Source organism: Methylothermus subterraneus (assembly GCF_054656915.1).
In genome coordinates this window covers 112,099-166,494 of record NZ_BAAHXK010000002.1, presented here as the reverse complement: position 1 = coordinate 166,494, position 54,396 = coordinate 112,099, and the positions used below count along the sequence as shown (strand labels likewise).

Sequence of the window (54,396 nt, the reverse complement as noted above, 5' to 3'; positions counted from 1 at the left end):
GACCATGGCTTCGGTGGTAAGCATCAGACCGGCCACGGAAGCGGCGTTCTGCAGGGCGGTACGCGTCACTTTGGTCGGATCGAGGATACCCATCTCGATCATGTCGCCGTACTCGCCCGTGGCGGCGTTATAGCCGAAATTGCCTTGCCCTTCCGCCACCTTGTTGTAGACCACCGAACCTTCCTCGCCGGCGTTCTCGGCGATCTGGCGCAGCGGAAACTCCAGCGCCTTGAGGGCGATCTGGATCCCCACGTCCTGATCGTGGTTGGCACCTTTGAGTCCCTTGATCTTCTGCTGCACCCGCACCAAGGCCACCCCGCCGCCGGGCACGATGCCTTCCTCGACCGCCGCCCGGGTCGCGTGCAAGGCGTCCTCGACGCGCGCTTTCTTTTCCTTCATCTCCACTTCCGTAGCCGCGCCGACCTTGATCACCGCCACCCCGCCGGCCAGCTTAGCCAGCCGCTCCTGCAGCTTCTCGCGGTCGTAGTCGGACGTGGTCTCCTCGATCTGCGCCCGGATCTGCTTGATCCGGCCCTCGATCTTGTCCTTGCTTCCGGCGCCGTCGATGATGGTGGTGTCCTCTTTGGTCACCACGACCCGCTTGGCGGTGCCCATCTGGTCCAAAGTGGCTTTCTCCAGATTCATGCCCAGCTCTTCGGAAATCACCATGCCGCCGGTGAGGATGGCGATATCCTCGAGCATGGCTTTACGCCGGTCGCCGAAACCGGGCGCTTTCACCGCGCAGGACTTGAGGATGCCGCGGATGTTGTTGACCACCAAGGTCGCCAGGGCCTCGCCCTCGACGTCCTCGGCGATGACCAGGAGCGGGCGCCCGGCTTTTGCCACCTGCTCGAGCACCGGCAGCAAGTCGCGGATGCTGGAGATCTTCTTGTCGTGGATCAGGATGAGCGGGTTTTCCAGTTCCGCGCTCATGTTCTCCTGATTGTTGATGAAGTAAGGCGACAGATACCCACGGTCGAACTGCATCCCTTCCACGACCTCCAGCTCGTTCTCTAGCCCTGAGCCTTCCTCGACCGTGATCACGCCTTCCTTGCCCACCTTTTCCATCGCTTCGGCGATCAACTTACCGATCGCTTCGTCGTTATTGGCGGAGATGGTGCCTACCTGGGCGATGGATTTGCTGTCGGTGCACGGCACCGAAAGCTTTTTGAGCTCCTCGACCGCCGCCGCCACCGCCTTGTCGATCCCGCGTTTCAAATCCATCGGGTTCATCCCGGCGGCAACGCTCTTTAAGCCTTCATTGAGAATCGCCTGGGCGAGCACGGTGGCGGTGGTGGTGCCGTCACCGGCAGCGTCGGAGGTTTTGGAGGCGACCTCCTTCACCATCTGCGCGCCCATGTTTTCGAATTTGTCCTTCAATTCGATCTCTTTGGCCACCGAGACCCCGTCCTTGGTTACCGTGGGCGCCCCAAACGATTTTTCGAGCACCACGTTGCGGCCCTTGGGCCCCAAAGTCACCTTGACCGCCTTGGCCAGGATATTGACCCCGCGCGCCATTCTCTGGCGGGCATCGTCGCTGAATTTGATCTCTTTTGCTGCCATTTTTTATTCCTCAAATTGCCAGATTAATCAGCCTTCGATAACGGCCATGATGTCGTCCTCGCGCATCACCAGGAGCTCCTGGTCGTCGACGGTGACCTCGGTGCCGGCGTACTTGCCGAACAGCACCTTATCGCCCACCTTGACGTCCAAAGGACGAATATCGCCGTTTTCGAGCACTTTGCCGTTCCCTACGGCCAGCACCTCGCCCTTGATCGGTTTTTCTTTGGCGGTGTCGGGGATTACAATACCGCCGGGCGAGGTTTTCTCTTCTTCCAGCCGCTTGACGATAACGCGATCGTGCAGAGGACGTAGTTTCATGGGTCTTCTCCTTTTTTGAGGTTTACCTGTGGGGTTATTAGCACTCACAAATCTAGAGTGCTAATAATAATCGGCTTTTCCACCGTGTCAAGCATTTTCTGCTATGAACGACGAACTGCTCTTGCGTTACAGCCGTCACATCCTTTTGCCTCAGATCGACATATGGGGCCAGGAGAAATTAATTCAAGCCAAAGTGTTGATCGTAGGGGCCGGTGGGCTGGGATGCCCCGCCGCGATGTATCTGGCGGCTGCGGGGGTCGGCCAGCTGACTATCGCCGACCCCGACCGGGTGGAGCTTTCCAACCTGCAGCGCCAAATCGCCCACACCACGGACGACCTCGGCCGACCCAAGGCAGTCTCGACCCAGGAGACCTTGCGCGCGCTCAATCCCACGATCCAAGTCGAAGCTTTATGCCAGCGCCTGACCGGAGAAAGCTTGACCAAGCAAGTAGCTAAGGCCGATCTGGTATTGGATTGCAGCGATAATTTCGCCACGCGCTTTGAACTCAACCGCGCTTGCGTAAGGCTCCGCACCCCCTTGGTGTCGGGAGCCGCGATCCGCTTCGAGGGCCAAATCGCGGTGTTCGATCCAAGGCGGGAGGATAGCCCCTGCTACAACTGCCTATATGCGGACCAAGGGGAACTGAGCGAACGCTGCACCGAAGCGGGAATCGTCGCCCCGTTGACCGGCATCGTCGGCAGCATTCAAGCGCTCGAGGCGATCAAAGTGCTGCTCGGCATCGGCCAGACGCTGACCGGCCACCTGCTTTTAGTGGACGGGATGACGATGGAATGGAACCGCCTGGCCGTGCCGCGCCATCCCGACTGCCCCACCTGCAGCCGTCGCTAATTTAAGTTGCCTTCGCCAGAAGGCGATCGTATACTTCAAATCTCGGCCAACGAGAGCAACGTCTTTAAGGAGGTACGCAGTATGAAATGGGAAAAACCCAGCTACAAAGATTTGCGTTTTGGTTTTGAAGTCACGATGTACATCTATAACCGCTAATTTCATTAGCTTAAATCTTTAAGGGGTTTCATCACGAAACCCCTTTCTTTCGTCCATGCTGATTCGCGTTTTAGGATCCGGCGCCGGCGGGGGTTTTCCGCAATGGAACTGCAACTGCCAAAACTGCTTACGCCTGCGCCGCGGTGAGATTTCTGCTCGCCCGCGCACCCAGTCCTCGATTGCGGTCAGCACCGACGGTAATGACTGGGTGCTGTTCAACGCCTCGCCCGACATCCGCTTTCAGCTCGAGGCCAACCCGCCGCTGCAGCCCAGGCACGGAGTGCGCGACACTCCCATCCGCGCCATCGTCCTGATCGATGCCCAGATCGACCACACCGCCGGGCTGCTATTCTTGCGCGAAAGCACCCGGCCGTTGCAGGTCTACTGCAGCGAGCCGGTCTATCAGGACTTGACCACCGGTTTCCCGGTCCTGAACTTGCTTGAGCACTACTGCGGCGTCGAGCCCCATCGGATTCCCCTGGACGGGGGGGCGTTTACGATTCCGGGCATCGCGGATCTGCGTTTTGTCGGCCACGCCTTAAAGAGCAAGGCCCCGCCGTACTCGCCGCACCGCCACGCCCCCCATCCGGGCGACAACATCGGCGTTCTCGTCGAACAGCCCTCCAGCGGCAAGAAGCTCTACTACGCCCCAGGCCTTGGGGAAATCGAGCCCCAAGTGCTGGCCGCCATGCACGAGGCCGATTGCGTCTTGGTGGACGGCACCTTCTGGAGCGAGGATGAGATGGCCAAAGTGGGCAGCCCCAAACGCGCGCGCGAGATCGGCCACCTGCCTCAGTCCGGGCCGGGCGGCATGATCGAAGTGCTCGGTCAAATTCCACCCCTCACGCGTAAGATTTTGATCCACATCAACAACACCAACCCGATTCTGGACGAAGATTCGCCCGAACGCCAAAGGCTGGCTGCCGCCGGCATCGAAGTCGCCTACGACGGCATGGAGATCGTGCTATGAGCAACCAAGACTTACCGTGGTCCCGCGAAGAATTCGAAGCGCGCCTGCGCGCCAAGGAAAAGTATTATCATATCTATCATCCCTATCACGTCCTGATGGCGGAAGGAAAGCTTACTCCGGATCAGATTCGTGGCTGGGTGCTCAACCGCTTTTACTACCAAGTCATGATCCCGCGCAAGGACGCGGCGATCTTGGCCAACTGCCCAGATCGGGAAACGCGGCGCGAGTGGTTGCACCGAATCCTAGACCACGACGGCCACGGCGCCGACCCCGGCGGGATCGAAGCCTGGATCCAACTAGGCTTGGCGTGCGGCCTGGAACGCGAAGAGATCACCTCCCTCCGGCACGTGCTGCCCGGAGTACGGTTTGCGGTGGATGCCTATTACCACTTTGCTCGTACCGCTTCCTGGCAAGAAGCGATTTGCTCGTCCTTGACCGAATTGTTTGCCCCCACCATCCACCAGCAGCGCCTTGCCGGCTGGCCCAAATTGTACCCTTGGATCAAACCGGAAGGGCTTACCTATTTCCAAAAACGGGTCAGCCAAGCCAGGCGCGATGTGGAACACGGGCTCACCTTTACCTTGGACTATTTCGGCCAAAGCCGGGCGCTTCAGGAACGCGCGCTGGAGATCCTACAGTTCAAGCTGGACGTTCTCTGGACCATGCTCGATGCCATGTATTTGGCCTATATCGAAGGCAAACCGCCTTATTTCAACGTCCCATGAGCCTGGATCCCAACGCCCCATTGCGGTTTTCCCCGCGCCACCGCCTGCAGTGGGAGGAGGCGCAGCAGAAATACGTCATCCTCTATCCTGAAGGGTTGGTCGAGCTCAACCACACCTCCGCCGATATCCTAAAGCTGTGCGATGGCCGCCATACTTTAAAGACCATTACCGCCGAGCTGGAACGCAAGTACCAAACCCAAGGTCTTATCGACGACGTGCGCGAATTTCTGGAGGTCGCCCTTGACCACGGCTGGATCCAAACCGAAGCCTAGCCCGCCGCGCTGGCTGCTCGCGGAGCTCACCTACGCTTGCCCGCTGCAATGCCCCTACTGCTCCAATCCGATAGACTACTCCCGCTACAAACGCGAACTGACCACCGCCGAATGGCTGGACGTCCTGCGCCAAGCGCGGAAGATGGGCGCGGTGCAGCTTGGTTTTTCGGGCGGGGAGCCTTTGCTACGCCAGGACTTAGAACAGCTCATCGCCGAAAGCCGAAAACTCGGCTACTACACCAACCTCATCACTTCCGGCGTGGGTTTGCACCAAGAGCGCATTCGCGCTTTCAAAGAAGCTGGTCTTGACCACATTCAGCTGAGCTTTCAGGCGCCGTTCAAGGAGCTCAACGATTACCTAGCCGGGACCGAATGTTTCGAACAAAAACTCGAGGCGGCCAGATTAATCAAGCGCCACGGCTTCCCCATGGTGCTGTGCTTCGTCCGCCACCGCCTCACCGAACCTTATGTAGAAGATTTTCTAAAACTGGCCATAGAGCTTGAAGCCGATTACGTGGAACTGGCGATGGTCCAGAACCTGGCCTGGGATCTCGTCAACCGCAAAGTGCTCTTGCCCACCAAAGAACAATTGGCCCGTTCGGAAGCGATCGCCAAAGCGTATCAGGAAAAGCTCAAAGGGCGGATGAAGATCTATTACGTCGTGCAAGACTACTACGAGTCCCGCCCCAAAGCCTGCATGAGCGGCTGGGGCAACATCTTCTTGACCATCGCCCCGGACGGCACGGCCCTGCCTTGCCACGCAGCAAAAATTTTACCCATCGAATTCCCCACCGTCCGCGACCACAGCGTGCGTTGGATCTGGGAGGAGTCGCCGGCGTTCAACCGCTTCCGCGGGTTTGACTGGATGCCGGAACCGTGCCGCTCGTGCGACGAGAAGGAAAAAGACTTCGGCGGCTGCCGCTGCCAGGCCTACCTTTTGACCGGCGACATGACCGCCACCGATCCAGTGTGCGCCAAATCCCCCCACCACGACCTGATCGAACGCGCGACTTTGGAAGCGCAAAGCGCCGGCGAACAGCCGCTGATTTTCCGCAACCCGAAAAACGCGCGCCGCGTTCTCGATCGTTCCAGTTCGTAATCAATTGGCTTTAAGTTGCGCCCAGCAGGCGCAGCGCATCTGCTTGGACCAAGCGGCCGTCTGCGCCGTAACCGAGCTGCGGCGGTTGATTGCAGAGCAATCCCAGCAATTGGCGATTGTGTTCCTGCAGCACCGCGATGATGGCGCCGTTGGCCTCGTTCAGTTGGCGGCACCGCGCGGTATTACGCCGAATTCGGCGCCAAAGAGCGTAAGCCTCAGCCTGCCGCCCCCCCTCCAGCTCGGCGATTAGGGCTTGCATAGTAAAACTTGGTTGCGGCCGACCCGAGTGCTGCGGCAAGCGCTCGAGCAGCGCGTTGATTCGATCGACCGCGGCGTTCTTCTCGGCGACCCATTCCGGCAGCGTGCCCATGTTGCGCTCCTTAAGCGCAGCCTGCTCGCCTTCTAAAACGCGGCCTAAGTTTTGGGTTTCGGCTTCTAGCCGTTTGAGCCATTGCAACAGGGACGTCATGGGTTGAGCTGGCGTTCCATTTCGATGATTTTCTCGGCGATGCGCTCGGCGTCGATCCGGTAGGTTCCTGAAGCAAGCTGCTGGGCTACCCTTGCCACCAACTCGGTATCGACCACCGCCGCGCTCGCCAGCGCCGCTTGCGCCTGTTTTAGGCGGGCGGCGGCTTCGGTCAACGCCACCGCATCGGATTCCGTTTGATTTTCCGGTCGGGGCGAAACGCTTGGGCGCGTTGCTTGCGGTTTACCCGGAGCCGGTTCGATCGCCTTGCCGGTGACCGGGCGCAGGTCTATAGGCATACTCGAATCCTCTCGATTGCTCTAGGATTTATATCGGCCATCGCTTGAATAAGTTTAGCTCAAAAAGCCACCTGAACCTCGCCCGGACCTTGCACGATTCCCTCCACCACGCGCTGCGAGCGGTCGTTCACCACCCGAATCCGCTGCCCTAGCCCACCGTCCATGAGCGCGTGCCCACCCATGCGTACTTCCAAAGCCCCTGTGTTCACCCGGATGATCACCGCATCGCCTTTGTTGACCACTTTCACCGGCGCCAAGTGCCGCGGCGTCAAAACCGTTCCCTTGGGCAGGGAATTTTTCAAGCGCTGTCCCAACACCGCCTCGGCGTTGCCAAAATACCCTTGTTGCAATTTCCCAGTATCCACGAGTTCTAATACCACCGTATCTCGCGTTAGCACCGTGCCTTTAGGCAGCGCCTGAGCAAGGACCGCTACCCGCTCAAAGACCTGAACGTTTGCTTTGGCGTAGATCGTCCAAGGATGGCCGCCGCGGCATTCCACGCCGACCGAGGTCGCCCCGATCGGCACCGCCGCGTGCAAGGGAACTACCGTCAATGGCCGATCGCAGGGCGGCAACCGCAGCCTAGGATCCAAGGGAGCAACTTCGACGTCAAAATTTTGAAAATGCTGTCGGACAATTGACTTGAGCTCGGCGACAATCGCCTGCCGGATGCTCTCTAGTGACTGCACATCTTGCGCCGCCGCGGGCCAGGCAGCGCCCAAGACCCATCCCCAAAACAACCAAGCGCTTGAGTTTCGCATGCGTGTCTCCGCTGATCTTGAATAAGTTCTGCAAAAGCGATGCCGTCAGATTCTTAAAGCTTGCCTGAATCCTGCCGATTAAGAAAACACGCAAACCAACTTTGGAGTCTGTCATGGCCTCTTTTCTCGCCAGCGTCGACCAACGCACTCAGCTCGCCGGCCACAACCGCCTTGAGCTGCTCCTGTTCCGCCTCCAAGGCGAGCAGCGCTTTGGAATCAATGTGTTTAAAATCAGAGAGGTGATCGCCTGTCCGGCGCTGACCCAGATTCCCCAAGCCCACCCGGCGATGTGCGGGATCGCCCACCTGCGGGGGCGCACGGTGCCCATCGTAGACCTCGCCCAAAGCATCGGCTATGCCCCGTCTCCCCGCGACGGGCGGGGATACGTGATCGTCACCGAGTACAACCGTTCGGTGCAGGGATTCCTGGTCGGTGGGGTCGATCGGATCATTAACTTAGGTTGGCAACAGATCAAACCGCCCCCCAAAGGGACCGGCAAGGACAGCTACCTGACTGCGGTCACCGAATTTGAGAACGAATTGATCGAGGTCATCGACGTAGAAAAAATCCTCAAAGACATCACCGGCGCCAGCGAGACGGTCTCGGAAGGCGTGATCGATGCCACGCTCAAAGCCCAGGGGCATCATATCTTGGTCGTCGATGATTCGGCGGTCGCCCGCAATCAGGTCAAACGGGTGCTCGACCAGATAGGGGTAGAATGCACCCTCGCCCGCGACGGCGAAGAAGCTTGGCGCATCCTGACAAATTGGCTCGAGGAAGGCAAAGACTTAAAAGCGTTTCTGACCATGATCGTGTCCGACATCGAGATGCCTCAAATGGACGGTTACACTTTAACCACCAAGCTCCGCGAGCACCCGCAACTGAAGGATTTATATGTTTTGCTCCATTCCTCTTTAAGCGGGGTGTTCAACCAGGCCATGGTGGAAAAAGTCGGCGCCGACCGCTTCCTCGCCAAATTTGCTCCGGATGAGCTGGCAAAGGCAATCCAAGAGCGCCTCATTAAACAAGCGGCTTAAAACCATGAGCTCAGGGCGGTTCCAGGAACTCTCCGGAAACCGTCGGGACCGTCTCACCCAAGAGGAATTTCAGGCGATCCGGGAATTTCTCTATCGCCACACCGGCATCGTCCTGGCAGACAACAAACGCTATTTGGTCGAAAGCCGCCTGCGCGACCTACTCCAAAGCCACTCGACCAGTTTTAGCCAATGGATATCCTACTTGCGCGCCGACACGCTGCCGGCGGAATTTCGCACGCGCCTGATCGAGGCGTTGACTACCAACGAAACTTTTTGGTTTCGCGATGCCCAGCAATTTGAGCTCCTTCAAAACCAGCTGCTGCCAAAACTGAGTCATCGGCGTCCCATCCGGATTTGGTCCGCCGCCTGCGCCACCGGCCAGGAGCCTTATTCCATCGGCATCTGCGTGCACGAGGCGAGGCGCTTAAAACCAGGCCTTAAAGTTGAGGTGCAAATCCTCGGCACCGACTTGGCGGGCAGCGCGCTCCAGATCGCAAAGCAAGCAGTTTATTCGGATCTGGCCACCGCGCGCGGCCTCTCTCCGGAGCTTAAACAACGCTACTTTCTCCCCCACCCAAACGGTTGGCAGCTCAAGCCAGAAGTCAGGCGATTGGTGAGTTTTCAGCAGCTGAATCTGCTCGACTCGTTTGCGGCTTTGGGCCAGTTTGATCTGATCTTCTGCCGCAACGTCCTGATTTACTTTTCCCCGGAGCTTCGGCGCCAGATTCTCGAACGGCTAGCGGAGCTTCTTTTGCCTCACGGCTACCTCTTCTTGAGCAGCACCGAATCCTTGCCGCCTGGCCTAAACCGCCTGTCTCCAGTAATCGCGCATGGGGTGCGCTATTACGTCCGCAATGCTTAAAAGAAGCGGCAAAAAGTTGCCGCCTGCCGCCTGACTCAAAATGCAACTCATTGAAAATAAATAAAAATATTTATGGCACAGGACGTGCTTTAAAAATTGCAGACCAACAACTTAATTGCTCTGTCATGAAAATCAACTTTGCCAATACGCTCGGCCTTCACCCTCAGGCTCTGGCGCTGCGCGCCCGGCGGGCCGAGGTGCTCGCCTCCAATTTAGCCAACGCCGACACCCCCAATTACAAAGCCCGAGATTTCGACGTGGACCGACTGCTGCGCGAAGCCGAAACACCCGCTATCCCTCTGCGCGTCACTCACCCAAGTCACATCGCCCAAGTTTCAGATGCTTTTAACGGGCTGCTTTACCGCGTGCCGCAGCAAGCCTCTCTGGACGGCAACACGGTGGAGGAGCACATCGAGCAGGCCAAATTCGCCGACAACGCTCTGCGCTATCAGGCCAGCCTGCGCTTCATCAACGGCAAGATTTCCACCTTGCTTTTGGCATTGCGCGGAGAATAAGCCATGAGTTTTAAGATCTTTGACGTGGCCGGCTCTGGGATGAACGCCCAGCTGCTCCGACTCAACCTCACCGCCAGCAATCTGGCCAACGTCGACAGCGTCTCGAGCAGCATCGAGCAGACCTACAAATCGCGCCAGCCGGTATTTGCCGCCCAACTCCAAAACGCGCTCGATACAGGCGCGGTCGAGGTCAGAGTGCTGGGGGTAGTCGAAAGCCCGGCCCCCCTGCAGATGGAATACGCCCCCCACCATCCCATGGCCAACCCAGACGGCTATATCTTCAAACCCAACGTCAATCCGGTGGAGGAACTGGCCAACATGATCGCCGCCTCGCGCGCGTATCAGAACAACGTCGAGGTGCTAAACACCGCCAAAGAGTTGATGCTGCAAACCCTGCGGATGGGAGAATAAGCGATGAACGTAGAGCAGTTGCAAAAATTGGGGCTTATCCGCCCGGATCCCCCCAAAAAGCCCCGCAATGAACTGGGCCAAGAGGACTTCTTGAAGCTCATGGTCACCCAGATGACCCATCAGAACCCCCTAAAGCCCATGGAAAATACCGAATTTTTAACCCAGATGGCCCAGTTCGGGACGGTCTCGGGGATTCAGGCATTGCAAAAGTCGTTCACCGATTTTGCCAACGCCATCGGCTCCGACCAGACCCTACAGGCGGCCGGCCTGATCGGGCGCAAAGTGCTGGTGCCGGGAGACAAGGCCATGCTGGCTGCAGGCAGCGCGATTCAAGGGGTCGTCGAACTCGACAAACCCGCCACCGCGATCGCGGTCAAAATCCTCGATGCGTCCGGGGTGCCCGTACGTACCTTGGAGCTGGGAGCGCACGATCAAGGCCAGGTCGAGTTCCAATGGGACGGGTTAAAGGACGACGGCACCGTCGCCGACCCCGGGATCTATCGGATTCAGGCCGAAGGCATGGTCGGCGGAGAACGCCTTGCCCTTCCAACCCTAGTCGTTGCCCCGGTTGAAAGCATCGCCGCCAACCCTTCTGGCTACGGCCTGAGCGTCGAGCTTCCCGGGCTAGGCAAGGTGGATTTTAAAGACATCCGGCAAATTCTCTAAGGAGGTGAATTTATGGCATTCAACACGGCTTTGAGCGGGCTTTCGGCCGCTGCGCTCGATCTTCAGACCACCGGCAACAACATCGCCAACGCCAACACCACGGGCTTTAAAAAATCCCGCGCGGAGTTTGCCGACGTCTACGCCAAAAGCTTAGGCGGCAATTCCAAAGTCCTTCCGGGAAGCGGCGTGCGCACCTCGGCCATCGCCCAAAGCTTCACTCAAGGCAACATGGAATACACCGACAACGTTCTGGACCTGGCGATCAACGGCGCAGGATTCTTCGTTCTGGCCGATAGCCCTACCGGCGCTCCGACCGCCTACACCCGCGCCGGGGCGTTCAAGCTCGACAAGGACGGCTACATCGTCACCAACCAAGGCAAATACCTGGTCGGTTGGGGCAAAGACTTTAGCCTGCAAGGGCTGAAAGTGGAAACCACCGGCACCGGCGCGCCTAAAGCCACCGGCCAGGTTAAATTACAGGTCAATCTCGACGCGAAAAGCGTCCAACCCAGCGTCACGCCGTTCGACCCGACCAAGCCGGAAACTTACAACCACGTCACCTCGGTGACGGTGTACGATTCCCTAGGCAACGCCCATACCGTAACTTCTTATTTCGTCTCCAAGAATCCGACGACCCCCCCCAACAGTTGGGACGTTTACCAGTACATCGACGGCAATTCCTTAGGCGGGCCAACCGCGCTTGAATTTAGCGCCACCGGCTCGCTCCTCAGCGTCGACGGCACGCCCGGCAACACGACAGCTACCTACGGACCGTACGCCATCCCCGGCGCCGACGACCTGAACATAGTTTACGACTTTGCAGGCTCCACCCAATACAACAGCGATTTTAGCGTCGACAGCTTAAGCCAGGACGGCTATTCGGCCGGGATCTTTACGGGGCTGACGATAGACGAGCAAGGCAATCTATGGGCTTCGTTCAGCAACGGCAGCCCACAAAAGCTGGGTCAAATCGCCCTGGCGAGGTTTGCCAACGAGCAAGGCCTAACCAAATTGGGCGATACGTTGTGGGCAGAAAGCTTTGCCTCGGGCGAGCGCCTGTTAAACCCTCCCGGCATCGGTGGAAGCGGATCCATCCAATCCGGCGCGCTAGAGACCTCCAACGTCGATTTGTCCAAGGAGCTGGTACATCTCATCGTCGCCCAGCAGGCCTATCAAGCCAACGCCGAGACCATCTCGACCGAAAACCAGGTGATCCAGTCGCTGCTCAACATCCGTTAGGAGCTAAACCATGGACCGTAGCCTGTTCGTCAGCATGAGCGGGGCCAAGGAAACGCTTCAGGCGCAAACCGCTGTTAGCAGCAACTTGGCTAACCTCAATACCACGGGATTTAAGGCCGATCTCGAACAGTTCCGCAGCATGCCGGTCTTCGGTCCCGGTCACCCGACGCGGGTCTACGCGATGCACGAGCGCCCGGCGACCGACTTCGATCCCGGGCCGATCCAGACCACCGGGCGCGAACTCGACATCGCCATCCAAGGCGAAGGCTGGCTTGCGGTGCAGGCGCCAGATGGTTCCGAAGCCTATACCCGGCGCGGCGACCTTAAGCTTTCCCCCGAGGGTTTGCTGCTCACCGGAGACGATTTGCCGGTGCTAGGGGAAAACGGACCGATCGCGATTCCTCCGGCGCAGAAAGTCGAAATCGCCCCCGACGGCACGATCAGCATCCTGCCCTTAGGGGAAAAACCGGCGGTTTCCGTGGTGGTTGACCGCCTCAAACTGGTCCGCCCGCCTGTTACGCAATTGGTAAAAGGCCTAGACGGCCTGATCCGACTCAAAGACGGCGCCACGGCGCCGGCCGATGCCGGCGTGACTTTGGTGTCCGGCGCCTTGGAGGGCAGCAACGTCAATCCAGTCGCTGCCTTGGTCGAGATGATCGAGCTTGCACGCCGGTACGAGCTGCAGGTCCGGATGATGAAGACCGCAGAAGACAACGCCGATGCCAGCGCACGGCTATTACGCATGGGAGGATAAGCGATGACCGACCGCGCCCTTTGGGTGGCCAAAACCGGCCTAGACGCCCAACAAACCCGCATGGCGGTGATTTCCAACAATCTGGCCAACGTCAACACCACCGGTTTCAAAAAAGGCCGGGCGGTATTCGAGGACCTTCTGTATCAAAACGTGCGCCAAGTGGGCGCGCAATCGAGCCAAACCACGCAGCTGCCTTCGGGGCTCCAACTCGGCACCGGCGTCAAGATCGTCGCCACCGAAAAGCTTCACACCCAGGGCAACATCGTCGAGACCGGCAACGCCCTGGACGTGGCCATCAACGGCCGTGGGTTCTTCCAGGTCCTGCTGCCCGACGGCAGCCTCGCCTACACCCGCGACGGTTCGTTTAAGCTGAACTCCGAAGGGCAACTGGTCACCGCCGGCGGCTACTTCTTGGAGCCGGCGATCACGATCCCGCAAGGCGCCACCAGCATCACCATCGGCAAGGACGGGATCGTCTCGGTCACGGTGGGGGGAGACGCTGCCCCGCAGCAGGTGGGACAAATCCAACTTGCCAACTTTCTCAACCCGGCGGGGCTAGAACCCATCGGCGAGAACCTGTTCCGCGAATCGGTCGCCAGCGGTCCGCCGACGGTAGGCAATCCAGGCGAAGAAGATCGCGGCGCCCTGGTTCAGAACGCGCTCGAAACCTCCAACGTCAACGTGGTGGAGGAAATGGTCAACATGATCGAGACCCAAAGAGCTTATGAACTCAATTCCAAAGCGATTGAAACGACCGATCAAATGCTGGCGTTCGTCACCAACCATCTGTAACGCCATGCGCCTTTGCATTGCGGGGCTCTGTTTTGGGCTTGCAGGCTGCGCCGCCCTGCCCGAACCTATGCCGCGTCACAATCCGGCGTTCTCCCCAGCACCCCCGCCGTACGCGGCGCGCGCCTTGCAGCCCACCGGCAGCATTTACCAGGCCAACACTTCCCTGCGCTTGTTTGAAAACCTCACCGCCCGGCGCGTGGGCGACATCCTGACCATCCGCCTGGTGGAAGCCACCGACGCCTCCAAAGACGCCGACCTTAAGGTAGCCAAAAACAATAAAATCGGCGCTTCCGCGCCGATCCTGTTCGGAGCCGCCAAACCGCTAGGCATCGACTTTAAGACCGACCTGAGCAGCACCAAAGACTACTCTGGCAAAGGCCAGACCAGTCAAAGCAACAAGCTCAAAGGCACCATCACCGTCACCGTGGTCGAGGTCCTGCCCAACGGCAATCTCCGGGTTCAGGGAGAAAAGCGCCTGACCATCAACGACGGGCACGAATACGTGCGTCTCTCCGGCATCGTGCGGCCGGTGGACATCGACGACAGCAACTCGGTGCCGTCGACCCAAGTCGCCGACGCCACCGTCATGTACACCGGCGAAGGCGCGATGGCCGACGTCAAGCAAGTCGGGTGGCTGACGCGCTTCTTCAACAGCCTTTTGTTCCCGTTCTAAAGGAGCCAAGGCGATGGATAGGAAATTTTGGCTGGGGATCGCGCTTTTGGGTTTGAGCCTCGCCGCTCAGGCGGAACGCATCAAAGACCTGGCGACAGTCGCCGGGGTGCGCGACAATCAACTGATCGGTTACGGCCTCGTGGTGGGCCTTAACGGCACCGGCGACAATCCGACCAGCGCCCGGTTTACCGGCCAGACCTTGCGCAACTTCTTGGCCAACTTAGGGGTAACCTTGCCTCCTGGGATCAACCTGCGGACCAAAAACGTCGCCGCGGTCTCGGTGCACGCGACCTTGCCGCCGTTTGCCAAACCCGGCCAGACTATCGACGTGACCGTCTCCTCGCTGGGCGACGCCAAAAGCCTGCGCGGCGGCTCGCTGCTGATGACCCCGCTCAAGGGCGCCGACGGTCAGGTGTACGCCATCGCCCAAGGGGAACTGCTGGTGGGGGGCTTGAGCGCCGAAGGCCGGGACGGCTCCAAGATCACCGTCAACGTCCCCAGCGTCGGGCGGATTCCGAACGGCGCCACGGTGGAACAGGCCGTCCCTACCCCGTTCCCCGAGGCCAAATACCTTACCTTGAACCTGCATCAGCCCGACTTCACCACCGCGGAGCGAATCGCCGCCGCGATCAATAAAACCTTCGGCCCGGGCACCGCCAAACCCCTAGACAGCGCCTCGGTCCAGGTGGCTGCGCCGGAAGACCCGGCCCAGAAAGTAAGCTTTTTCTCTTTGATCGAAAACCTGAGCGTCGAACCTGGGGAAGCGGCGGCCAAGGTGATCGTCAACTCGCGCACCGGCACCGTGGTCATCAGCCGCAACGTGCGGGTCTTGCCGGCGGCGGTCTCGCACGGCAACCTGGTAGTCACCATCCGCGAACACCCGGAAGTCAGCCAACCCCAACCCTTCGCCCAGGGGACCACCCAGGTGGTGCCGCGCTCGGAGGTCAAGATCGAGGAAGAAGGCAAGCGCATGTTCGTATTCGACCCCGGCGTGACTTTGGACGAACTGGTGCGGGCGGTAAATCAGGTGGGCGCGGCCCCTTCGGACCTGGTGGCGATCCTGGAGGCTTTAAAAAGCGCCGGCGCCCTGCAGGCGGAACTGATCGTGATCTAAAGCGATGCGCGCGACTGCCGATATTTATACCGAGTTCTCCGGATTGGGCGAGCTAAAACGGCTCGCCCAGCAGGATCAAGGCGCCGCGCTCAAAGAAGCGGCCAAACAATTTGAAGCGGTGTTCGTACAGATGCTGCTCAAACAAATGCGCGAAGCCAGTCCAGGCGATCCGATCTTCGCCAGCGATCAGACCCAGTTTTATCGGGAGCTGCACGACCGCCAACTGGCGCTGCACCTGGCCGAACACGGAGGATTGGGCTTGGCCGCGTGGTTTTCCGGGCAACTGCAAGGATCCCCACCCAAACCCACCTCGGCGCAAGACGGCAAGGCGGTTATCGTTCCCTCAAGGCCAGACTGCCCCTCGACCCCTCCCGCGGCAGCGGCGTCAAACCCTGGGAAAAAAACACCAGAACGATTCGAATCCGCCGAGGATTTCGTCCGCTCCCTGTGGCCGGAGGCGCAGGCCGCCGCGGCGGCAATCGGCCTTGACCCTAAGCTGCTTTTAGCCCAGGCCGCTTTGGAAACCGGCTGGGGCAAAAGGATCATCCACCACCCCGACGGCCGCAGCAGCTACAACCTGTTCAACATCAAAGCCGACCCTTCTTGGCCGGGGGAGGCGATTCAGGTCAACACCTTAGAGTATCAGGAGGGAGTCGCGGTAAAAAAACGCGCGGCGTTCCGCGCCTATGAAAATTACCGCCAGAGCTTTGCCGACTATCTCAAGCTGATCCAAAGCCCGCGCTATACCGAGGCGCTCAAACACGCTGTTGACCCCGATCGCTACCTAAACGCCTTGGCCCAGGCCGGCTACGCCACCGACCCGAACTACGCCGCCAAGGTGCTGGCGATTTATCAACACGAAACCCTAGCGGCCTTGTAAGCCTTGCGCAGGAGATCGACCATGACCAGCCCCATTCTGAGTATCGCCTCTTCCGCCTTGCAGGTCACCCAACAGGCGCTCGATACGACCTCCCATAACATCGCCAACGTCAACACCCAAGGCTATAGCCGCCAGCGGGTGGAGGCAGTCGCGCGCGAACCCCAGTTCATCGGGGCGGGATTCCTCGGCACCGGGGTCCAAACCGCGACGATCCAACGCCTTTACGATCGCTTTCTAGAAGCGCAGCTGCAGGCTTCGAGCGCGAACCTTGCCGAAGTCGATCAGTACCTGCGCCTTGGCGCGCAGATCGACAACCTGATCGCCGACCCGGACGCAGGACTTCCTTCGGCGCTGGCCAACTTCTTCAACGCCGTCCACGACGTGGCAAGCGACCCGACCTCGATCCCGGCGCGCCAAACCCTGCTCAGCGAGGCGCAAACCCTCACCGGCCGCTTCCACAGCCTAGACGCGCGGCTCAAAGCGATCCACCGGCAGGTCTTCAACGATCTGGATACCACCGCCCAGACCGTCACCGCCCTAGCCAAACAGGTCGCCGATCTCAACCGGCGGATTATCGCCCAATCCGGCTCGGCTCCGCCCAACGACCTGCTGGATCAGCGCGATGCCCTAATCCAGCAGCTCGCAGAAAAGGTCCGCGTGAGCCAGGTGGTTCAGAAAAACGGCGCAGTCAGCTTGTTTATCGGCAACGGCCAGGCGCTGGTGCAAGACGTGCAAGCATTCGAGTTGCGCGTGCAGCCCAACGCTTTAAACCCCGAGCAACCGGAAGTGCTGCTGGTCACCCCGGCCACCACCGTGACCGTCACCAAGCAGATCCAAGGCGGAGAGATGGGCGGCAGCCTAAGGTTTATCGGCGAAGTGCTTGAACCCACCCGCGCCAAACTCGGCCGCATCGCCGCCGGGCTCGCTTTAGAATTCAACGCCTTGCACCGAACCGGCTTCGACCTGGACGGCGGCACCGGCAAAGATTTCTTCACCCCTTTAACCATTCCCGTCGCGCAAACCGGCAGCGGCACGATCTCGGTCGCCTACGCCAACGCCGCCGACCTCAAGCCCAGCGATTATCTCCTGGAATACGACGGCAGCACCTACACCCTCACCCGCCTGAGCGACAAGACCCAAACCACGCTCACTGGCTTTCCGGCCACCGTCGACGGCCTGCAAATCGACTTCACCAGCCCTCCGACCGGGCCTTCGACCTTCCTGATCCGGCCCACCGCCGAAGCGGCTGCCAACCTTCAACCTGCGCTCACCGACCCGCGCGACATCCAAGCCGCTCTGGTCGATACCAGCGGTGGGGCCATCGGCGACAACGGCGTGGCCCTGGGCTTGGCCGCCCTAGAAGCGAGCAAGATCCTGCTCGGCGGCCGCGCCACCTTGCAAGACGCCTACCAGCAGATGGCCGCGGAGGTAGGTACCTTGATCCGCTCGGCGCGCATCGCTCAAGGAGCCCAAGACGCCTTAAAGCAGCAGGCAATCCAGGCGCGCGAGCAAATTTCTGGCGTCAACCTCGACGAGGAGGCCGCCAACCTGCTCAAATTCCAGCAAGCCTACCAGGCTGCCGCCCACGTGGTCAGCGTCGCCCAACAGACTTTCGACACCTTGATCAGCGCAATCCGGAGGTAAGCCATGCGTTTGTCCACCGTATGGATGCAGCAGGCCGGCGTCCACGCCATCACCCGACAACAGACCAAGCTCAGCCAGACCCAACTCCAACTGGCCAGCGGCAAACGCGCCTTGACCCCCGCCGACGATCCCATCGCCTCCTCCAGGGCTTTAGGTCTTCAGGAGGAAATCCGTAAGTACCAGCAATATCAGGATAACATCGCCGCCGCCACCAACCGCCTGGCGCTGGAAGAAGCGACCTTGGCGTCGATCACGGAGATCGCGCAGCGCGTGCGGGAATTGGCCGTCCAGGCCGGCAACCAAGCCACCTTACGCCCCGAAGACAGGCGTTATCTGGCGCAAGAAGTCCGACAGGCTTTGGGCGAGCTCGTCGGCTTGGCAAACAGCAAAAACGGCGGCGGCGAGTATCTGTTCGCCGGCAGCCGATCCTACACCCAACCTTACCCCAGCGAACTGAGCACTCCCCCAGGATACTACGTCTATGCCGGCGATACGAACCAACGCCTGCTGCAGATCGGCCCGACCCGGCGCATCGCCGACGGCGACCCGGGCAGCCGCGTCTTCGAGGAGATCGTCACCGCCACCGCTACGCCCGCCGAAATCGTCCAAGGCTCGCTCACCCCGCCGGTCGCCGAGGTGCAAAAAATCAAGGCGCCGGCTTTGGCGGCAGGTTCGGTGTTTGAATTAACGATCGGCAACCTCACTCTACGCGCCGGCCCCCTAGACAGCGACCCGACGCTTGCCGAACTGGTCAGCGCCTTGCAAGCCGACCCCAATTACGCCAGCGCCCCCTTTACCCTGGCCGAAGGCACCGGCGCCGATGCCGGCAAACTGGTCTTGACCTGGACGGCCCCGGGCGATGTGGCAGAGCAGGCGACCTTAAGCAAGAAGGACAACCTGTTCAGCTTGGTCGATCAGTTTGCTCGAGCTTTGGAGGGGACCTTGCCCGAAGAAGTAATCGGCAACTCGCTATTCGCTTTAGACAACGCTTTGGAGCGCCTGAGCACGGTCCGCGCCGACCTCGGCGCGCGCCTGAACGCCGCCACAGAACAGCGCCAAGTCAACGAGCAGTTCGTCCTAGAGATGCAATCGACCCTGTCCCAGGTTCAAGACCTAGACTACGCCGAGGCGATCGGTCGCTTTAACTTGGAGCAGGTCGCCCTCCAAGCGGCGCAGCAAGCGTTCGTCAAGGTCCAGGGACTGTCGCTGTTCAACTTCCTGCGCTAGCGCACCTCGACCCGATCGCCCACGCGCAGCGCGCCTTGGTCTTGATGGATGAGGTTCTGACCGAAGTAGATTTTCTGATCGCGCTTGCGGTAAGTCGCAAGGGTAGCGAGCGGCTCCTTGCCAGAAAATTTCCCGGTTTCGGGATCGACGGTGGTGATGGCGCAGCGCGAACACGGCTTGACCACCCGCATCCGCTTCCCGCCGATGGCGATCTCGCGCCAGCCGTCTTCGGCGTAAGGCAACGCGCCCTCGACCACGAGGTTAGGACGAAAACAGCGCACCGTCACCGGCCGCGCCAGCCGCCGGTTGAGGTCGTCGAGCGAGCTTTGGCTGAGTAAAAGCAGCGGAAACCCGTCGGTAAACGCGGTGCGCTCTCCTGCCCGCGCGTAGCGGGTGTCTACCTGGCGCTCGCCGTCGTCAGGGAACCACACCAGGCGGCAAGGTGCGCCGATCGCCCGACTCAACCAGGCATCGGCCTCGGCGCCTACGGGGATTGCCGCCACCGCGTCTTGCCATACCGTCACGAGCTGCCTAGGCCGCGTGGGATCGGCGGCCGGCACCTCAAGCTCGCCCAGCTCGGGATGGCGCAGCCGTAGGCTTCCGCACGCATCGATCCGGGGCTGGATCTTGGCCATCTGCGGAAACTCGCGCTGGGTCATGAACCTTCCCTCCGGAGTCACCACCATCCAACGCCGGTCCAAGCGCAAGCCAAACGCGTCCAGCTCCCACGCCTGAACCTGGATCCCGCCCAGCGACTTGACCGGATAAAGATAAATTTGGCTCAAAACCAAGCTCACGGCCAAACGATCCCCCCCGCGGTCAAACGCTTAGGGTCGAGCAAGCGCTCGAGCTCGGCGCGGTCGAGTCCGGTCTCCTCCGCCGCCACCTCGATGATCGCGCGCCCCTCGCGGTAGGCGCGCTTGGCGATCTCGGCCGCCTTCAGATAGCCCACGACCGGGTTGAGGGCAGTCACTAAAACCGGATTTCGAGCTAAGGGGGCGGCCAAGTTTTCGCGCTTGACCTTGAACCCCAAGATCGCCTTGTCGGCGAGCAGCTGTGCGCCGTTGGCCAGAAGTTCTATGCTCTGGAGCAGGTTGTAGGCGATTACCGGCAGCATCACGTTGAGCTGGAAGTTGCCGGATTGGCCCGCCACCGCGACCACCAAATCGTTGCCGAACACCTGAGCGCAAACTTGGCACACCGCCTCCGGGATCACCGGGTTGACCTTGCCCGGCATGATCGAGCTTCCCGGCTGCAAGGCGGGAAGCTCGATCTCAGCCAAGCCCGCTAAAGGCCCAGAGTTCATCCACCTGAGGTCGTTGGCGATCTTCATCAGGCTGCAGGCCAGCGCTTTGAGCTGGCCGGAAAGCTCCACCGCCACATCCTGAGAGCTCAAAGCGGCAAAAAAATTGCGGCTGGGTTCAAACGGCAGCCCAGTGACCACCGCCAGCCTCGCGGCAAAGCGGCGGGAAAATTCCGGATGGGCGTTGATCCCCGTACCCACCGCCGTCCCGCCTTGGGCGATCCGGTACAACCTGGGCAGACTCGCCTTAAGCCGCTCGAGCCCGGCCTGGATCTGGGCCGCCCAGCCGGAAAGCTCTTGGCCTAAGGTCAACGGCATCGCGTCCATCAGGTGGGTGCGGCCGGTCTTGACCACATCTTGTAACTCCCGCGCGCGCTGTTCGATGACCTCGAGCAGATGCTTAAGCGCCGGCTGCAAGCGCCTGTGAACCTCGAGCGCGGCGCTTAAATGGATGGCGGTCGGGATGGTGTCGTTGCTGCTTTGGCTCATGTTGACGTGGTCGTTGGGATGGACCTTTTTGCTACAGCGGCGGGCCGCAAGATGCGCGATCACCTCGTTCGCGTTCATATTGCTGCTGGTGCCCGAGCCGGTCTGGAACACGTCCACCGGAAACTGATCGAGGTAGTTTCCGGCCAAAATCTCGTCGGCCGCCTGGACGATGGCGGCGGCGATCGCCTCATCCAACAGCCCCAGGTCGCGGTTGACCTCGGCGGCGGTGCGTTTGAGCAAAACCAGCGCCTGAATGAAACTCGGCGGCATCCGTAAACCGCTGATGGTGAAATTCTCCACCGCCCGCTGCGTCTGGGCACCGTACAAGGCCTCGGCCGGCACCTTGACCTCGCCCATGCTGTCTTGTTCGATGCGGAAACTCTCAGTCATCGCTCCCCTCCAAGATTACCCAACTCGCGCTGCCTGAGCGCCTCGTACAACAACACGCCGGCAGCCACCGCCAAGTTCAGGCTTGCCACCGTACCGCGCATCGGCAGCCTCACCAAAACATCGCACGCCTCCCGGGTCAGCCGCCGCAAACCCTTACCTTCCCCCCCTAAGACCAGGGCCAAAGGCCCTTTCAGATCGGCCGCGAACGCGAGCCGGTCCCCGTCGCTCGCCGCGCCGACGATCCATAAGCCGGCCTCTTTGAGCCGCCTGAGCGTGCGCGCCAAGTTGGTGACGCGGTAGAGCGGCATCGTCTCGGCCGCGCCGCTGGCCACCTTGCACACCGTTGGGGTCAGGCCACAGCTTTGGTCTTTGGGCACGATCACCCCGCTTGCGCCTACGGCGTCGCAGGTTCTAAGGCACGCTCCCAGATTGTGCGGGTCTTGCGCCTGGTCCAGCACCAAAAACCACAAGCTTTTCGCGTCTTTTGTCAGAACCGCTTCCAAATCCTCCTCATCCTGCTCGTCCGGCAATACCACCTCGAGCACCACCCCCTGATGGTGGGCGCTGCCAGCGAGTCGGTCGAGGCGCGCGCGCTCGACGGCCTCGGCAGGAATGCCTAATCCTTCAAGCCGTTCGCGCAGCGCCTGAAACTTAAAATCGCGCCGCTTACGGTCTAGCCACGCCCGCACCACCCGTTCGGGGCCATTGGCAAGCACGGCCAAAACCGCGTGAAGGCCAAACAGACGCTGCCTCATGCGGCTTTCTTGCGTCGCCGGCGCGGATTGCGTTTGGCACGCGCCGAAGAGGTAGGCGCGATCAGCTCCAGATCGATTTTGCGCTCGTCCAGATCCACCCGCGCCACCTTGACCCGGACCAGGTCGCCGATCGCAAAGCGGACCGAGCTGCGTTCCCCGATCAGACAGTGCCGGATAGGATCGAAGTGATAGAAATCCTGCCCCAGGCTGGAGACATGGACCAAGCCCTCGACGAACACGTCTTTCAACTCGACGAAAAAGCCAAACGAGGTCACCGCCGAGATCACGCCTTCAAACACCTCGCCTACCTTGTCCTGCATGTACTCGCATTTGAGCCAGGCGATCACGTCCCAATTGGCCTCGTCGGCGCGCCGCTCGGTCATGGAGCAGTGCTCGCCAATCGCCTTGAGGCTCGGTTCGGAATAGATAAATCCTTCCCCTCGGCCGCCTTGAAGAGCGTAGCGGATGGCACGATGCACGAGCAGATCCGGATAGCGCCGAATCGGCGAAGTGAAATGGGTATAAGCTTCCAGCGCCAAACCGAAATGGGGTTTTTTCTCGGGGCTGTAAACCGCCTGCGGCAGGGTGCGCATGATCAGGGTCTGGATCAGGTGGGCATCCACGCGGCCTTGGGCTTGCTTTAACACCGCGAGGAAGTCCTTGGGCTCGGGTTTTTCTCCGCCGGGAAGCGTCAACCCCAATTCCGCCAAAGACCTTCGCACCTCGGCCACCTTCTCCGGATCAGGGCCTTCGTGAATCCGGCGCAGGTAAGGGATTTTGCGGCGATCGAGAAAGCGGGCGGCGGCGGCGTTGGCGGCGATCATGCATTCCTCGATTAGCCGATGGGCATCGTTGCGCACTACGCGCTCGATGCGTTCGATCTTGCGCCCCGGACCGAAAACGATCTTGTACTCGTCGGTGTCGAAATCCATCGCCCCGCGCCGCTCGCGCTCCTGGCGCAAGGCCCTGAAGACCGCGTACAGATCTTCCAAATGCGGCACCAGGTCGCGATACTTGGCGCGCAAGGCCGGATCCCGATCGACCAGGATCGCCGCCACCTCGGTGTAGGTCAGGCGGGCCGCCGAACGCATCACCCCCTCGTAGAACTTAGAACGGATCACCTGGCCTTGGCGATCGACTTGCATCTCGCACACCAGCACCAGGCGGTCGACCTGCGGATTGAGGGAGCACAGGCCGCAGGACAAAGCCTCCGGCAGCATTGGGATCACTCGCTGCGGGAAGTACACCGAATTGCCGCGTTTTAGAGCCTCCTGGTCCAGCGCGCTATCTAGCTGCACATAATGGGAGACGTCGGCGATCGCCACCCACAGGCGCCAGCCTTTGGCGGTCTTTTGGCAGTAGACGGCGTCGTCGAAGTCGCGCGCGTCCTCGCCATCGATAGTCACCAACGGCCGCCGGCGCAGGTCGACTCGCCCCGCCTTGGCGGCCTCCGGGACCTCCTGAGCGAACCGTGCGGCCTCCGCCAACACCTCCGGGGGCCATTGCGCGGGGATGCCGAAGGCGCGGATCGCCACTTCGATTTCCATTCCCGGCGCCATGTGTTCGCCCAGCACTTCGACGATGCGGCCGATGGGCCGAACGCGCAAAGTCGGTTGCTGGACGATCTCGGCGACCACGATCTGGCCTGGGCGGGCGCCGTTTAGGTATTCTTCCGGGATCAGGACGTCGTGGGTGATGCGCTTGTTGTCCGGGACGACGTAGGCGATGCCGCGCTCCCGAAACAAGCGCCCAACCACTCGGTCGCAACTCCGTTCTAAAATTTCGACGATGCTTCCCTCACGCCGCCCGCGGCGGTCGACGCCGGTGACGCAGGCCACCACTCGGTCGCCGTGAAACACCTGGCGCATCTGGCGAGGCGAGAGGAACAAATCTTCCCCGCCTTCGTCCGGCTTAAGAAAGCCGAAGCCGTCGGGGTGGGCGATCACCCGCCCGGAAATCAAATCCTGGCGGTTGATCAAACAATAACGGTCGCGGCGGTTGCGCAGCAGTTGGCCATCGCGCTCCATCGCGTTCAGGCGCCGCTGCAGCGCTTCCAAATCGACGGCCTCATGCAAGCCTAAACTGCCGGCGATCTCCTCGAACGCAAGCGGAATGGCCTTTTCTTTGAGCAGGGCGAGAATCGCCTCGCGGCTGGGGATGGGGCGGGCGTATTTTTTGGCTTCGCGCTCGGCATACGGGTCGGAAAAACGCACGCTCGGCTCTTCCGGGCGTTTTCTCGTCAAGGAGCGGGCGCGGTTTTGCTTTGATTTGGCGAAGCCAGCAGAGGAATTTTTTGCCATAGAGAGCGAATTAAAGCGGCTTATCGAGCCAACGTTGACATGGTAACACGCAGAAGCTATATTTTCCTTTCCTTTGCCGAGGTGGCGGAACTGGTAGACGCGCTAGATTCAGGTTCTAGTGGGGGAAACCCCGTGGAGGTTCAAGTCCTCTCCTCGGCACCACGCCTAGTCGAAGGGATGCTCCAAAACGATGGTCTGCTGCCTGTCGGGGCCAGTGGATAAGATCGCGACCTTCACTCCCAGCAGTTCTTCTATCCGCTCAACGTAGGCGCGCGCGTTGGCAGGCAGATCCTCCAGCCGCGTAACCCCTGCCGTGCTTTCCCGCCAGCCCGGCAAAACCTCCAGCACCGGCTCGCAGCGGGCGTAATCTTCGGCGTTCAAGGGCGCCTGCTCCAAAATTTGGCCGTTGAGCTTATAGGCCACGCCGAGGGCGACCTTTTCCAGCCCGTCGAGCACGTCCAATTTGGTCAGGCAAATCCCCGACAAGCTGTTAAGGCGCGCGGACTTGCGCATCGCCACCGCATCGAACCAGCCGCAGCGGCGCGGCCTCCCCGTGGTGGCGCCAAACTCGTTGCCCCGCTCGGACAAGTGCCGGCCAACTCGGTCGTGAAGCTCGGTGGGAAAGGGGCCGTTGCCTACCCGGGTGGAATACGCCTTGGTGATCCCTAGCACATAATCGAAGCTGAGCGGTCCCAGGCCGCTGCCGCACGCAGCGCCGCCGGCGGTGGTGTTGGAAGAGGTCACAAACGGGTACGTGCCGTGATCGATATCGAGCAGCGCCCCTTGCGCCCCTTCGAACAGCAAGTCCTTCCCCTGCCGCTGAAGCTCGCTCAGCCGCGCTCCCACGTCGAGGATCATGGGTTTGAGCTCTTCGCCCCAAGCCAAAAGCTCGTCTAGGGCCGCCTGATAATCTACGGCAGGGCGATGGTAATAACCGGTCAAAACGAAGTTGTGATAATCGAGCAGAGCGCGCAATTTGTCGGCAAGCCTCTCGGGATAAAACCAGTCCTCGGCGCGGATGCTGCGGCGCGCCACTTTGTCTTCGTACGCCGGTCCGATGCCGCGTCCGGTAGTGCCGATGGCGTTGTCTCCCAACCGCCCTTCGCGCGCCTGGTCCAAAGCCACGTGCACGGGCAAAAGCAACGGACAGGCGGCGCTGATCTTGAGCCGCCCGCGAATCTCGACGCCGGCTTCCTCCAACGACCGGATCTCCTCCAGCAGCGCCGGCGGCGAAAGGACCACCCCGTTGCCAATCAGGCATTCGACCTCAGCATGCAAAGCCCCCGAGGGAATCAGGTGCAGCACGGTCTTGCGCCCGCCGATGACCAGGGTGTGGCCGGCGTTGTGGCCGCCTTGAAAGCGCACCACCGCACCTGCTCGATCGGTCAGCCAATCGACGATTTTGCCCTTGCCCTCATCTCCCCACTGCGTACCGATAACGATGACGTTTTTGCCCATGGTTTTGCGTTTCAATCCACAATCGAGACGATTTCGAACCGGCGGCCGCGGCGCTCCAGCTTAAAGTCGCACCCCATCTGCCGCGCGTCCTCGTGAGCGCTCAAAGCCTGGATCACTTGCCAACCTTGCTGCCGCAGCTCCCGAACCGTCTCGGTAAGCTCGGGGTCTTCCCCGCAAGGCGCCCACAAACGCTTGCCTGAAAACTGCTCGACCGGCACGCCAAGCCGCAGAAGCAATTTCAAGTCGGCGCTAAATCCCACCGCTGGCCGCGCCCGCCCGAATACTTCGCCGATGGCGTCGTACCGCCCGCCGCGGGCGACTTCGCGTCCATAACCCGGCACCAGCGCCGCAAACACCAAACCCGTATGGTAGTGGTACCCGCGCAGCTCCGCCAAATCAAAGTGAACCGGCAAGCTCGGATAGAGGCGCCGGATCTTCTCGGCCACGTCTTCTAAGCTGTCCAGCGCCGCATTCACTTCATCCCCTGCATCGGTCAGGCGCGCGCGCGCTTGCGCCAACACTTCGCTCTCGCCGTTGAGCTCAAGCAACGCGCCAAAATGCGCCTTGGCCTGCGCCGAGCAATCGCATTGCGCTAGAAATTGCTCGAGATCCGGCCGCGACTTGCGCTGCAGGATAGCGAACAACTCGACTTCCGCTTCCGCATCCAGCCCAGCCTGACGCGCCAGCCCCCGGTAAATGCCCACATGGCCCAAATCCAGATGCACTCCGAGCACACCGGCTTGCGCCAAAACCTCAAGCATGAGCCGGATGACCTCCAAATCCGCCTCAACGCCGGCGTGGCCGTAAAGCTCGGCGCCAATCTGAATGGGACTTCTGGATTTGTCCAGCGGATCGGCATAAGTTCGCAGCACCGTGCCCACGTAACACAACCGAGTCGGCGCTTCGCGTTTGAGATTGTGGGCGTCGATCCGCGCCACTTGGGGCGTCAAATCGGCGCGTATTCCAAGCAGCCGGCCGCTCATAGGATCGGTCAGCTTGAAGGTGTGCAGCTCCAGGTCGTGGCCGGTTCCGGTCAGCAACGAGTCTAAATACTCGACCAGCGGCGGGAACACCAACTCATAGCCAAAGCCAAAGCAGATGTCGAGCAGGCGCCGCCGCAAGTCCTCCAGGCGCATGGCCTCGTTCGGCAACACTTCTTCAATGCCGTCCGGCAGCAGCCAACGGTCGGTCGGCAAGCCCTTCATCTTAGGGGCGTTCGCGCTTGAAGTAGCGGAAGAAGTCCGAATTCGGCTCCAGGATCAACAGGTTGCCGGATTCACCCAAGGTCTTCTCGTACGCGTTCAAGCTGCGGTAAAAGGCAAAGAATTCCTCGTTTTTGCCGTACGCCTTAGCGTAGATATCGGCCGCCAGAGCGTCCCCTTCGCCGCGTAGCTTCTCGGCATCCCTGCGCGCCTCGGCGAGGATCACCTCGCGCTGGCGGTCGGCATCGGCGCGAATCCGCTCCGCCGCCTCCATTCCCTGGGAACGGAACTCCCGTGCCACCCGCGCCCGCTCGGAACGCATCCGTTCGTACACGGAGGTGGAGACTTGCGGCGGCAAGTCGATGCGCTTGATCCGAATGTCGAGGATCTCAATCCCTAGCCGGGTCGCGATCGGCCGCGTCGTCTTCAGGAGCAATTGCCGGATCACCTCGCGGTCGGTGGAGATCAACTGGCGGATGGTGCGCTTGCCGAATTCGCTGCGCAGCTCGTCCTTGATGATCTGGTCCAGCCGAATGTTGGCCTGGCGCGGGTCTCCTGCGACCGTGATGTAGAACGTCTTGACGTCGGCAACGCGCCATTTGACGAACGAATCGACGATTACGTTCTTTTTTTCTGAGGTCAAAAAGCGCTCCGGCTTGGATTCCAAGGTCAAGATCCGGGCGTCGAACTTTTTGACCGTATTCCAGACCGGAATCGGAATCTTGAAATACAGCCCCGGCGTATAATCGTCGCGGACGATTTCGCCAAAGCGGAATTTGATCGCTTTTTCGGTCTCATGGACGGTGAAAACCGAAGCGTATCCTCCAATCAGCAGTAGGGCCAATAGGCCTAGGCCAAATTTAGCCGCTGTCGTCATCTTCCCCTCCCTTCGCGCCCACGCGCGGGTTGCCGCAAAAGCGGCTGTGCCGGTTGCCGCTGTAAAAGCTGCTGCGCTGCTGCCGCCCCTTCGGTGGCTCCAGGTGGCGAGCGGTCGGTCGCGGCGGAACCAAATCCTTGAATCCGATCCAGTGGCAGATAGAACAGGTGGTTGCCTCCCTGCACGTCCACGAGAACGGTTCCAGTCTTGCTTAGCACCGATTCCATGGTGTCCAGATACAAGCGAGTGCGCATCACCTCGGGGGCCTTTTCGTATTCGGTCAGAATCTGCGCAAAGCGGCTGGTATCCCCTTGGGCTTTGGCGATCGTTTTCTGTTTGTACCCTTGCGCTTCCTCCAGCACCCGAGCCGCTTGTCCGCGCGCCTTGGGGATGACCTCGTTGGCGTAGGCTTGGGCTTCGTTGATAAAGCGTTGCTCGTCCTCGCGCGCCTTGATGGCGTCTTCAAAAGCATCCTGGACTTCCTCGGGCGGCTGGGCATCCACCAGGTTGACGGTTTGAATGCTGATTCCCGAGCGATACGCGCTCATGATCTGCTGCGTCAACGCTTTTACCTGGGCGGCGATTTCACTGCGCCCTTCGGTTAAGACAAAATCCATGGTGCTGCGCCCTACCACCTCGCGCAAGGCGCTCTCGGCCACCTCGCGCAGGGTCTTTTCCGGATCGTTGATATTGAACAGAAAATCCCTGGCGTTATCGATCGTATATTGCACCGCCAAGTGCACGCTGACGATGTTCTCGTCTCCTGTCAACATCAAGGCTTCTTGCGGAACCGAACCGACGCCGCTGCGATACCCCAACTCCAAAAAGCGTTGCTGCTCCACATCGACGATGTCGACCTTTTCCACCGGAAACGGGATGTGCCAGTGCAGGCCCGGCAAGGTGGATTCAGTATAGCGTCCGAAGCGGGTCACCACTCCGCGGTTGCCCTCATCGACGATATAAAATCCGGTCAGCGTCCAAAGCACCAAGATCGCCGCGAGGATCAGCCAGGCGATCGTGGCCGGAGGCGGCGCTTCCCCCTCTTTGCCAAACCACCGGCCGAGCCAATTTTGAATCGAACGCACGATTTCTTCGAGTTCGGGAGGACCGCCCGGCTGTTCTTGTCCGCTCCAAGGATCCTTCTTGCCCCCACCCGGCTCATTCCAGGCCATGCTTTACGCTCCTAAATGGTTGTTCAACGTAACCTCAAACATTCCAGATTGCGCACGGACTATCTTAACCCAACCTCCCACACTTACCGCAAAGAATACGCGCCAACGCCCTCGAGTATATTCCGGTGCCTCGCCGGCAACTCCACTTCCATATTCCATCCACCGTCGCCTGCGACTTCATCTTGCAAAACCCGCCCCAGAGCGAACAAGCGGGCGCGAAGCCCTGCCTCGCGCGGCGGCAAATGCAGCTTGGCGCGCACCACCTCAGCCGCTAAAGTTTCGGCCAGCGCCGCAAGCAGCAGGTCAAGCCCCGCGCGGGTCTTTGCCGACAGCCAAACCCGGCGCGGTCGGCCATCCGAGTCGCGCTCTAGGCGCGGGGCCAAACCCAAGCGATCGATCTTGTTATACACTTCGAGCACGCGCCCGCGCTCGACGCCTAATTCGCCTAAAACGGCGTAAACCGCCTCGATTTGGGCCAGACGTTGGTCAGCGCTGGCGTCGATCACGTGCAGCACGACCTCCGCCTCGCACGTCTCCTGCAAGGTGGAGCGGAACGCGGCGATCAGTTCGTGGGGCAGGTGGCGAATGAATCCCACCGTGTCTGCTAGGATAACTTGGCTGCCGGCCAGCTCGAGCCGGCGCAAAGTAGAATCCAGGGTGGCAAACAGCTGATCCGCTGCGTACACCTGCGCGTTGGTCAAGGCGTTAAACAAGGTGGACTTGCCAGCGTTGGTATAACCTACCAAGGCCACCGTAGGAAGCTCGACTTTCTTGCGCGCCCTGCGGCTTTGCCGGCGTTGCTTTTCCACCCTGCGAAGGCGTTGTTCGATCTGGCGAATGCGCTGGGCGATCAGCCGGCGGTCGGTCTCGAGCTGGGTCTCGCCCGGCCCGCGCAGGCCGATCCCCCCTTTCTGGCGTTCCAGATGGGTCCAACCCCGCACCAGGCGCGTGGCCATGCGGCGCAGCTGAGCCAACTCCACTTGCAGCTTGCCTTCATACGATCGGGCCCGCTGGGCAAAAATGTCCAAGATCAGGCCGATGCGGTCCACCACCCGCACGCCTAAAGCTTGCTCTAAGTTCCGCTCTTGACTCGGCGATAGAGCGTGGTTGAACAGGACCAAATCGGCCTGATGGGCGGCAACCGCCTGCCGCACCTCCTCCACCTTGCCCTTGCCGATGAAGAACTTGGGATCGGGTTCCTGCCGGCTGCCTTGCACCACCGCAACCGGCTGCGCTCCCGCAGACTGGGTGAGCGCCGCAAGTTCGGCCACATCCTCAGCGTCGAAGAGCGTGGCGATATGGACCAATACCGCGCGCGCTTCGCCAGCGGGACGAGGAATCAATGGCATCCGAGCGAGAAATTGCCTACCGCAACTACTACTCTTCGGCTTTGTCGCCCTCTTCGGAGCTATGAGGAATCCGCACCGGCCGCGCCGGCACGATGGTAGAAACGGCGTGCTTGTAGATCATCTGATTGACCGAGTTTTTGAGCATGATCACGTATTGATCAAAGGATTCGATTTTACCCTGCAGCTTGATTCCATTGACCAGATAAATGGATACTGGGACGTGCTCCTTGCGCAAGGTGTTTAAGAAGGGATCTTGAAGATTCTGGCCCTTAGACATGCTAACTTCTCCTTATTCTTGTGCTCTCCGCCCCCACTCGGGGCAACCTCGAGGCAAGCCCAACAAATTCTACCAAAACTAACGGGTCGCCATTATCATAGACAAATCAGATAGACCCAAGTTTAACCCTTCCGCATTTGGAATCGCTGAGACCGAAAAGCTTCCTGAAATCAAAGGAAAAACCATGCAAATCCTACTCGCCAATCCTCGAGGTTTTTGCGCCGGCGTCGATCGGGCGATCGAGATCGTCGAGCGCGCCATCGATGCCTTCGGTGCGCCAGTGTACGTCCGTCACGAGGTCGTGCACAACCGGTACGTGGTCGAAAACCTGCGCCGCCGCGGAGCGGTTTTCATCGAAGATCTTAACGAAGTGCCCGAAGGCGCTACCCTCATCTTCAGCGCCCACGGGGTATCGAGAAAAATCCAGGAAGAAGCGCAAAGGCGCAGACTCAACGTATTCGACGCCACCTGCCCGCTGGTGACCAAAGTCCACATCGAAGTCCACAAGCTCGCCAAAGAAGGCCGGGAAATCGTCTTCATCGGCCACGCCGGCCACCCCGAGGTGGAGGGGACCATGGGTCAGTACCAAACCGACCAACCCACCGGCGGCATCTATCTGGTGGAAACCCCGGAGGATGTGGAAAAGCTGCAAGTCAACGACCCCGATCACTTGGCCTATGTCACCCAGACCACCTTGTCCATGGACGACACCCAAGTCATCGTCGAAGCTTTGAAGCGGCGCTTTCCCAACATCGTCGGCCCGAAGAAAGAAGATATCTGCTACGCCACCCAGAACCGCCAGGACGCCGTCAAGAAGCTCGCCCGCCAATGCGACGTCTTGCTGGTGGTAGGCTCTCCCAACAGCTCCAACTCCAATCGGCTGCGAGAGATCGCCGAGAAGATGGGCAAACCGGCTTATCTTCTCGACGATGCGGCGCAGCTACAGCGCCGCTGGGTCGAAGGCGCCCAAACCGTAGGCGTCACCGCCGGCGCTTCGGCCCCCGAAATCCTGGTCCAGCAAGTCGTAGCCAAACTACGCGAGTGGGGCGGGGAAATCGTCCAGGAAACCCCGGGGGTGGAGGAAAAGATCACTTTTTCCATTCCGCGCGAGTTGCAGCGGGCCGCGGCCGGTCAGCCCGGCCCTGTATGACCTTCCGCCCGATTTGGAACGGCTTGGGGCCAAACCGCGTTCCAGGTCTGCCCTTGCCATTTGCGCAGCCAGCGCATCCAATACGCGCGCGGCAAGTCCTGGCCGGTCACCAGATAGTACAAGGTGTATTCGTTATGCACCGTCGCTTCTAATAGGCGATGCGCTGCTTCGGTGCCGCATAGCACGATTCTATCGTTCCGGCGTAGGCGATAACTTTTGTCTGGCAAGTAAGTTACGCCGTCGTCGGAACGCACCAGCAATGGCACCGTAGGAAGCCATACGCGGCGGTCGCGCGGGTCGCGCAGAAGATCTCCAAGCGCCACCGCCGCGCCGGCCTCCAGCGCTGCCCACAACGCCGGCGCTTGGTTTTCGAGGACTTTCAAAGTCAACAAACGCGGCGGACGAGCACCCACCGCCCGCTGCAGGCGCTTGATGCAATCCGTGATCACCTCCGGCCGGGAAGCGTGGATCTCCAGCAGATGGACGAAAAGCCGCCGAAGCAGCGGCGTGGTGAGCATAAAGAAAATGCGCCGCGCGGTGATCAAGGAAGGTTGCATGATCATGTCGGCGTGGGCGGCATTAAAAGCCAATTCGTTCTGGTGCTGGTTCTGGCGCACGATCGTGAATACTTTAGGGTTTTGCGCGCGCGCGTTGATCAGGATGCTCAAGTTGCGGCCGTCGTCGTCGGTGGCCGCCACTATCCCGACCGCCCGTTTGATTCCCGCCGCCTTCAAGGTTTTGGCGGTGGCGCTGCCGCGGATGAAGACATCGACCGGTTCTTCGATTTCCCCTTCGGAGATGACCGCCACCGACAACCCGAACCCCGTCAGCACCTTATAGACTTCCCGCCCCATTCGGCCAAAACCGCAGACGATCCAATGCCCGCGGGGCAACGGCGTAACTTCCGCGTCCAACCGGAAGTTCTTAGCCCCCGCCAGCCAGCCGTTGAGCAGATACAGATAAGGGTTGCAGATCGCCGCCCCCAACTCTTCGGCGAAGGTCTTGAACGGATCTACAAAATAAGTGCGCGCGCCCAAAGTCGCCAGGGTTTCCTCGTGGACCTGGGAGCCCGACTTGACGATGATGCGGATTTTGGGGTTGAGCAGGCGGGCCACGGCGGCGATCTTAAGGTTCGCTTCTTCGTTGCGGGTCAGCGCCACCACTCCCTGGCAGCGAGGGGATTGCAGGCCGGCTTCCAACAAGTGCTGCGGCAAAGTGGCGTCACAACAAAGTCCAGGTACCGGCACGCTGTAGTCGCGCAGTCCCAGCGCCTTGATCCGAATTTCGTCCTTGTCCAAGACCACGGCCGAAAACCCGACGTTACTCAAGCCCCTCGCCAGCAGGCTGCCGGTGTCGCCAAACCCGCAGAGAATGAAGAAATCGCCGGGCAGCCGCCGCACCGCCGAGACAAACCGATTCTCCGCCAAAGCGCGCTGAAAATAAACGTTCTGCAGCAACCGGATGATCGAGCCAATCGCATACAGCCAGGCGACCACCGTGACGAACAGGCACACGCTCGCCCACAGTCTCTGCGCGTTGCTGAACTCTTGCGGCACCTCGCCGAAACCGGTGGTGGTGGCGGTGTACATGACAAAATAAAAAGCGTGGAACAAGCTCATGTGGCCCCCGTCCTTGGCGGGCATCAGCGCCATGCCCAAGATCGCCACCGCATAGACCAGGATCAGCACCAGCATCGGAGTGCGCATTTCCCTAAGGACCAGGAAGGTCACCGGATGAGTGCGGGGGAGATTGGGTTCGGGCATCAGCGGCGCAGCATCAAAGTTTCGGCCACCACCATGACCACCGAGACGACGTTCGCCACCAACGCGCCTCCGCTCAAAGAGACGATAGTGGCGGTCACGTCCGGGGTAAGCTCGCTCCCGGTCACATGCACCACGATAGTCCAATAAAGCGCCGCGGCGATCAGCTCCAAATCCGCCACCAGGCTGGTAGAAAGGAGAATCGCGCCGATTTGGGTGCGATCTCCCAGCTTGAGGACCGTCGCGATCAGATTGACGACGATGACCGCGAACAATTCATAAACGTTATGATAAACGGGGTTGTCGAACTCGCCGAGAAAAAAGCCAAAGTTCAAGGTCAACGCCAAAACGATAAAAAAGCCAAAGATGACTTTTTCTAGATTCATTATTCACCCTATCGCAAGATTCGATCGCGTAGCCCAATCCTGCGTTATTCTCTCGATTTGCCCTAGCGCCCTCAACTCGAACGCTCAAGTATGGATCAACCCTTAAGCAAAATGCGCCTGGACAAGTGGCTTTGGGCGGCGCGCTTTTTCAAGACCCGCGCCTTGGCCGCCGAGGCGATAAGCGGCGGCAAAGTGCACGTGGACGGGCAGCGGGTCAAGCCGAGCAAAGCCATCGGCGTCGGCAGCCGGATCGAGATCACCAAAGCCCCTTACACGTTTGAAGTCATCGTCACCGGCCTTAGCGATAAGCGCCGGCCGGCCAAAGAAGCCGCCCTGCTCTACGCCGAAACCCAAGAAAGCCTAGTCCGTCGCCAAGAAGAGGCCAAGCGCCGGCGCGCCGAGGCAATTTCTCCCCAGCCGGCGCGGCGCCCGGACAAAAAACAGCGCCGCCAGATCCATCGCTTCAAACGGGCCGAGTGATGGCGGTACCGTCGCAGGTTTTGCAGGAACGCGAGGTCTACACCGTAAGCCGCCTCAACCGCGAGGTGAAATGGCTGCTCTCAGACAGCTTCCCCAAGCTCTGGATCGAGGGGGAGATTTCCAACCTGGCGCGCCCGGCTTCCGGCCACTGGTATTTCACCCTTAAAGACGCCCAAGCCCAGGTGCGCTGCGCCATGTTCCGCCGGCACGGCGAGCGGCTGGACTTTACCCCGGCCAACGGCCTGCACGTCTTGGCCTTGGTGCAGGTTAGCCTGTACGAAGCGCGCGGCGAGTATCAATTGCTCGTGGAGACCATGGAAGAGTCCGGCGACGGCGCCCTGCGCCGGGCTTTTGAGGCGTTAAAGCAACGCCTCGCCCGCGAAGGCTTGTTTGCGGCAGAGCGCAAGCGCCCGCTGCCCAAGTGGCCCGAGCGGGTGGGGGTCATCACCTCCCCTACCGGCGCGGCGATCCGCGACGTCCTCACCGTGCTGAGGCGCCGCTTTCCAGCTCTGGAAGTCATCGTCTACCCCTGCCAAGTCCAAGGCGCGGCCGCCAAACACGAGATCGCGCGCGCCTTAAAGATCGCCAACCAGCGGGCGGAGTGCGACGTTCTGCTGCTCGTGCGCGGCGGCGGCAGCCTAGAGGACCTGTGGGCGTTCAACGAGGAAGAAGTCGCGCGCGCCATTTATGCCAGCCGGATTCCGGTCGTCACCGGCATCGGCCACGAGATCGACTTCACCATCGCCGATTTCGTCGCCGACCACCGCGCCCCCACCCCTTCGGCCGCGGTTCTGGCCGTCAGTCCGGACGGCGAAGACTTGCACCGCCAGGTGCAAGTTTTGACCAGGCGGCTGCAGCAAGCGGCCGAGCGCCAACTGCGCCAGAGCCGCCAGCAGCTTGCTTGGCTGACCGGCCGCCTGCGGTCAAACCATCCGGCACGACGCCTCGGCGATTGGATGCAGCGCCTCGACGAACTCACCCTGCGCGCCCAAAGAGCGCTGCTTGGTCAGCTCGCCCACCGCAGGCAGCAGCTTAAAACCCACCTGGCCCGCCTAGCGCGCCATCATCCCAAAACGCGCCTGGCCCAGCTGCAAAGCCGCGTTGAACAACTCGACCGGCGCCTTTTGGAATTGCAGGCGATGCGCCTTAAAACCGGTCGCCTGCGCCTGGCCGAGCTGAGCCGGGCGCTGGAGGCGGTCAACCCGCTGGCGACCCTGGCGCGGGGGTACGCCCTCGTCACCGATCTCGACACCGGCCGAATCCTAACTTCGGCCCGTGGGATCGCGCCGGGCGCCCGAGTTCAGGTCCGCCTGGCGCAAGGCAAATTGCTCTGTGAAGTCAAAGAAACGCTCAATGGCTAGGCTTTACTCGTCTTGGACGATGCCCAGCCCCGTTTGGCTGGCATAATAAGCGGCCAGGTCGCGAATCTGCGCCTCGGTCAAGCCCTGGACCATAGACTGCATGACGGGGTTTTGCCGCTTGCCGCTTTGATAATCCTGGATGGCTTTGACCAGATAGCTCTCGTACTGCCCGGCCAGGCGCGGGAAGTTGGGCGCTGGGGCGTTGCCGTCGGCGCCGTGGCAGGCAGCGCACTTCTCTGCAAGCGCCTTGCCTTTGGCGACGTCGCCGGTAACCGGCCCTTCTTGGCTCTTGCTCTCGAACTTGGCCAGGTAAGCGGCCAGATCGGCCATATCCTGATCGCTCAAGGACCCGGCGTTGCCCGCCATGCTGCCGTGGGTGCGCGTGCCTTCCTTGTAAGCTTGCAAGGCGGCAATTAGGTAAGGTTCGTACTGGCCGCCGATCTTAGGCACGTGATAACTCGGATAGGCGTTCGTATAACCTGGAATGCTATGGCAACCCCTGCAAGTGTAAAACTTGATCTTACCGGCTGCGGGATCTCCGCCCCCCCAGGCTTGTCCCATCAGCACCGCCCCCAATACGCTCGCCCACACTGCGTTGTTTTTCATTTGCAATTTCCTCCCCAACGGTTTCAAGCGGCGTTTATTTTACAACAGATCCTTGACCGCCTCCCGCTCCTCCACTAGCTCGCGTTCGTTCAAGGCCAGCCGCTGGCGGCAGAAATCGTCCAGTTCCAAACCCTGGACGATCCGATGCTGGCCGCCTGCCACCGTGACCGGGAAGGAATAGACTAGCCCTTGAGCGATGCCGTAACTGCCGTCGCTCAAAACCGCCATGCTCACCCAATCCTCGGGCGGAGTGCCAAATACCCAACTGCGCATGTGTTCGATGGCCGCATGGGCCGCTGAGGCGGCGCTGGATTTGCCCAACGACTCGATGATGGCCTCGCCGCGCCGTTGGACCTTGGGAATGAACTCCTTTTCGTACCAATCCCACGCCACCCGCTTAAGCGCCGGTTCGCCCTGGACCTGGGCGTGGATAAGGTCGGGGAATTGGGTGGCGGAATGGTTGCCCCAGATGGCGACCCGGCGGACGTCGGTCACCGGCACCCGGCACGCCTCGGCCAACAGGCTCATAGCCCGGTTGTGATCTAGGCGGGTCATGGCGGCAAAATTCGCAGGCGCCAGGCGCTTGGCCTGATGGATCGCGATGAGGGCGTTGGTGTTGACCGGATTGCCCACCACCAAAATCTTGGCCTCGGGCGCCGCCACCCGATCCAGGGCCTGCCCCTGCGTCTTGAAGATGCCGGCGTTGACCTGGAGCAAATCTTTGCGCGCCATCCCCGGACCTCGAGGTTGCGCGCCCACCAAAAACACAAGCTCGGCATCGGCGAACGCCACTTCCGGGTCGTGGGTAGCGACAACGCCCGCAAGGAGCGGAAAGGCGCAGTCCTGAAGCTCCAAGATCACCCCTTGCAAGGTCTTTGCCATCGGCTCGATTTCCAAAAGCTGGAGGATCACCGGCTGATCCGGCCCTAAAAGGTCGCCCGCGGCGATCCGAAACAGCAGAGAATAACTGATCCGACCGGCGGCGCCGGTGACGGCGACGCGTTTTGGCGTCATAGCAAAGCCTCCAGTGAATACGTCCGCTGCATTTTCTACCCCACGTCTTTTGCCAGATCGGTAAGAAACTCGTCCAGAACTTGTCGATCGACGTGCGGCATCACCACCGCGTGGGCGAACTCCCGCCCCTCGAGCCGCATCGTCGCCAGCGCGTATTTTCGCACAATCCAGGCAGAGGGCCGATAAAAATAAATCGTGTTGGAAACCTCATTGGCGCGCTTTGGGCAAAGCCTAGGAAAGCGGCTTTGCAGCTGCTCGAACAGATAATCGGCCTGTTCGAGCATCGCGCGCGCGTCCTGGGCCTGCCTGGCTTTTGCCTCTGGCGTCGTAAAAAAATAAAATTCGGCCGGCTTGACCGCATCGCGCGAGCAGGTGATGGTGCCGGGCACGTGGCCGATGTATTCGGGGTTGTGCACCTGGCCGTAAAACGCCAAAAATTCTTCGAAGTGGCTCTGGGTGGTCAAAAAAATCCCCGCCGGCGCGGGGAAGCCAAAAAACTTGTGGCAGGAGACCGCCAGCGAATCGTAGCGCTTTTGGCCGTTTGCCGAATGCAGCAACTCGGTGGCCCGTGAGGTATAAGGCAGATACCCCCCGAACAAGGCCGCGTCTAGGTGGAGATAGCTAGGAATCCTGGATTCTTGCAGGACTTCCTGGATCGTATCGATCGGGTCGATCCCGCCTTTGAAGGTCGTCCCTACCGTGGCCACCACTAGGGCCGGCCGGTCGGCGTTTGCGGCGAGCTTGCGCCTTAGGTCGTCCGGGTCCATGGCTGCATCTGGCAAGGCCTCCACCCACACCCCCTCCAGCCCCAACAGATCGCGCAGGACCTGAATCGAATAGTGGGCCTCCTTGGTGAAATAGCACTTGGGTGCAATGCCTGTGCGCCCTTTGAGCAAGGTCCGGCCCATATACATGCCGTGCATGTTGCTGTCGGTGCCGCTGTGGGACAAAAACCCCCACACGTCCCCCGGGGGAAAGCCGTACATTTTGCCAAAATGGGCGTTGAGCGCGCGCTCGAACTCGTGGGTGTTAAAGGCGATGGTGCTCGGCTTGTAGGGGCTTCCCGCGTTGTTGTAGGCGAATTCCCCAATCCCCGCCCGGCGCAGTTCCTCCCGCCAGGCGAAAAACTCTTGAGGAGGGGGGTTCATGTTGATCGGATAGCCCAAAAGCCGTTTTTTAAAACGCGCCTGCCTTGCCTTCCTCGCAAGCGCCAGATGACTGATTTTTCCCTCTTTTGCCGCCAGCAACTCGGGAAAATTCGCCGGCCGGCAGCCAGAAACCAAGGTCAAAACGCCAAAACCCCCGAAGGGAAAAGCACGGCGGGTGAGCATACAACTTCCCACAAAAAATTACCGCGTTCTAAACCAGAGTCTTGCTGCCGCAGCGAGGTGTACACAGGGCCATCCTTTTCTTACAGGGTCGTTTCTCCCAAATCACTGGTATAATTCATTTCTTGTTTACCTGTTGCATTATGCCCCGCTTTGCGATCCGTCAATCTACCCCGCCTGACTCCCTACTCTCATTAACCAAATTGCATTGCAAACATAGGTCAGTTGGGAAAAGATGTTCGACAAATTAAAACAAAAAGGCTTTCAGATTCTCACTCTACATCATGCTGAAGCGATACTTAAACACGACATGTCTAAAGGGGTAGCTGAGTTAGAGCAGGTCCTCCACAAACTTGAGATTCAAGCGGAAGAACTCGTCCGTAGCGGCGGCGGCGAAGGTGAGATGACGCAACGAATCCGCAAAGCTTTGACAAATTATGGTTGGGAAAAACATAACTTCCAAATCAAAAAAATCGTCGACGGCAAAGAAAAAGAATCCATCTCCCACGAGATCGACCACGTTAGATGGTTCGACACTGGTACGCTCGCGCTAGAGATTGAGTGGAACAACAAAGATCCATTCTTTGACAGAGATCTAGAAAATTTCAAGAGGCTACACGCCGATGGCGTCATATCCGTGGGGGCAATAATCACCCGAGGCGAGTCGCTGCAAAATTCGCTGCGAGATATTATCGCAGAATTTGCACGAAAAAACGGGATCCACGATGAGAGCGCTCTTCTTAACTACTACACGCCCACAGCTCGCCAACGCGAGCTTATCAAAAAAGCCGCAAAGGCCAAGCAATCGTTCCAAGAGGGTTGGGCACACGCTTTCGTGGCCGATAAGTTTGGCGAAGCGACAACCCATTGGCGCAAGCTTGAGGAACGGGTTCGCCGCGGTGTAGGCAGCCCCTGTCCACTTTTGTTGATTGGCATTCCAAGAACAGTCGTCGTAGTATAAAGACGAGGAGACAGCAATGACCATTAGGGCTTTCAAACCTGTACCGAACCCCTCAGAAGATTTATTAGCCAAGGTAACAGGTCAGTTCTCCACAATCCTTGCCGATCCGCCTTGGCAGTTTCAAAACCGAACCGGCAAGGTGGCTCCTGAGCACCGGAGGCTATTGCGCTATCCAACCATGGAGTTAAAAGAAATTATGGCGTTGCCGGTGTCGCGTTTGGCTGCAGCGCAATCGCATCTTTATCTGTGGGTGCCGAATGCCCTACTCGAAGAAGGGCTAAGAGTCATGGAAGCGTGGGGGTTTACCTACAAATCGAATCTTGTCTGGTACAAGATTCGTAAAGATGGTGGCCCGGATGGTCGAGGCGTAGGGTTTTATTTCCGCAACGTGACTGAATTAGTGCTCTTTGGAATCCGTGGTAATTTGCGCACCCTTCCTCCTGGGCGTAGGCAAGTGAATCTATTCGCCTCACGAAAGCGCGAGCACTCGCGCAAACCAGACGAGCTATATGAAATCATTGAATCTTGCTCCCCTGGTCCTTACTTGGAGCTGTTTGCGCGTCTCCCGCGTCCAGGCTGGACGCAATGGGGTAACGAGGACGTTGAGGAAAACTCAATCTATGGCGTAGCTCGACGGCTGGGGCGTGTCGACCAGCTACGGTTATTTGAGGCTCCGCGCGGTTCGGGAAGTTAAGGCCGCGCTAATCCACAAGGCCGCTTGCGATCACCGGCGCCACCCAATATTGGATCCCGCTATTTGCAAAATCGAGCTTGAGCCGCTCGAGCAAGAACGCCAGCTCCTGTTCGTCCACGCACATCTGAAACCGCACCAGGCGCCTGCGGCCGGCCACTTGTTCGGCCAGGCTCAGCCCTTCCAGGCGGCTGGAATGGCCATCGACCCGGCTGCTGGTGAAGCCGTACCGGGCCTCGTACCGCAGCAACCAGTCCACCAGGGCTTCTTCAAGGTCCGGGTTGGCGATCAAAGTCAAAAGGTAAGCCTTCATGGACGCTCCCCGCCAAAGCGGCGATACAGAATGGGCAAGAGGATCAAGGTCAAGGCGGTGGAGCTGACCAGCCCGCCGATGACCACCACCGCCAGCGGCCGTTGGATCTCCGAGCCGGGACCAGTGGCAAAGAGCAGCGGCACCAGGCCGAACGCGGCAATGCCGGCGGTCATCAGCACCGGCCGCAAACGCCGCATCGCCCCTTCGACCACCACCTGGTCGATGGGCTTGCCTAAGGCCAAAAGCTGGTTGAAATAACTCACCAGCACCACCCCGTTTAACACCGCGATCCCAAGCAGGGCGATAAAGCCCACCGAGGCCGGCACCGACAGATACTCCCCGGACAGCCACAGCCCCACCACCCCGCCGATCAGCGCCAAAGGAATATTGCCTAAGACAAGCAGCGCCTGGCGCACCGAGCCGAAGGTGGAAAACAACAGCAAAAAGATCAGACCCACCGCCGCCGGGATCACCAGCGCCAGGCGCTTGGCCGCGCGCTGCTGGTTCTCGAACTGCCCGCCCCACTCCAGGTAGTACCCGACCGGCAGCTTGACTTGGTCGGCCACCCGGCGTTTGGCCTCCTCCACGAACCCCACCAAGTCCCGCCCCTGGACGTTGGCGCGGATCACCGCGTAGCGCAGGCCCCGCTCGCGCTCGATCGCCACCACCCCCTCGCGCCTCTCCAGGCGCGCCACCGCCGTAAGAGGAATGGCGCGCCCGTCCGGCAGGCCGACCTTAAGCGCCGCCAGCCGGTCGGGATCGGCCACCCCGCGCAGCAGCAACGGGGTGCGCTGCACGCCTTCCTGCACGATCCCCAACTCAAGCCCCTCGATCTGGCTGCGCAAAAGCTGCGCCAGGGTATCCACGTCCAGCCCCAAGCGCCCGGCGGCCAAGCGGTCGATGACCACCTCCAGGTACTGCATCCCCTCGTTGCGGCGGGTCATCACGTCCACGGCCCCGGGCACTTGTTGCAGCACCTGCACGATCTCCTGCGCCTTTTGGCTTAAGGTCCTAAGGTCGCTGCCAAATAGTTTCACCGCCACGTCCCCGCGCACGCCGGTCAGCATCTCGGTCACGCGCATCTGGATCGGCTGGGTGAAGCCGAACGCGACCCCGGGAAACTGCTCCATCACCTCCCGCAGCCGCTCGATCAGCACCTGCTTGTCGGGGACTTGCCGCTTGAGCGCGAGGAAATGGTCGGTCTCGTTCAGCCCCATGGGATCGAGGCCGATCTCGTCCGTTCCCACCCGGCTCACCACCCGCCCGACCTCGGGCACCTGCTCGAGGATCGCTTTCTGGATCGCCAAATCCAGACGCACGGTCTGAGCCAGGTTGATGGAGGGGAGCTTCTCGGTCTGGACGACGACGTCGCCCTCGTCCATCACCGGCATAAAGGTCTTGCCGATCTGGGCATAAAGCCCCACCGCCAGCAGGAAAGCCAGGCCGGCGCCGAGCAACACGGCCCGGCTGTGCGCCAGGCTAAAAGCGAGCACCGGCGCGTACAGGCGGTGGAGCAATCTTGGCAACCAGGGCTCACGGTGGGGAAGCGGGCGCAACAGGTACGAGGCCAGCACCGGGATCACGGTCAAGGACAAAAGCAAGGACCCGCTCAAGGCGAACACGATGGTCAGCGCCACCGGGATGAACAGCTTGCCTTCCAACCCTTGCAGGGTGAGCAAGGGCAGGAACACGATCACGATGATCAAGATCCCCGCGGTCACCGGCTGGGCCACCTCTCGCACCGCCCGGTAGATCACGTGCAGGTACGGCAGGCGCGAAGATCGCTCGGGGTGGCTTAGATAGGTGGCGATGTTCTCCACCACCACCACCGCCGCATCCACCAGCATCCCGATCGCGATCGCCAAGCCGCCCAGGCTCATCAGGTTGGCCGACAGGCCAAACAAGCGCATCGCCAGGAACGTGGTCAGCGCCGCCAAGGGCAGGATCAAAGCCACCGTCACCGCCGCGCGCAGTTCCCCTAGGAACAACACCAACAGGATAAGCACCAGGCCGATCGCCTCGAGCAGCGCCTTGACCACGGTGTGCACGGCGCGGTCCACCAACTTGCCGCGGTCGTAGAGCACCTTAAGCTCGATCCCCGGCGGCAAGCTCGGCGCAAGCTGGGCGAGCTTGGCGCGCACACCTTCGACCACCTGGCGGGCGTTGGCCCCGCGCAGGGACAAAACCAACCCTTCCACCGTTTCCCCGCGACCGTCGGCGCTCAAAGCGCCGTAGCGGGTCAAGGCGCCGATGCGCACTTTGGCCAGATCGCCGACGGTTATCGGCGTGCCGCCCTTTTCCGCCACCACGATCCGGCGCACGTCGTCCAAGGTCTGGATCCGCCCCTGCGCGCGCACCAGCAGCGCCTCCTCGCCCACCTCCAAACGCCCGGCGCCGTCGTTGCGGTTGTTGCGGCTTAAGGCCGCAACGAGCTGATCCAAGCTCACGCCCACTTGCGCCAGCTTGGCCGCCTCAGGCACCACCTCGAAGCTGCGCACGTAGCCGCCGAGCACGTTCACGTCGGCCACCCCGGAAACGGTGCGCAGCGCCGGCCGGATCACCCAATCCAAGAGCCGGCGCTTTTCCATCAGGCTCAAGCCCTCGCCCTCGATAGTGAACATGAACATTTCCCCGAGCGGCGTCGTCAGCGGCGCGATCCCGCCGCTTACTCCCGGCGGCAACTCCCCCCAGACGTTGTTTAGGCGTTCGGCCACTTGCTGGCGCGCCCAGTACACGTCGGTCCCCTCCTCGAAATCGATGGTGAGGTCGGTGAGCGCGTACTTGGCGATCGAGCGCAGCATCTTTTGGCGCGGCAGGCCTAAAAGCTCTTGTTCGATAGGCAGCGTGATCCTCGCTTCTACCTCCTCTGGGGTCATCCCCGGCGCCTTGACGATCACTTTCACCTGCGGCGTGGAGACGTCGGGAAAGGCGTCGATCGGCAAGTTCGTGGCGGCGTGCCAGCCTAGGCCAGCCAACACGACCACGCCGAGCAGAACCATTAGGCGTTGGGTCAAGGCAAAGCGGATCACCGCGCCCATCACTCTTCGCCCTCCGCCTCGCCCAGCCAGGCCGCCTTGAGCGCCGCCGTCCCCTGGCTCACCACCTGGGCGGTCGGATCGATCCCGGTCAGGAACGCCTCCGCTTCCGTTTGGGCTTTCACGCTCACCGGCAGCGCCTTGACTCCCTCCGGGACGCGCACGAACACGAACGGGGCGCCTTCCTGCTCGACCAGCGCGCTGCGCGGGAGCTTGAGCAAAGGCTCGGCGCTTGGCTCAAACAAGGCGGCGACCACCTTGCGGCCCGGCCGCAGGCCGCGAAGTTCAGTCAGCCTGGCCCGCACCAGCGTGGTCTGCGTGGCCGGATCCACCGTCTCCCCAACCAAAAAGACCTCCCCGCGCGCCCCTTGCGGCTCGACGTAAACCGGCGCGCCCGGACGCAAGCGCTCGGCGCGCGCCGCCTCTACTTCCATGTCCAGCCACAACGTGGAAGTCGCGGTCAGGCGCAAAAGCGGGGCAAGTCTGTCCACCCACTGGCCGACCGTCACCTCGCGCGCGATCACCGCCCCCGTCAGCGGCGAGGCGAGTTTCAGCCGCCCGTCGAGCTTTTGCGTCTGGATCAGCCGGGCTATGGCCGCCTGGGCAATCCCCAACGCCGCCAGCTCGGCCCGCGCCTGGGCGTAGGCGACCTGAGCTTGACGCCAGCTCTTTTCGGTCTCGAGGAAGCGGCTTTGAGCGATCACCCTGTCGGCAAACAAGGATCGCTCGCGCTCGTAGCGGGCTTTGGCCACTTTGAATTCCTGGTGGGCCTCGAGCAAGCGCTGCTGCTTGGCCAGCAACTCGGGGCTATGCATGACCACCAACACCTGGCGGGCCGCCACCGCGTCGCCGCGCGCTACCTTCACCTCCTCGATTTGGCCGGCCACCGGCGCGCTGAGCACCGCTTCCGCCTGCGGCGGGACGGTGACCATAGCCGGCACCTCGCCCAGGGGAATCGCATTCACCGGCTGCGGCTGCGCAAATTCCACCCCTAGGCGTTCCAGTTGGGCCGCCGTCAGCGGCACGATGGTTTCCCCCGCCGCCAAATTCAAAGCCAACAGCCCCAAACCTATTCCTACCCATCTCATGGCAACTCCCCCACCACCTGGTTATAACGGGCGATGTCACGCTTTATCTGGACCCGCCAGCGTTCGGCGTCGCGCAGGGCTTCCTGGGCCATCAACTGGACTTTCAAGAGATCGATCAGATCCATCTCGCCGGCGGCGAACGCCTTGTGGGCAAGCTCGAGGTTGGCTTCGGCCAGCTTGCGGCGCGCCTCGGCCTGCTTAAGCTGGATGCGGTCGACCTGCAGCAAGTGCTCGGCCTCGTGCAAGTCCCTTTCCAACTGCCGATGCACTTCGCCGCGCTGGGCTTCGGCTTCCGCCAGCGCCGTGCGCACCGCCGCCACGTTGGGCGCCTGATATCCCCCACCGAACAACGGGATCGACAGGCGCGCGTTGATGCTGTTTAAGGTCTCCCCACCGCGCCCCACCTGCTCGTGGCGGCTGCCCAAGGTAAGGAGGATTTGCTGATCGCCCACGTCGGCCTCGTAGCGGACATACTGCATCCGCGCCCGTTCCTCTTCGATCCTCAGGGTCAAGGCGGTAAGCAGCGGGTGTTCGGGAGTGATGGCGGACTGGGCGCTCAAGACCTCCTCAAACTGGGCCGGAGCCTTGTCGATTTGGGTCAGGTTGCGGTAGCGCCAGCGCGCGTGCATCCACTCGGCTTCGGCGGCCACCGCGTCGGACTGGGCCTTGAGGAAATCGGTCTCAGCCAAGAGCAAATCGGTGCGCGGCAGGTCCCCCGCCTCCACCCGGCGCCGGACCTGGGCCAGCAGGCGCTCGCTCAAGGCCAAAATCTTGCGCGCCGTTTGGTATTCGGTTTCTCTGAGCTTGACCTCCCACAGCGCCTCCCGCACCAATCCCGCCACCTCCAGGCGCAGCCCGCGCCGGTAAGCTTCGGCGTACTGCTGCGCTTTCTCGGTGACGCGCTGGGCGATGGCCCGCTGGCCCCACTTCCACAACGGCAGAATAAGCTCGGTATCGACCGCCCAGGCGCCGGTATTGTCGCCGATGCGGTCGCCACTGTAATTCCCGGCCAAAGCCACCGGTCCTGGCAACACGCTGCGCGCCCGCCGCTCCCAAGCCCGGGCCTCCTCGCCAAACGCCTGCGCCACGAAGGTCTTAGGGAAGTTGGCCAAGGCGGTCTCGACCACCTCGCGCAAGCTGAGCTTAGGGTCATAGACCAGCGGATCGATGTGCGGCACCAGAGGCCTTTCCCCCGCCGCGGGATGGCTGTCAAGCCCAAGGGAATCGAGCGCGCGATCCTCAGCCCATACCAAACCCTGCCAAGCAGAAAAAAGGACGGCCTGCAGCAGAACCTTGCCTACACGCATCGCGGTTCCCGTTAAAGTGGATTTTCAAGAAAGCCCGAGGATACCCTCGGACAGCGCCTAAACGAAGTCTAGGCCGGCGGCGCGCGCGGCCGCGGAGAAGGCAGGTAGGATGGCGGCGGCGATGGCGCCGGGGTCGGCGGCGGCAAAAACGCGGCCGGCAAAAGCCGGGAAGGCAAGGCGGAGGGCAGGATCGCAAGCCAAGGCAGAGTCGCCACAGGCTCGCGGCGGAGGCCGTCGTCGGAGCGAACGATCGCCCCTTCCCACGCAGGCAGCGCCGCACCCCCAGAGAGCTCGGGACCGTCCGGGTGAGAATAGCGCTCCAGGCCCGGAAGATGCACCGCTCCAGGCGCCCTTTCCCCACCCACGTGGGCGTGCACGAGGGGCAGGAAGACCTGCGGCACGCAGAGCAAAAGCCAAACGGCAAGCTTAAAATAAGCCACGCCCTTCCTCGTCAAAGTCAGCGCTCTGAGTTTAGCCGCCAAAGCGCGGGACGACAAGGAGTAAAGCTCATCAACGAGCCGGCTGCATGCTGTATCCGGCAAGCTGCGCAGCGAACTCGCGCAGCGCGTCGATGCCCGACTGTTCGGCCTCGAGGCACCAGGCTGTGAGCCGTTCCAGGCGAAACTGCGGATGCGGGGCGTTGCGCGCCCAGACCTCTTTCAGCTTGAGCTTGAACTGGTAAACGGTCTGCAAACTTTGACTGGCGGCGATGGCGTGCTGAAGGAGAGGTTCTAGGCACGGCTTCAGCGCCAGAATGTCTTCCCGGACCAACAGGGGCTTGAGCTGTCTTAGCGCTTGGCGGAGCTTGTGGTCGGCGGCGCGGTATTCTCTCTCGAGCACCGGCAGAATCACCGTGCGGGCATACAGCTTGAGGACGTGGCCGCGGTTGGGCAACACCGCCTGCACCGTGCTTTGATCCGGGGCAAGGCGGCGTTCGATCCGAACTTTTGGCGCCACCCGTTTGACCTTGGCCAAGCCGAGCCAGGACAGTAGCCGGATGTACCCCCAACCCAGATCGAATTCCCACCACTTGGTTGAGAGCTTGGCCGAGGAAGGATAGGCGTGGTGGTTGTTGTGGAGCTCCTCGCCGCCGATCAGGATCCCGAAAGGAATCAAGTTGGTCGATGCGTCTTCGGTCTCAAAATTGCGGTAGCCCACGTAATGCCCGAGACCGTTGACGACGCCGGCGGCCCAGAACGGGATCCAAAGCATCTGCAGCGCCCAGACGGTGAGCCCCAATACGCCAAACGCTATCCCATCCAAGGCGAGCATGAGCACGATACCGGCGTTGGAGAAGAGCTTGTGGCTGTAGACCCAGCGCTCCAACCAATCATCGGGAGTCCCCCAACCGTAGCGCTCGATTTCCTCCCGATTCTGGCACGCTTGGCGATAGAGTTCCGCCCCCTCAAGCAGGACCTTTTTGATTCCGAGTTGCTGGGGGCTGTGCGGGTCCTCTTTGGTTTCACACTTGGCGTGGTGCTTTCTGTGGATGGCTGCCCATTCCTTAGTCTGCATGCCGGTGGTCAGCCACAGCCAGAAGCGGAAAAAATGCGCCGCGATCGGGTGCAGCTCCAAGGCCCGATGGGCCTGGCAGCGATGCAAGTAGATGGTGACCGAGGCAATGGTGAGATGCGTTAAGGCCAAAACAACGAGAAGATATCCCCACCCGGGAAGTTCAAACAAACCGTAGAGCATCAAAAAACCTTTAAGTAACGTAAAACAACTTTGTTAAGACCCGCCGCAAGAGGCGGCGTTCAGCCTGCAGTGTAGAAGATGAGGCGGCCAAAAGCCAGTCGTTTTTTAATAGCGCGTCCAAAAGGGCTGGTAGGCATAAATGGCGTTGAGGTGGTGGAGGAACGCGTGATTTGCGTTGGCGGCCCAAAGCGCGTCCAGGGCCTCCTGAACCCGGCGATAAGGCTCTTCCTCCAAGGTCTCTCCAGCCAATTCCGCCGCCAGGTAAGTCACCAGCTCCAGCCACATTTCACAAACCCCCTGAATGTAGGCCGGCCAGGTCTTTTGGATCAGCTCGGGCCAGGCCGGATCGCTGGTATCCTCGAGGCGGGGACGGGTGATCTTGTCGGGGTCGTCGAACTGCGTTTTACGGATTATTCCCCGCCGCCGCCACGCTTCAAGATTTGGATCCGAAGCGATGGCGGCGTAAATCGCTTGGGCGGTGCGCGGCTCGGCATAGAAAATGAAGCTGAACCTATGGCCCGCCCCGTCTCGGGCGGCGCGCCGATGAATCCGCCAGTAGCCGATTTGGCTGCGGTACGCCTTGAGGATCGGGGCGACGACGCGGTGGGCGACCATCACGTCCCGGTGCCACGCCGGCGCCTCGCCTTCGGGCCAGGCAAATTCAAACGCCGCGTACCACCATCCCCTGCCGGCGGCAGGCGCCGCCGGCAGGGCGCTTGGCGCCTCAGGTCGCGGCGAGACCGCGGCGCAGCCGGCGAGCAAAAGCAAACCCAGCCAAACGAGCGCTTTCATCGTTTCACCGTCTGCACGATGCTGTCGATCCGGTGCTGGCGAAGTCTATCCCGTATCGCCTCGACCTCGCGCAAGGTCGCAAACGGCCCGATCCGCACCCGGTACCACAAGACCTTGCCGATCTCGGTCTGCTCCAGTCTGGCCTTGACCCCGAGCCGGCTCAACTTGGCCTGGATCGCTTCCGCCTCGCCTAAGCTGTGGAACGAGCCGACCTGAATGAAGTAATCGTTTGGCTTGGTCCGACTCAAGCTTTCGGCGCGTTTGCGTGCCCGCACCTCCCCTTCGGGGAGAGTGATCTCTTTTTCCGGCAGCAGGGTGTAGAAGGTAAACCGCGGCTCTTTGGAAGCTGGTTTAGCCGCCGCGGGTTTAGGCGGGGGTTGAGCGGGGCTTTGCGGCTTGGCCGGCTCGGCAGGTTGGGGAGGCGGGGCGGAAGGACGGGAAGGATCCTCGCGCGCCAACCAAACCCCCAGCACGCCAAGCGCTCCTAGCGCCAACACCGCCATCCACCAGCGCCATTTCGAAGCTCGGCGCTCCCGCCGCAACCGATGCCTTTGGCGTCGGCTGACCACGCGGCCGCGATAGCTCGGCGGGCGCACCATTTACATCGCTTCGGGAGCCGAGACATCCAAAAGCGCCAGGCCGTTGGCCAGGGTCTGGCGGACCGCATCGATGAGATTTAAGCGGGCGTCGCGCAAGTTCGCGTCCTCCACTAAGAAGGTATGGGCATTGTAATAGGTGTGGAACTCGCCCGCCAATTCGCGCAGGTAATGGGTGAGCTGATGCGGCTCGTATTGTCTGGCCGCGCGCTCGATCACTTCGGGATAACGCGCTAAAGTCGCAAGCAAAGCCAGTTCGTGAGGCTCGCGCAGGCGCGCAAGATTCGCCATACCGCGGGCGACGTCTCTTGCCCAGCCGCGCTCTTTTAGCTGCTTGAACACGCTGCAGACGCGCGCGTGGGCGTACTGGACGTAATAGACCGGATTGTCGCTGGTCTGCGAGACTGCCAGCTGCAGATCAAAGTCCAGGTGCTGTTCGGCTTTGCGCATGCAGTAAAAAAAGCGGGCGGCGTCTTTGCCCACTTCCTCGCGCAGCTGCCTTAAAGTGACAAACTCCCCAGCGCGCGTGGACATCTGCACTTTTTCTTGGCCGCGGTAGAGCACGGCGAACTGCACCAGGCGCACCGTAAGTTTTTGCGGGTCATACCCCAAGGCGGCAAGAGCCGCCTGCAGGCGCGGGACGTAGCCGTGGTGGTCGGCGCCCCAGACGTCGATTAAAAGGTCAAAACCGCGCGCGATCTTGTCCAGGTGATACGCGATGTCGGAGGCGAAATAAGTGTATTGGCCGTTCTCGCGCACCACCACCCGGTCTTTTTCATCGCCCAAGCGGCTGGAAGCAAACCACAGCGCCCCATCTTTTTCGTACAAGAAACCGGCCCGGCGCAGGCGCGCGATCGCCTCCTCGACCCGCCCCGAGCGGATCAATTGACGCTCGGAAAACCACGTATCGTAACGCACCCCGAACGCCTCAAGGTCTTCGCGGATGTCCTGCAAGATCAACCCAAGCCCCGTCTCAAAAACCTGGGCGTAGGCCTCTTCCCCGAGCAAAGACTTGGCGCGCGCGATCAGAGCGTCGATGTAACGCTCCTTATCGCCTTCCGGCGCATCGGGAGGCAGATCCGCCAACACCGCCTGGGCCGGGCGATGGAGTGCGGCGCCGACTTTGGCGTGTAAGGCCTCGGCGATCGGCAAAATATAAGCCCCGCGATAGCCGCTCTGCGGAAACGGCAGGCGCTCGCCTAGGCGCTCTAAATACCTCAGCCACACGCTCACCGCGAGGATGTCCATCTGGCGGCCGGCGTCGTTGACGTAATACTCGCGGTGGACCTCAAACCCTACCGCCTCGAGCAGGTTGGCGAGCGTCGCCCCATAGGCGGCGCCGCGGCCGTGACCTACGTGCAGGGGACCGGTGGGATTGGCCGAGACGAATTCGATATGGACTTTCTTTCCCTGTCCGAATCGGCTTTGGCCGAAATTCTCGCCCTCTCGCAGGACCCGGGGAACGATCTCGAACTGGGCGTTGGGATCGATGAAGAAATTGATGAACCCCGGGCCGGCGACCTCCACGCGCCGCACGTAAGGATCGGTTGGAAGCGCCTGGACGATCTTCTCGGCCAAGACCCGCGGCGCTTCGCCACAGGCTTTGGCCAAGAGCAACGCGAGGTTGGAGGAAAAATCCCCGTGCTCGGGAGTACGCGTGCGGTCCACACGAATGGGAGGCTCTGCCCCCATGGGCAACCGACCTTGCCGGCGCAGCTCCGCCACCGCCTGCGCCAGAAGCTTTTGCAAACGTTCTTGCATGCGATCTTTCAAAACACGGAAAATTCGATATTATCCCTAAAGCCGGACCTTGGGTCCAACGCGGTAAAAACTCGATACAGAATAAACATATACAAAAATTTCATAAAACATCTCTCGCAAAAAAATTCCTAGCAGGTCCGTGTATCGAGGGTGAGCGAGGCGATCGTGAACTTGCCAAACTCAACCTACACTTGAACTTGCCAACAGGCACAACTTGTTGATTAACCTAGAGGAGAGACATCATGAAAAAGCTGACCACTTTGACCGCGATCGTTCTGGGCATGGGCGTTTCCACCTTGGCCTTGGCCGAAGGCTCAAAAATCCAGCAATCGGTCATCAGCAACCGCGCGACGGTGCAGAATTCGGCCAACATCGCCCAGGGCGGTTTGCTTGGAAGCGCCGAAGCCAACCAGGGTTCGGTCCAGATCAAAGGTTCCACGGTAAAGCAATCCGTCATCAGCAACCAGGCCACGGTAAAGAACTCGGCCAACATCGCCAAGGGCGGTTTGCTTGGAGGTGCCACTGCCAACCAGGGGTCGATCCAGGTCAAATAAATCGGAAACCCGGGCCAGGGAAGGCCTTATCTTTTTAAGGAGTTCTGCCATGCGCGAGTTATCTACCCTTATTTTTGCCGGCGTCTTGATCCTTTTGCCAGGCGTTAGCTCGAGCGGCGACTTAGACGACGGCATAGAGCTAGACGAGCAATTAGACGACGCCAACGCCCTCCAAAAAGGCATCAACGTTCCCTTTATCTTAATGAAAGCCAAAGGCAAGGAACTGACCGGCAAGCGCACCGGCAACAAGGTAATAACGAGCCGGGACAGCTCAGCTGGCCAGGGCAACATCATCTTTGGGCCAGGCGCCAAGATCGCTCCGGGGACGGTGATCATCAACAAATCCGACAACCGCGGCGCGACGGCGATCGCCGGCGGAAGATAGTTTTTTAGGTGCGGGCCATGCGTACTGCTCGGTTTCTTAAAGTTGCCGCGATCGCTTGCCTGGTCTTCTGGATCGGCGGCTGCGGCTTAAACCCCCAGAACGCCGATCGCGACCTCAACGCCACCCTGCCGGAAGTCAAAACTACGATTTTCAGCGAAGCGATCCGAGGGCTTGGGCGGATGAACGTGATCTACGGCCGGGGGGAACTTCGGGTGATGGCCAAGCCCATCGTCGATCAGACCGGCACCTCGCTTCCCACCCAGGGCGAAATTCCCCAAGACATCAGCGAGATGGTTAAAAGCAGCTTGAACGGGATCGGCGGCAATATTGTGTACGTTCCCTACGATCCCGAATTCATGCTCAACACCGCCCAGACCGGTTATTCGCAGTGGGGGGAAAAGCTTTTGCCCAATGTCGTGTTGGTGGGGGGCTTGACCGAATTCGACCGCGGACTCGTCACCAAGGAGAAGAACTTAAACTTGAGCGGCACCGCCGAAGAGCTGGGCGTACCGATGGGGCTGGACTTTGAGGACACCAGCAAAAGCTCGCTCGCCAGCATCACCTTAGATTTCAACCTGATCGATTTTAACACCTTCACCGGCATCCCGTTCATGCAGGCGGTCAACAACATCAAGGTGCACAAAACCTTAAAGGAGGATAACCTAGGCTTTACCGTCTACGGCCAGACTTTGGGCCTGAGAGGCCAGATCAAAAAAGTCGAAGGCCGGCACGCGGCCATTCGGTTGGTGGTGCAGCTCGGCATCATCCAGGTCCTTGGCAAATACCAAAAGCTTCCCTACTGGCGCTTGCTCCCCAACGCCGAGCCCGATCCGGTGGTGCTCGATGCGGTGCGCGAGGAGTTCTATAGCTTAAGCCAGGTCGACCGCATCGCCAAGATTCAAGAATACCTGTACATCTACGGCAAGGACGTGGACGTGACCGGCCGCCTAGACAGCAAAACCCGAAACGCGATCGAAGAATTTAAGGCCGAGCGCGGGCTGGCCAATGCCACCCCAATCAGCGAAGAGGTCTATCTTGCCCTGTTCGAAAATCTGCCGCTCGACTTTCAGGCCCAGGCGCGGCGCAAAGCGGTCGATTCTCTGCTGGCTGACTACCGAAAAGGGCTGAGCGCCGTGGCCATGCGCGAGGAATCTGCACCCCGCAGACAAGAGCTTGCCGCCCCCTCGCCCAAGCCCGCCGTTAAACCGGAACTGGGTGAGGTCAAGCTGTGGCTGAACAAATCCGCGTTCAAGATCGGCGAGCCCCTGGAGATCTTTTTCGAAGTCACGCGGCCTATGTTCGTGCGCATCGTCACCATCAACTCGGCCGGACAGTTGTCCACCCTGTTCCCCAACCCGTATCAAAACGACAACTACGTGCGCCCCGGCCGAACTTATCGGATTCCACCCGCCGGCGCGCCGGTGAACCTGACCGTCGGGGCGCCTGAAGGAACCGATAAAATCCGCGCCATCGCCTCTCTGGAGCCGATCTCTGCCGATGCCCTCCCCTTGACCGAAAGCGGGGAGTTCGTGCCCGGCGCGGCGCAAAAGTTCGCCACCGCGGGCGCCGAATTCCAGGTGCTTTCAGGCTCCCAGAGTCAGGCAGCGTTAAATTCGGGAGTGGCGCCATGAAACGGGCGGCTCTGCTTGCGCTCGTGCTGCTGACTGCGTGCGAGGTCGCCCCGGTGCGGCGCGAAGACTACTTCGCCAAGCATCCCGAATGGGAACCCCAAATGGTGGCGCTGATCCGCGACGGCCGCATCGCCAAAGGCATGACCAAGGAACAGGTCCGCGCTGCCTGGGGAAGACCTTGCTGGCTGTGCCAGGGGACGACCAAAGGCGCTTGGGGGGAATCGTGGGAGTACGACACCCAGATCGTGTTCTTCGACACCCAAGGCAAAGTCACTCGCTGGGAGCCTAAATGATCGCTCAGGTTGAAGTATATGGAGGAAGTCTCGATGGCTAGGCGGTTTTCCCAAGCTTTATTGGTTCTGATTTTGGCGGTTGCCGCTTCGACCGTGTGCGCCGAAGAGGTGCGCGTGTTCACCAAGCCGCCATCGGCCGAGGAGATGGGCCGGTTGCTGTTTCCGGACAAGGCAGGGCCTAAGACCCGGTCTTTGACCTTTACCCAGGCCGGCCAAACGCCTCAGCCAAGCAAGGAACCGACGGCCGTCGCGCTGCCGATCCAGTTCGACTACAACTCAGCCATCTTGCGGCCGGAGGCCAAAGCCTATTTGGACGAAGTCGGCAGAATGCTGACCATGGAGCG

58 protein-coding genes and 1 tRNA gene (2 of these 59 cut by a window edge) are annotated in these 54,396 nt (G+C 60.8%); 30 read left to right on the top strand and 29 right to left on the bottom strand.

All coding sequences use genetic code 11. The features are described 5' to 3' along the window. Positions 1-1,563 carry the 5' portion of a chaperonin GroEL gene (gene groL / locus ACYQ3M_RS02670; RefSeq protein ID WP_460034503.1) on the bottom strand. Its footprint begins 63 nt before the window's first position, so only the first 1,563 of its 1,626 coding nucleotides appear in the window; it begins with the start codon at positions 1,561-1,563; its stop codon lies beyond the left edge, outside the window. A gap of 27 nt (positions 1,564-1,590) precedes the next feature. Then, positions 1,591-1,881, bottom strand: a complete 291-nt coding sequence (gene groES / locus ACYQ3M_RS02665) for a co-chaperone GroES (protein WP_460034502.1) — start codon at positions 1,879-1,881, stop codon at positions 1,591-1,593. 103 nt (positions 1,882-1,984) lie between these two features. Here groES and ACYQ3M_RS02660 point away from each other — a divergent pair, with 103 nt between their 5' ends. The 6 genes from ACYQ3M_RS02660 (at position 1,985) to pqqE (ending at position 5,953) form a co-directional block, all read left to right on the top strand. After that, a complete protein-coding gene (locus ACYQ3M_RS02660) occupies positions 1,985-2,731 on the top strand; it encodes a HesA/MoeB/ThiF family protein (protein ID WP_460034501.1) in 747 nt (248 codons plus the stop codon). Positions 2,732-2,812: 81 nt separating this feature from the next. Next, entirely contained in the window at positions 2,813-2,887 is a 75-nt protein-coding gene (pqqA, locus tag ACYQ3M_RS02655; protein WP_460034638.1) for a pyrroloquinoline quinone precursor peptide PqqA, read from the top strand. Positions 2,888-2,942: 55 nt separating this feature from the next. After that, complete coding sequence (gene pqqB / locus ACYQ3M_RS02650; protein WP_460034500.1) at positions 2,943-3,857, top strand: pyrroloquinoline quinone biosynthesis protein PqqB; 915 nt, start codon at positions 2,943-2,945, stop codon at positions 3,855-3,857. Further along, positions 3,854-4,582: a pyrroloquinoline-quinone synthase PqqC gene (gene pqqC, locus ACYQ3M_RS02645; protein WP_460034499.1), complete on the top strand. Its 729-nt coding sequence runs from the start codon at positions 3,854-3,856 to the stop codon at positions 4,580-4,582. The genes pqqB and pqqC overlap by 4 nt, the downstream gene beginning before the upstream one ends. Next, positions 4,579-4,854 carry a pyrroloquinoline quinone biosynthesis peptide chaperone PqqD gene (pqqD, locus tag ACYQ3M_RS02640; protein ID WP_460034498.1) on the top strand — a complete coding sequence of 92 codons (276 nt, stop codon included), beginning with the start codon at positions 4,579-4,581 and terminating at the stop codon, positions 4,852-4,854. The genes pqqC and pqqD overlap by 4 nt, the downstream gene beginning before the upstream one ends. Continuing rightward, on the top strand, positions 4,823-5,953 hold the full coding sequence (gene pqqE, locus ACYQ3M_RS02635; RefSeq protein WP_460034497.1) for a pyrroloquinoline quinone biosynthesis protein PqqE: 1,131 nt from the start codon (positions 4,823-4,825) through the stop codon (positions 5,951-5,953). The genes pqqD and pqqE overlap by 32 nt, the downstream gene beginning before the upstream one ends. A 10-nt stretch (positions 5,954-5,963) precedes the next feature. Here pqqE and ACYQ3M_RS02630 read toward each other — a convergent pair whose 3' ends face one another. Genes ACYQ3M_RS02630 through flgA form a run of 3 tightly spaced genes read right to left on the bottom strand, consistent with a single transcriptional unit; the run spans position 5,964 to position 7,479 of the window. Beyond that, positions 5,964-6,422, bottom strand: coding sequence for a flagella synthesis protein FlgN (locus tag ACYQ3M_RS02630; protein WP_460034496.1), 459 nt, complete (start codon positions 6,420-6,422; stop codon positions 5,964-5,966). After that, the gene (gene flgM, locus ACYQ3M_RS02625) at positions 6,419-6,718 is read right to left on the bottom strand and encodes a flagellar biosynthesis anti-sigma factor FlgM (protein WP_460034495.1); all 300 of its coding nucleotides are present in this window, start codon (positions 6,716-6,718) and stop codon (positions 6,419-6,421) included. Before flgM ends, ACYQ3M_RS02630 begins: the two co-directional genes overlap by 4 nt. A gap of 59 nt (positions 6,719-6,777) precedes the next feature. Further along, positions 6,778-7,479 (bottom strand): flagellar basal body P-ring formation chaperone FlgA, encoded by a 702-nt coding sequence (gene flgA / locus ACYQ3M_RS02620; RefSeq protein WP_460034494.1) that lies wholly within the window; start codon positions 7,477-7,479, stop codon positions 6,778-6,780. Positions 7,480-7,592: 113 nt separating this feature from the next. On the opposite strand from flgA, the gene ACYQ3M_RS02615 reads away from it, so the two are divergent. From ACYQ3M_RS02615 to flgL, 13 genes are all read left to right on the top strand, one after another. Then, the gene (locus ACYQ3M_RS02615) at positions 7,593-8,516 is read left to right on the top strand and encodes a chemotaxis protein CheV (RefSeq protein WP_460034493.1); all 924 of its coding nucleotides are present in this window, start codon (positions 7,593-7,595) and stop codon (positions 8,514-8,516) included. 4 nt (positions 8,517-8,520) lie between these two features. Beyond that, a complete protein-coding gene (locus ACYQ3M_RS02610) occupies positions 8,521-9,378 on the top strand; it encodes a CheR family methyltransferase (protein ID WP_460034492.1) in 858 nt (285 codons plus the stop codon). 125 nt (positions 9,379-9,503) lie between these two features. Continuing rightward, a complete protein-coding gene (gene flgB / locus ACYQ3M_RS02605) occupies positions 9,504-9,893 on the top strand; it encodes a flagellar basal body rod protein FlgB (protein WP_460034491.1) in 390 nt (129 codons plus the stop codon). A 3-nt stretch (positions 9,894-9,896) separates the two neighbouring features. After that, positions 9,897-10,304: a flagellar basal body rod protein FlgC gene (gene flgC, locus ACYQ3M_RS02600; RefSeq protein ID WP_460034490.1), complete on the top strand. Its 408-nt coding sequence runs from the start codon at positions 9,897-9,899 to the stop codon at positions 10,302-10,304. A 3-nt stretch (positions 10,305-10,307) separates the two neighbouring features. Continuing rightward, a complete protein-coding gene (locus ACYQ3M_RS02595; protein ID WP_460034489.1) occupies positions 10,308-10,970 on the top strand; it encodes a flagellar hook assembly protein FlgD in 663 nt (220 codons plus the stop codon). Positions 10,971-10,982: 12 nt separating this feature from the next. After that, the gene (gene flgE, locus ACYQ3M_RS02590; protein WP_460034488.1) at positions 10,983-12,209 is read left to right on the top strand and encodes a flagellar hook protein FlgE; all 1,227 of its coding nucleotides are present in this window, start codon (positions 10,983-10,985) and stop codon (positions 12,207-12,209) included. 10 nt (positions 12,210-12,219) lie between these two features. Further along, entirely contained in the window at positions 12,220-12,963 is a 744-nt protein-coding gene (gene flgF / locus ACYQ3M_RS02585) for a flagellar basal-body rod protein FlgF (RefSeq protein ID WP_460034487.1), read from the top strand. Between the two features lie 3 nt (positions 12,964-12,966). Further along, positions 12,967-13,755, top strand: a complete 789-nt coding sequence (gene flgG / locus ACYQ3M_RS02580) for a flagellar basal-body rod protein FlgG (RefSeq protein WP_460034486.1) — start codon at positions 12,967-12,969, stop codon at positions 13,753-13,755. Positions 13,756-13,759: 4 nt separating this feature from the next. After that, positions 13,760-14,428 (top strand): flagellar basal body L-ring protein FlgH, encoded by a 669-nt coding sequence (locus ACYQ3M_RS02575; RefSeq protein ID WP_460034485.1) that lies wholly within the window; start codon positions 13,760-13,762, stop codon positions 14,426-14,428. Positions 14,429-14,441: 13 nt separating this feature from the next. Beyond that, positions 14,442-15,542 carry a flagellar basal body P-ring protein FlgI gene (locus ACYQ3M_RS02570; RefSeq protein WP_460034484.1) on the top strand — a complete coding sequence of 367 codons (1,101 nt, stop codon included), beginning with the start codon at positions 14,442-14,444 and terminating at the stop codon, positions 15,540-15,542. Positions 15,543-15,546: 4 nt separating this feature from the next. Beyond that, the gene (gene flgJ / locus ACYQ3M_RS02565) at positions 15,547-16,422 is read left to right on the top strand and encodes a flagellar assembly peptidoglycan hydrolase FlgJ (RefSeq protein ID WP_460034483.1); all 876 of its coding nucleotides are present in this window, start codon (positions 15,547-15,549) and stop codon (positions 16,420-16,422) included. 21 nt (positions 16,423-16,443) lie between these two features. After that, complete coding sequence (gene flgK, locus ACYQ3M_RS02560) at positions 16,444-18,066, top strand: flagellar hook-associated protein FlgK (RefSeq protein WP_460034482.1); 1,623 nt, start codon at positions 16,444-16,446, stop codon at positions 18,064-18,066. A gap of 3 nt (positions 18,067-18,069) precedes the next feature. Continuing rightward, on the top strand, positions 18,070-19,293 hold the full coding sequence (flgL, locus tag ACYQ3M_RS02555) for a flagellar hook-associated protein FlgL (RefSeq protein WP_460034481.1): 1,224 nt from the start codon (positions 18,070-18,072) through the stop codon (positions 19,291-19,293). On the opposite strand, the gene ACYQ3M_RS02550 is transcribed toward flgL, so the two are convergent. Genes ACYQ3M_RS02550 through rnr form a run of 4 tightly spaced genes read right to left on the bottom strand, consistent with a single transcriptional unit; the run spans position 19,290 to position 24,473 of the window. Then, positions 19,290-20,090, bottom strand: coding sequence for an MOSC domain-containing protein (locus ACYQ3M_RS02550; RefSeq protein WP_460034480.1), 801 nt, complete (start codon positions 20,088-20,090; stop codon positions 19,290-19,292). The two genes, flgL and ACYQ3M_RS02550, sit on opposite strands and share 4 nt — an antisense overlap. After that, the gene (locus ACYQ3M_RS02545; RefSeq protein ID WP_460034479.1) at positions 20,087-21,475 is read right to left on the bottom strand and encodes a class II fumarate hydratase; all 1,389 of its coding nucleotides are present in this window, start codon (positions 21,473-21,475) and stop codon (positions 20,087-20,089) included. Before ACYQ3M_RS02545 ends, ACYQ3M_RS02550 begins: the two co-directional genes overlap by 4 nt. Beyond that, entirely contained in the window at positions 21,472-22,230 is a 759-nt protein-coding gene (gene rlmB / locus ACYQ3M_RS02540) for a 23S rRNA (guanosine(2251)-2'-O)-methyltransferase RlmB (RefSeq protein WP_460034478.1), read from the bottom strand. The genes ACYQ3M_RS02545 and rlmB overlap by 4 nt, the downstream gene beginning before the upstream one ends. Beyond that, positions 22,227-24,473 (bottom strand): ribonuclease R, encoded by a 2,247-nt coding sequence (gene rnr / locus ACYQ3M_RS02535; RefSeq protein ID WP_460034477.1) that lies wholly within the window; start codon positions 24,471-24,473, stop codon positions 22,227-22,229. Before rnr ends, rlmB begins: the two co-directional genes overlap by 4 nt. A 132-nt stretch (positions 24,474-24,605) precedes the next feature. Between rnr and ACYQ3M_RS02530 the strand changes: the two genes are divergently transcribed. Further along, positions 24,606-24,692, top strand: a tRNA-Leu gene (locus ACYQ3M_RS02530). 3 nt (positions 24,693-24,695) lie between these two features. Here the strand turns inward: ACYQ3M_RS02530 and ACYQ3M_RS02525 are convergent. From ACYQ3M_RS02525 to hfq, 6 genes are all read right to left on the bottom strand, one after another. Then, positions 24,696-25,988, bottom strand: coding sequence for an adenylosuccinate synthase (locus ACYQ3M_RS02525; RefSeq protein WP_460034637.1), 1,293 nt, complete (start codon positions 25,986-25,988; stop codon positions 24,696-24,698). An 11-nt stretch (positions 25,989-25,999) separates the two neighbouring features. Next, positions 26,000-27,193, bottom strand: coding sequence for an ATP phosphoribosyltransferase regulatory subunit (locus tag ACYQ3M_RS02520; RefSeq protein ID WP_460034476.1), 1,194 nt, complete (start codon positions 27,191-27,193; stop codon positions 26,000-26,002). Position 27,194: 1 nt separating this feature from the next. Further along, positions 27,195-28,067: a protease modulator HflC gene (gene hflC, locus ACYQ3M_RS02515; protein ID WP_460034475.1), complete on the bottom strand. Its 873-nt coding sequence runs from the start codon at positions 28,065-28,067 to the stop codon at positions 27,195-27,197. Continuing rightward, on the bottom strand, positions 28,064-29,239 hold the full coding sequence (gene hflK, locus ACYQ3M_RS02510; protein WP_460034474.1) for an FtsH protease activity modulator HflK: 1,176 nt from the start codon (positions 29,237-29,239) through the stop codon (positions 28,064-28,066). Before hflK ends, hflC begins: the two co-directional genes overlap by 4 nt. 83 nt (positions 29,240-29,322) lie before the next feature. After that, on the bottom strand, positions 29,323-30,582 hold the full coding sequence (hflX, locus tag ACYQ3M_RS02505; RefSeq protein ID WP_460034636.1) for a ribosome rescue GTPase HflX: 1,260 nt from the start codon (positions 30,580-30,582) through the stop codon (positions 29,323-29,325). A 34-nt stretch (positions 30,583-30,616) separates the two neighbouring features. Then, the gene (gene hfq / locus ACYQ3M_RS02500) at positions 30,617-30,865 is read right to left on the bottom strand and encodes an RNA chaperone Hfq (protein WP_460034473.1); all 249 of its coding nucleotides are present in this window, start codon (positions 30,863-30,865) and stop codon (positions 30,617-30,619) included. A 184-nt stretch (positions 30,866-31,049) separates the two neighbouring features. Between hfq and ispH the strand changes: the two genes are divergently transcribed. Beyond that, entirely contained in the window at positions 31,050-32,015 is a 966-nt protein-coding gene (ispH, locus tag ACYQ3M_RS02495) for a 4-hydroxy-3-methylbut-2-enyl diphosphate reductase (protein WP_460034472.1), read from the top strand. Here ispH and ACYQ3M_RS02490 read toward each other — a convergent pair. Together ACYQ3M_RS02490 and ACYQ3M_RS02485 are read right to left on the bottom strand one after the other, a co-directional pair. Further along, complete coding sequence (locus ACYQ3M_RS02490) at positions 31,997-33,778, bottom strand: potassium channel family protein (RefSeq protein WP_460034471.1); 1,782 nt, start codon at positions 33,776-33,778, stop codon at positions 31,997-31,999. The two genes, ispH and ACYQ3M_RS02490, sit on opposite strands and share 19 nt — an antisense overlap. Beyond that, positions 33,778-34,161, bottom strand: coding sequence for a DUF6394 family protein (locus ACYQ3M_RS02485; RefSeq protein ID WP_460034470.1), 384 nt, complete (start codon positions 34,159-34,161; stop codon positions 33,778-33,780). The genes ACYQ3M_RS02490 and ACYQ3M_RS02485 overlap by 1 nt, the downstream gene beginning before the upstream one ends. 90 nt (positions 34,162-34,251) lie before the next feature. Between ACYQ3M_RS02485 and ACYQ3M_RS02480 the strand changes: the two genes are divergently transcribed. Then, positions 34,252-34,641 (top strand): RNA-binding S4 domain-containing protein, encoded by a 390-nt coding sequence (locus tag ACYQ3M_RS02480; RefSeq protein ID WP_460034469.1) that lies wholly within the window; start codon positions 34,252-34,254, stop codon positions 34,639-34,641. Beyond that, complete coding sequence (gene xseA / locus ACYQ3M_RS02475; RefSeq protein ID WP_460034468.1) at positions 34,641-36,002, top strand: exodeoxyribonuclease VII large subunit; 1,362 nt, start codon at positions 34,641-34,643, stop codon at positions 36,000-36,002. The genes ACYQ3M_RS02480 and xseA overlap by 1 nt, the downstream gene beginning before the upstream one ends. Positions 36,003-36,005: 3 nt before the next feature. Here the strand turns inward: xseA and ACYQ3M_RS02470 are convergent, their stop codons facing one another. The 3 genes from ACYQ3M_RS02470 to ACYQ3M_RS02460 are packed head-to-tail and all read right to left on the bottom strand — an operon-like array spanning position 36,006 to position 38,953. Further along, the gene (locus tag ACYQ3M_RS02470; protein ID WP_460034467.1) at positions 36,006-36,608 is read right to left on the bottom strand and encodes a c-type cytochrome; all 603 of its coding nucleotides are present in this window, start codon (positions 36,606-36,608) and stop codon (positions 36,006-36,008) included. Between the two features lie 39 nt (positions 36,609-36,647). Beyond that, positions 36,648-37,622 carry a malate dehydrogenase gene (locus ACYQ3M_RS02465; RefSeq protein ID WP_460034466.1) on the bottom strand — a complete coding sequence of 325 codons (975 nt, stop codon included), beginning with the start codon at positions 37,620-37,622 and terminating at the stop codon, positions 36,648-36,650. 35 nt (positions 37,623-37,657) lie between these two features. Continuing rightward, positions 37,658-38,953, bottom strand: coding sequence for a pyridoxal-dependent decarboxylase (locus ACYQ3M_RS02460; RefSeq protein ID WP_460034465.1), 1,296 nt, complete (start codon positions 38,951-38,953; stop codon positions 37,658-37,660). A gap of 232 nt (positions 38,954-39,185) precedes the next feature. On the opposite strand from ACYQ3M_RS02460, the gene ACYQ3M_RS02455 reads away from it, so the two are divergent. Further along, positions 39,186-39,911 (top strand): BglII/BstYI family type II restriction endonuclease, encoded by a 726-nt coding sequence (locus ACYQ3M_RS02455; protein WP_460034464.1) that lies wholly within the window; start codon positions 39,186-39,188, stop codon positions 39,909-39,911. Between the two features lie 16 nt (positions 39,912-39,927). Continuing rightward, entirely contained in the window at positions 39,928-40,605 is a 678-nt protein-coding gene (locus tag ACYQ3M_RS02450) for an MT-A70 family methyltransferase (protein WP_460034463.1), read from the top strand. 7 nt (positions 40,606-40,612) lie between these two features. On the opposite strand, the gene ACYQ3M_RS02445 is transcribed toward ACYQ3M_RS02450, so the two are convergent. The 9 genes from ACYQ3M_RS02445 to argS all read right to left on the bottom strand — a co-directional run bounded on the left by ACYQ3M_RS02445 (position 40,613) and on the right by argS (position 51,189). Next, on the bottom strand, positions 40,613-40,915 hold the full coding sequence (locus ACYQ3M_RS02445; protein WP_460034462.1) for a DUF3240 family protein: 303 nt from the start codon (positions 40,913-40,915) through the stop codon (positions 40,613-40,615). Next, positions 40,912-43,953, bottom strand: coding sequence for an efflux RND transporter permease subunit (locus ACYQ3M_RS02440; protein WP_460034461.1), 3,042 nt, complete (start codon positions 43,951-43,953; stop codon positions 40,912-40,914). Before ACYQ3M_RS02440 ends, ACYQ3M_RS02445 begins: the two co-directional genes overlap by 4 nt. Further along, on the bottom strand, positions 43,953-45,038 hold the full coding sequence (locus tag ACYQ3M_RS02435) for an efflux RND transporter periplasmic adaptor subunit (protein WP_460034460.1): 1,086 nt from the start codon (positions 45,036-45,038) through the stop codon (positions 43,953-43,955). Before ACYQ3M_RS02435 ends, ACYQ3M_RS02440 begins: the two co-directional genes overlap by 1 nt. After that, positions 45,035-46,345, bottom strand: coding sequence for a TolC family protein (locus ACYQ3M_RS02430; protein WP_460034459.1), 1,311 nt, complete (start codon positions 46,343-46,345; stop codon positions 45,035-45,037). The genes ACYQ3M_RS02435 and ACYQ3M_RS02430 overlap by 4 nt, the downstream gene beginning before the upstream one ends. A gap of 68 nt (positions 46,346-46,413) precedes the next feature. Beyond that, a complete protein-coding gene (locus ACYQ3M_RS02425) occupies positions 46,414-46,785 on the bottom strand; it encodes a hypothetical protein (RefSeq protein WP_460034458.1) in 372 nt (123 codons plus the stop codon). A 70-nt stretch (positions 46,786-46,855) separates the two neighbouring features. Continuing rightward, positions 46,856-48,040 carry a DesA family fatty acid desaturase gene (locus ACYQ3M_RS02420; RefSeq protein ID WP_460034457.1) on the bottom strand — a complete coding sequence of 395 codons (1,185 nt, stop codon included), beginning with the start codon at positions 48,038-48,040 and terminating at the stop codon, positions 46,856-46,858. A 105-nt stretch (positions 48,041-48,145) separates the two neighbouring features. Next, on the bottom strand, positions 48,146-48,832 hold the full coding sequence (locus ACYQ3M_RS02415; protein WP_460034456.1) for a hypothetical protein: 687 nt from the start codon (positions 48,830-48,832) through the stop codon (positions 48,146-48,148). Then, on the bottom strand, positions 48,829-49,431 hold the full coding sequence (locus tag ACYQ3M_RS02410; protein ID WP_460034455.1) for an SPOR domain-containing protein: 603 nt from the start codon (positions 49,429-49,431) through the stop codon (positions 48,829-48,831). Before ACYQ3M_RS02410 ends, ACYQ3M_RS02415 begins: the two co-directional genes overlap by 4 nt. Beyond that, positions 49,432-51,189 (bottom strand): arginine--tRNA ligase, encoded by a 1,758-nt coding sequence (argS, locus tag ACYQ3M_RS02405; RefSeq protein WP_460034454.1) that lies wholly within the window; start codon positions 51,187-51,189, stop codon positions 49,432-49,434. A 242-nt stretch (positions 51,190-51,431) separates the two neighbouring features. Between argS and ACYQ3M_RS02400 the strand changes: the two genes are divergently transcribed. The 5 genes in view from ACYQ3M_RS02400 to ACYQ3M_RS02380 are tightly spaced (at most 49 nt apart) and all read left to right on the top strand, a layout consistent with a single transcriptional unit that may run on beyond the window. Then, on the top strand, positions 51,432-51,743 hold the full coding sequence (locus ACYQ3M_RS02400) for a hypothetical protein (protein WP_460034453.1): 312 nt from the start codon (positions 51,432-51,434) through the stop codon (positions 51,741-51,743). A 49-nt stretch (positions 51,744-51,792) separates the two neighbouring features. Then, positions 51,793-52,128: a hypothetical protein gene (locus ACYQ3M_RS02395; protein WP_460034452.1), complete on the top strand. Its 336-nt coding sequence runs from the start codon at positions 51,793-51,795 to the stop codon at positions 52,126-52,128. A 17-nt stretch (positions 52,129-52,145) separates the two neighbouring features. Continuing rightward, entirely contained in the window at positions 52,146-53,759 is a 1,614-nt protein-coding gene (locus ACYQ3M_RS02390; protein ID WP_460034451.1) for a DUF4384 domain-containing protein, read from the top strand. Continuing rightward, the gene (locus ACYQ3M_RS02385; RefSeq protein WP_460034450.1) at positions 53,756-54,052 is read left to right on the top strand and encodes a hypothetical protein; all 297 of its coding nucleotides are present in this window, start codon (positions 53,756-53,758) and stop codon (positions 54,050-54,052) included. Before ACYQ3M_RS02390 ends, ACYQ3M_RS02385 begins: the two co-directional genes overlap by 4 nt. Positions 54,053-54,085: 33 nt before the next feature. Beyond that, positions 54,086-54,396, top strand: the 5' portion of a protein-coding gene (locus tag ACYQ3M_RS02380) for an OmpA family protein (RefSeq protein WP_460034449.1). It continues 235 nt past the right edge of the window; only the first 311 of its 546 coding nucleotides appear in the window; it begins with the start codon at positions 54,086-54,088; its stop codon lies beyond the right edge, outside the window.

Coding starts and splice junctions, on each gene's coding strand:
- groES (WP_460034502.1), bottom strand. CDS start 1,881: ATGAAACTACGTCCTCTGCACGATCGCGTTATCGTCAAGCGGCTGGAA.
- ACYQ3M_RS02660 (WP_460034501.1), top strand. CDS start 1,985: ATGAACGACGAACTGCTCTTGCGTTACAGCCGTCACATCCTTTTGCCT.
- pqqB (WP_460034500.1), top strand. CDS start 2,943: ATGCTGATTCGCGTTTTAGGATCCGGCGCCGGCGGGGGTTTTCCGCAA.
- pqqC (WP_460034499.1), top strand. CDS start 3,854: ATGAGCAACCAAGACTTACCGTGGTCCCGCGAAGAATTCGAAGCGCGC.
- pqqD (WP_460034498.1), top strand. CDS start 4,579: ATGAGCCTGGATCCCAACGCCCCATTGCGGTTTTCCCCGCGCCACCGC.
- ACYQ3M_RS02630 (WP_460034496.1), bottom strand. CDS start 6,422: ATGACGTCCCTGTTGCAATGGCTCAAACGGCTAGAAGCCGAAACCCAA.
- flgM (WP_460034495.1), bottom strand. CDS start 6,718: ATGCCTATAGACCTGCGCCCGGTCACCGGCAAGGCGATCGAACCGGCT.
- flgA (WP_460034494.1), bottom strand. CDS start 7,479: ATGCGAAACTCAAGCGCTTGGTTGTTTTGGGGATGGGTCTTGGGCGCT.
- ACYQ3M_RS02615 (WP_460034493.1), top strand. CDS start 7,593: ATGGCCTCTTTTCTCGCCAGCGTCGACCAACGCACTCAGCTCGCCGGC.
- ACYQ3M_RS02610 (WP_460034492.1), top strand. CDS start 8,521: ATGAGCTCAGGGCGGTTCCAGGAACTCTCCGGAAACCGTCGGGACCGT.
- flgB (WP_460034491.1), top strand. CDS start 9,504: ATGAAAATCAACTTTGCCAATACGCTCGGCCTTCACCCTCAGGCTCTG.
- flgC (WP_460034490.1), top strand. CDS start 9,897: ATGAGTTTTAAGATCTTTGACGTGGCCGGCTCTGGGATGAACGCCCAG.
- ACYQ3M_RS02595 (WP_460034489.1), top strand. CDS start 10,308: ATGAACGTAGAGCAGTTGCAAAAATTGGGGCTTATCCGCCCGGATCCC.
- flgE (WP_460034488.1), top strand. CDS start 10,983: ATGGCATTCAACACGGCTTTGAGCGGGCTTTCGGCCGCTGCGCTCGAT.
- flgF (WP_460034487.1), top strand. CDS start 12,220: ATGGACCGTAGCCTGTTCGTCAGCATGAGCGGGGCCAAGGAAACGCTT.
- flgG (WP_460034486.1), top strand. CDS start 12,967: ATGACCGACCGCGCCCTTTGGGTGGCCAAAACCGGCCTAGACGCCCAA.
- ACYQ3M_RS02575 (WP_460034485.1), top strand. CDS start 13,760: ATGCGCCTTTGCATTGCGGGGCTCTGTTTTGGGCTTGCAGGCTGCGCC.
- ACYQ3M_RS02570 (WP_460034484.1), top strand. CDS start 14,442: ATGGATAGGAAATTTTGGCTGGGGATCGCGCTTTTGGGTTTGAGCCTC.
- flgJ (WP_460034483.1), top strand. CDS start 15,547: ATGCGCGCGACTGCCGATATTTATACCGAGTTCTCCGGATTGGGCGAG.
- flgK (WP_460034482.1), top strand. CDS start 16,444: ATGACCAGCCCCATTCTGAGTATCGCCTCTTCCGCCTTGCAGGTCACC.
- flgL (WP_460034481.1), top strand. CDS start 18,070: ATGCGTTTGTCCACCGTATGGATGCAGCAGGCCGGCGTCCACGCCATC.
- ACYQ3M_RS02545 (WP_460034479.1), bottom strand. CDS start 21,475: ATGACTGAGAGTTTCCGCATCGAACAAGACAGCATGGGCGAGGTCAAG.
- rlmB (WP_460034478.1), bottom strand. CDS start 22,230: ATGAGGCAGCGTCTGTTTGGCCTTCACGCGGTTTTGGCCGTGCTTGCC.
- ACYQ3M_RS02525 (WP_460034637.1), bottom strand. CDS start 25,988: ATGGGCAAAAACGTCATCGTTATCGGTACGCAGTGGGGAGATGAGGGC.
- ACYQ3M_RS02520 (WP_460034476.1), bottom strand. CDS start 27,193: ATGAAGGGCTTGCCGACCGACCGTTGGCTGCTGCCGGACGGCATTGAA.
- hflC (WP_460034475.1), bottom strand. CDS start 28,067: ATGACGACAGCGGCTAAATTTGGCCTAGGCCTATTGGCCCTACTGCTG.
- hflK (WP_460034474.1), bottom strand. CDS start 29,239: ATGGCCTGGAATGAGCCGGGTGGGGGCAAGAAGGATCCTTGGAGCGGA.
- hfq (WP_460034473.1), bottom strand. CDS start 30,865: ATGTCTAAGGGCCAGAATCTTCAAGATCCCTTCTTAAACACCTTGCGC.
- ispH (WP_460034472.1), top strand. CDS start 31,050: ATGCAAATCCTACTCGCCAATCCTCGAGGTTTTTGCGCCGGCGTCGAT.
- ACYQ3M_RS02490 (WP_460034471.1), bottom strand. CDS start 33,778: ATGCCCGAACCCAATCTCCCCCGCACTCATCCGGTGACCTTCCTGGTC.
- ACYQ3M_RS02485 (WP_460034470.1), bottom strand. CDS start 34,161: ATGAATCTAGAAAAAGTCATCTTTGGCTTTTTTATCGTTTTGGCGTTG.
- ACYQ3M_RS02480 (WP_460034469.1), top strand. CDS start 34,252: ATGGATCAACCCTTAAGCAAAATGCGCCTGGACAAGTGGCTTTGGGCG.
- xseA (WP_460034468.1), top strand. CDS start 34,641: ATGGCGGTACCGTCGCAGGTTTTGCAGGAACGCGAGGTCTACACCGTA.
- ACYQ3M_RS02470 (WP_460034467.1), bottom strand. CDS start 36,608: ATGAAAAACAACGCAGTGTGGGCGAGCGTATTGGGGGCGGTGCTGATG.
- ACYQ3M_RS02465 (WP_460034466.1), bottom strand. CDS start 37,622: ATGACGCCAAAACGCGTCGCCGTCACCGGCGCCGCCGGTCGGATCAGT.
- ACYQ3M_RS02460 (WP_460034465.1), bottom strand. CDS start 38,953: ATGCTCACCCGCCGTGCTTTTCCCTTCGGGGGTTTTGGCGTTTTGACC.
- ACYQ3M_RS02455 (WP_460034464.1), top strand. CDS start 39,186: ATGTTCGACAAATTAAAACAAAAAGGCTTTCAGATTCTCACTCTACAT.
- ACYQ3M_RS02450 (WP_460034463.1), top strand. CDS start 39,928: ATGACCATTAGGGCTTTCAAACCTGTACCGAACCCCTCAGAAGATTTA.
- ACYQ3M_RS02445 (WP_460034462.1), bottom strand. CDS start 40,915: ATGAAGGCTTACCTTTTGACTTTGATCGCCAACCCGGACCTTGAAGAA.
- ACYQ3M_RS02440 (WP_460034461.1), bottom strand. CDS start 43,953: ATGGGCGCGGTGATCCGCTTTGCCTTGACCCAACGCCTAATGGTTCTG.
- ACYQ3M_RS02435 (WP_460034460.1), bottom strand. CDS start 45,038: ATGAGATGGGTAGGAATAGGTTTGGGGCTGTTGGCTTTGAATTTGGCG.
- ACYQ3M_RS02430 (WP_460034459.1), bottom strand. CDS start 46,345: ATGCGTGTAGGCAAGGTTCTGCTGCAGGCCGTCCTTTTTTCTGCTTGG.
- ACYQ3M_RS02420 (WP_460034457.1), bottom strand. CDS start 48,040: ATGCTCTACGGTTTGTTTGAACTTCCCGGGTGGGGATATCTTCTCGTT.
- ACYQ3M_RS02415 (WP_460034456.1), bottom strand. CDS start 48,832: ATGAAAGCGCTCGTTTGGCTGGGTTTGCTTTTGCTCGCCGGCTGCGCC.
- ACYQ3M_RS02410 (WP_460034455.1), bottom strand. CDS start 49,431: ATGGTGCGCCCGCCGAGCTATCGCGGCCGCGTGGTCAGCCGACGCCAA.
- argS (WP_460034454.1), bottom strand. CDS start 51,189: ATGCAAGAACGTTTGCAAAAGCTTCTGGCGCAGGCGGTGGCGGAGCTG.
- ACYQ3M_RS02400 (WP_460034453.1), top strand. CDS start 51,432: ATGAAAAAGCTGACCACTTTGACCGCGATCGTTCTGGGCATGGGCGTT.
- ACYQ3M_RS02395 (WP_460034452.1), top strand. CDS start 51,793: ATGCGCGAGTTATCTACCCTTATTTTTGCCGGCGTCTTGATCCTTTTG.
- ACYQ3M_RS02390 (WP_460034451.1), top strand. CDS start 52,146: ATGCGTACTGCTCGGTTTCTTAAAGTTGCCGCGATCGCTTGCCTGGTC.
- ACYQ3M_RS02385 (WP_460034450.1), top strand. CDS start 53,756: ATGAAACGGGCGGCTCTGCTTGCGCTCGTGCTGCTGACTGCGTGCGAG.